This is a genomic window from Bradyrhizobium sp. CIR48 (genome assembly GCF_014198315.1).
Lineage (GTDB): Bacteria > Pseudomonadota > Alphaproteobacteria > Rhizobiales > Xanthobacteraceae > Bradyrhizobium.
The window spans coordinates 843,656-899,414 of the sequence record NZ_JACIHG010000001.1; the positions used below are offsets into that span (position 1 = coordinate 843,656).

Consider the following 55,759-nt stretch of genomic DNA (forward strand, 5'->3'; position numbering starts at 1 on the left):
GCTAACGCCCCACCTGTCAGCGATCTCGGCTCCGACCATGATCCTCAATGGCGAGTTCGATTTTCTGACCCCGCGTCATCTGCACGAGACCCTGCGGGTTGAGATTCCGAACAGCTCGCTAGTGATCATTCCCAAGGCGTATCACGCTTTCACACTGGAAAAAGGCGCGCTGACGGCCGATCTTCTCGCGCGCTTTGCCGACGATGTGCTGGCCGGCCGCTGGCAAGGCAATCAAGCGGTATGGGTCGCGCCCGAGGAGCCCGGCGGCGAGCTGACACCGTTCCCTGACGGTTACGATCACCTGCGCGCTATCCCGGTCAAGCGAGCGCTGGCATGAGCGGATTCCTGGGTCCGCTCGAGCTGGACGGCCGCGTTCCACCGGGCCAGCAGACGCGGATCGCAGCATTCTTAATCTCGGCGCATGGCGCTCTCGCTCGGCAATTCGCCTTCACGCTGCCCGTAAGACTCGACGCAGCGTGGCAAACCGAATTGAACGCACAGTTCTATCGCGAGACAGAGATCGTTTCGCTGCTGATGCGCGCAACTTCCTGGACCCCGGATTTTACCTTGGGATACATGGTTGCGTCCTGGGAGACCGCCTGGCTGCCCGCCCCGATCGACGGAATCCCGGACCCTCGTCTCGCCCAGGCGGTTCACCTTGCAACGCTTGCCCATGCCGTGCATGCGAGCATCCGACCGGCCGCGCTGCTCCCGATCGAGGCCAATGCGCAGGATCCCTTTGTCTCGGCGCTGCGACGGATCGAGTTCGAGAGCAGCCGGCTGCTGCAATCCCAGATTCTGTTCCTCAAGGGCACGGACCTTGCGCCGCATCGGGATGCGGTGAGTGCTGCCCTCGAACAACGTCATGCCGCCGTTCGCAAGCTCTGGCGCGAGGTATTAGGGAGCATCGGTATCGACGCAGCAGATCGGAATGAGCGGAAGCCTTGACGCAGATCAAAGGACGAGAGGCGCCGGGCGCCAACATCCGCCTACTGCCGCCTTCTGCCATCGTGGGCCGATCCCGGAGTTCAATGATGAAGGCCATTTCCATCGAAGAAGCCGTCGCAATGATTCCGGCGGGCGCCAGCGTTATGGTGGGTGGCTTCATGGGAGTCGGGACGCCGGAGCGCCTGCTCGACGAAGTCGTGCGCCAGAACAAGACCGGCCTGACCTTGATCTCGAACGACGCGGCGACGCCCGGCAAGGGCGTCGGCAAGTTGTTCGATCAGGCATTGGTGTCGAAGCTGACCGCAACACATATCGGCCTCAATCCAAAAGCGCAGCAGCAGATGTTGGCGAGCCAGATTGCGGTCGATCTCGTCCCGCAAGGGACCTTCGTCGAGCGCATCCGCGCCGGCGGATGCGGTCTCGGCGGTGTGCTGACGCCCACGGGCGTCGGGACGCTGGTCGCCGAAGGCAAGCGTCAGATCGAGATCGACGGCAAGCCATTCCTGCTGGAAACGGCGCTGCGCGCCCAGTTCGCCCTCGTCCACGCCTTCCTCGCCGATTATCTCGGCAACCTCGCCTACGCGCTCACCTCGCGCAATTTCAACCCGGTCATGGCGATGGCGGCCGACACCGTCATCGTGACGGCCGAGCATATCGTGCCCGTTGGCGTGATTGCGCCCGATCACGTCGTCACCCCCGCGCCGCTCGTCGACTATCTCATCACCAACGGGTGACATCATGGATCCCCAGATCATCATCGCCCGGCGAGTCGCCAAGGAGCTGAAGACGGGCAATCTTGTCAATCTCGGCATCGGCATTCCGACCCTGGTCGCAAACTACGTGCCATCAGATCTGAAGGTATTCTTCCAGTCGGAGAATGGGCTGATTGGCACAGGGCCGATTCCTGAGCAAGGCATGGCTCATCCGACGCTCACCGACGCCGGCGGGCGTCCCATCAGCGCGTTGCCGGGTGCCTCAACCTTCGACAGTGCGATGTCCTTCGGACTGATCCGCGGCGGTCATGTCGATGTCACGGTGCTCGGCGGGCTTCAGGTCGACGCGCATGGCCATCTCGCCAACTGGATGATCCCCGGTAAGATGGTGCCGGGCATGGGCGGCGCCATGGATCTCGTCAGCGGTGCCAAGCGCGTCATAGTCGCCATGCAGCACGCGGCCAAGGGTAAGTCGAAGATCGTGGCAAAATGCTCGCTGCCGTTGACCTCGGCGCGGCCCGTCCACCTTGTCGTGACCGACATGGCCGTGATCGGCTTCCCTGGTGGCAGGGCGACCCTCTTGGAAACGGCGCCCGGCATCAGTGTCGGAGAGGTCATGGCCGTCACCGAGGCCGAACTGGCCATTCCTGACAGCGTCCTGGAAATGAGACTTTGAGCAGAGCGATCATGCGCATATTCAGCGACTTCGACGAGATCAAATCCGCTATCGGCACCGAGATCGGCGCCAGCGACTGGATCGAGATCACCCAGCCACGCATCAATCAGTTCGCCGAGGCGACCTGCGACGAACAATGGATCCATGTGGATCAGGAACGTGCCAGCAAGGAGATGCCGGGCGGCAAAACCATCGCTCATGGCCTGCTGTCACTTGCCCTGGCGCCGCTGTTCATCCGCTCTGTCATCGGCCTGAAGGGCCTTCGCAACACGCTGAACTACGGCGCTGACCGGATCAGGTACCTCGCCCCCGTGCCGGCGGGCTCAAGACTGCGCGGCCGCGTCACGGTCGCCGAAGCCGAGGACGTGCCGCCGGACGGACTGCGCGTGAATTATCATCTCGTGATCGAGATCGAGGGCGGCAAGAAGCCCGCCTGCGTCGCCGAGCTGATCGCCCTGCACTATCGTTGAGAACGACATGTATGACCAGCAAGACACGTCCATCGTCTTCAGAAGGCCGTCGCGGTCGACATCAACGACGCGCCCGTGCAGAGCCTCCTTGGGCGAAAAGGCGATGGAATGAACCAAGAAATCGAGCTGTCCCCACTACGACTCGATGCGCTCGAACACGGCTTCATCGGGGAGCTTCAGATTTCAATCGCCATGTTCGACCTTCGTCGTCGTGCAAGGCATTCAAGAGGCGCCGCGATCGCCGAGACGTTGATTTAAGTCAACGGTCAGCGACAAGCTGCGCAGGCGGCACGGCCCGGTCGATGCGGATCCACGCCGCTGCGAGTTCCCAGGCGACCGAGAGAATGATCGGTCCGATGAACAGACCGATGATCCCATGCGCGAGCGTGCCACCGATCACTCCGATCAGGATGACGAGCGCCGGCGTGGAGAGGCCCCGTCCCATGACCAGCGGCTTCAGGATGTTGTCGAGGAGACCGACGATGACGAGAAATACGGTCAGGAGCAGCGCCGTGGTGACGTCCTTGTCCATCCAGATCCAGATGACGACCGGAATGAGGACGATCCCCGCACCGAGCTGCACGATCGACAGCAGCAGAACAATGACGGCGAGCAGCCCCGCGCTCGGGATGAGCGCCAGCTTGAATCCGATGCCGGCGAGCAGCGCCTGGATAATGGCGACGCCGATGACGCCCTGCGACACCGCCCGGATGGTCCCAGCCGCCAGCTCGAGGAAATGTTCGCTCTGTTCCGGCACGATGCGGAACAGGAAACCGCGGATTGCGCTGACGAGCTGCGGACCATATGGAAAGAGAAATCCGGCGACCAGCACCGACATCAGGAACTGCAGGGTGCCAAGGCCGGCGCTGCCTGCGAATGACAGCATCATGCCGGCAATCGGCTTCAGATATGGCGCAACCTCGCGCACGGCCGCGCGGATGTTGGTGTAGGCCTGATTCCAGAGATCGTAGAGCTGCGGCCCGACCAGCGGCCAGTCCTTGATCCGCTCCGGCGCCGCCTGCAGCACGAGATCGCCGCTGCCGAGTTGCCCTGCGAGCTCCCTGACGCCCTCAACCGCGCTGAGGCCGAGCCAGGCCGCCGGACCGATGACGATGCCGAGCATGGTGAAGGTGAGGAGCACCGCCGCTGTCCGCGGCCGGCCGCCCAGACATTTCGCGAGCCAGTTGAAGACCGGATAGAACGCCACGGCAAGTACCGCGCTCCAGGTCAGGATCGGCACGAAGGGACGGATGATCAGGAGCGTCCACAGGATCAGCAGTGCAAGCAAGCCGAGCCGGATCACGAGCTGAACGACGTCGCTGGTGGAAAAAAGTTGGCGAAGTGTCTTCAAGGTCTGAGGCCCGCGCCCGGCTGATTGGCTCCATGCGGAAAGCCTAGCGGCCGGACCGGGACTGCAGGCTTGATCCAAATCAACCGGCAAAGGACTGAAGGCGGCCTGATGGGACGGGTGCCGTGGTCACGTAGCGGCTCAACAATTGCGACGCGAACGCATGTCGAATGCAGCAAATTACGCGCGAAACGAACAGCTCCGCGACGGTACGGCCGTGGAGATCCGTGCTCTCCGGCCAGATGACGAGGCCGCCATGCTGGCCGCGCTTGGCGAGGTGGGCACACAGTCCCTCCAGCGCCGCTTCTTCATGCTAAAACGTCATTTCTCCGAGAAGGAGCGCGCCTTTTTCGTCGAGGTCGACTTCAAGGACCATGTTGCGCTGGTCGCGTGCGTGGCGAATGCAGGTCGGAGCACCATCGTGGGCGGCGCGCGATATGTCGCAGCCGGGCCCGGCTGCGCCGAGACGGCCTTCATGGTGATCGACGCCTGGCAAGGACGCGGCATCGGCGGACTGCTGCTGCGCCACCTGATCAGCCTTGCCCGCGAGGCCAGGCTGAAGGAACTGACCGCGGAGGTGCTACCGGACAACGCTGCGATGCTCAGGGTGCTTGGCAGATTTGGGTTCGAACGCGCAGAACGCCGCGAACCTCACACAGTCCATATGGTATTGACGCTGACCTGATAGAATCTCTCGGACGACGCCTCAAGCTCCGCGCAAAACACTGCCGCCCTCTGGTACGTGTAGCTCGGCAACAAGGGCTTACCGGTTCAAGATCCGCTCCCTTTACACCGCGCAAAAGAAGACGCGGCGCCCCGTGAGGAGCGCCGCGCGAATGTCCTTCGTGACTGCCTCTCGCTCAGTACCCGCAGGATGCGCATCCCATCTGCACCGGGGCGTAATAGGAATACCCTGGCGAGACCATCTGGACGCGTTGGCGCGTGGCGTATTGCGGGGGGATGCGCTCGTACTGGACGCTCGGCGGCGCAACCATCACGGTCTGCGGCACCATCACAGTGCGGTACTGCGCGGGCGTGCGATGCGCGACGACGGAGCCCGGGGAGACCATCACGGTCTCGTCGACGGTGCGGTACTGCGGCGCGACGTATTGCTGCTGATAGCAGGTCTGGCACGGCGGCGGTGCGTAGCAATTGTAGCAGCCGGCGGAGGCTGCGCCCGTCATGGAAATCGCGGCGACGGCGGTGGAGAAAACAACAGCGAGAGTACGCGACATTGCGGTGGTGCCCCAATTGCCCAAAATGGATTTGCGAAGGTCGCGGGAGTATACGCCGCAAAACCCTGCTCTGCCGAACTTCGTCGGGGCATCCTTAATGCGAACGGCCGATCGCAGCCGACCGGTAAGAACTCATTGACCACGCGCATTAACGCGAAAGCGCTCATCCGCCTCCGTCAAGGTCGAGCTATCAGTGCCTCGCCGCTCTTTCCAGAAACTCCAGCAGCGAGGGATCAGTTTCTTCGAATTCGACAAAGCGGCGGCGCAGCTCGTCCGCTATTTCTGCGGTGGCATCTCGTGACCATCCTTCCGCGGTGTTGAAGGCCACGACACGTGCCGGATGGAGATATTGCCCCTCGACGAGATGTCTGAGCAGGGTCGCCCGATTGGCATCCTCCTCGGCAGTTTCGCACCAGGCGCGGCCGAGCCGCCGGCCAAAATCATCGAGCACGAGGTAGACGTCCCGGTCTGTCGTCATGGGCGGCACGAGCGATGGAGATTGACTCATGGCTTACTCCGCTACTGGCATCCGCACCGTCGCGGAGGATACGGCGACCGCCCGGCCGGATTCGGAAAAATGGATTTCGGGTTATTTTTCTTAGGATTGCACGATTAAATAAAAAAACAAACAAAATTAATAAAAATTAAATAGCAAAACGCGCACAAATACACTAAATTCACAGGGCCTGGCGGGCGAGCCCGCACGTCGGGTGCCCACTTCGCAAAGCGGCTCTCGCCTCCACCCCCAATAGCCCACACCCCAGGAGGCGGGGGCCGTTCCTTTGCGACCCCCCCCGTCCCGGCTTCATTTGTGTGTCCTGCAAAACCCATCTGCGCGCTCGCGGGGGACCGCGAGCGCTTCGGAGGAATCGACTCCCGTCTGTGGCGGGTCGAGGCGTTATTTCGGACGACGCTTGACCTCGCGCACGGCACCGCGCGCGGCGCTGGTGGTGAGCGCGGCGTAGGCCTGCAGCGCGGTCGAGACGTTGCGCTTGCGCGCAGCCGGCTGCCAGGCGGCATCACCCTTCGCCTCTTCCGCGGCGCGGCGCTTGGCGAGCTCCTCGTCGGAGACCTCCAGGCTGATGCTGCGGTTCGGGATGTCGATGGCGATGCGATCGCCGGTGCGCACCAGGCCGATGTTGCCGCCTTCGGCGGCTTCCGGCGACAGATGGCCGATCGACAGGCCCGAAGAGCCGCCGGAGAAGCGGCCGTCGGTGACGAGCGCGCAGGCTTTGCCGAGGCCCATCGATTTCAGGTAGCTCGTGGGATAGAGCATCTCCTGCATGCCGGGGCCCCCGCGCGGGCCTTCGTAGATGATGACCACGATCTCGCCGGCGACGACCTTGCCGCCAAGGATGCCTTCAACGGCCGCATCCTGGCTTTCGAACACGCGCGCGGGGCCTGAGAATTTCAGGATCGAGGCATCGACGCCGGCGGTCTTCACGATGCAGCCGTCCTGCGCGAGGTTGCCGTAGAGCACGGCGAGGCCGCCATCCTTGCTGAAGGCGTGCTCGAGATCACGCACCACGCCCTTCTCGCGATCGGCATCGAGCTCGTCGTAGCGGCGCTCCTGGCTGAAGGCGACCTGGGTCGGGATGCCGCCGGGCGAAGCGCGGAAGAAGGTGCGGACCGCCTCGCTCTTGGAGCGCTTGATGTCCCAGCGCTCCAACGCGTCGTTCATGGTCGGCGCATGCACGGTCGAGACTGAGGTGTCGATCAGGCCGGCGCGGTCGAGCTCGCCCAGAATGCCCATGATGCCGCCGGCACGATGCACGTCCTCGACATGCACGTCGGCAACCGACGGGGCGACCTTGCAGAGCACGGGCACACGGCGAGAAAGCCGGTCGATGTCCTTCATGGTGAACTCCACCTGCCCTTCATGGGCGGCGGCGAGCAGATGCAGCACGGTGTTGGTCGAGCCGCCCATGGCGATGTCGAGCGTCATCGCGTTCTCGAACGCCTTGAAGTTGGCGACGTTGCGCGGCAGCACGGATGCGTCGTCCTGCTCGTAATAGCGGCGCACGAGATCGACGATGGTGTGGCCGGCCTCGACGAACAGGCGCTTGCGGTCGGCATGGGTTGCCACCACCGTGCCGTTGCCGGGCAGCGCGAGGCCCAGCGCCTCGGTCAGGCAGTTCATCGAATTGGCGGTGAACATGCCCGAGCAGGAGCCGCAGGTCGGGCACGCCGAGCGCTCGATCACCTTGACGTCGTCGTCGCTGACCTTGGAATCGGCCGCGGCCACCATGGCGTCGATGAGGTCGACGGCCTTGGTCTTGCCCTGCAGCTTGACCTTGCCGGCCTCCATCGGCCCGCCCGAGACGAACACGACGGGGATGTTGAGCCGCAGCGCGGCCATCAGCATGCCGGGGGTGATCTTGTCGCAATTGGAGATGCAGACCAGGCCGTCGGCGCAGTGCGCGTTGGCCATGTACTCGACGCTGTCGGCGATCAGCTCGCGCGACGGCAGGCTGTAGAGCATGCCGTCATGGCCCATCGCGATGCCGTCGTCGACCGCGATGGTGTTGAACTCCTTGGCGACGCCGCCGGCCTGCTCGATCTCGCGCGCGACCAGCTGGCCGAGGTCCTTGAGATGGACGTGGCCGGGCACGAATTGAGTGAAGGAATTGACGACCGCGATGATCGGCTTGCCGAAGTCGGCGTCCTTCATGCCGGTCGCGCGCCAGAGGCCGCGGGCACCCGCCATGTTGCGGCCGTGGGTGGTGGTGCGGGAGCGATAGGCTGGCATGGCGGTTTCCGTCCTCGGTTTGGCCGGCCGGGCGGGAAAATCTGGTGCCGCCTCAGGCCTTTGTGGCCGGATAGCGCACGCGGGGAACGCGCGCAACGGGAACTTGGGGCGGACAGGGCTCCCCTGCTCCCGGCGCGGGCTCTGTTGGCGGGTAGCCCGGATGGAGCGCGCAGCGCAATCCGGGCTACGGGGTGGCCCCTATTGCAGGGTCGGATCGAGCCGGTCGCGCAGCCAGTCCCCGATCACCGAAACCGCCAGGGTGGTGACCACGATCGTGGTCGCGGGCGCCAGCATGATCCAGGGCGCCCGGGTCAGATATTCGCGGCCGTAACCGACCATGTTGCCGAGGCTGGTCATCGGCGGCTGCACGCCAAGGCCAAGGAAGGATAGGCCCGACTCCATCAGGATCACCTCGGGGAAGACCAGCGTGGTCGAGACGATCAGGGTCGAGGCGATGTTGGGCAGGATGTGCCGGAGGTAAATCCGGGGCGGCGTCGCGCCTAACTGGCGGACCGCGGCGGCGTAGCCTTGCGCATTGGCCGAGATGGCAAGGCCCCGCGCGATGCGGGCATAGCGCTCCCAGCCGAATAGTCCCATCAGGCCGATCAGCAGCGGCAGCGAATTGCCGAAGAAGGCGAGCACCGCGAGCGCCATGATCAGGAAGGGCATGCTGGCCTGGAAGTCGGTCAGCATCAACACGAGCTGCTCTACGGCTCCGCGGAAATGCGCGGCGAGGAAGCCGAGCGTGGTGCCGACCACCGCCGAGATGGCGGTTGCGCCGAAGGCAATCAGCAGCGAGATGCGGATGGAGACAAGCAGCCGCGACAGCACGTCCCGGCCGAGCTCATCGGTGCCGAGCCAATGCGCGGCATTGCCGGGCGCGGCCAAGCGGTTGCGCAAATCGAGCTGAGTATAGCCGTAGGGCGCGATCTTCTCGGCGAAGGCTGCAATGACCAGCATCGCGACAATCCAGGCGACCGCGAGCGCGACCGAGATTGGGATCGCCGGCAGGCGGATGCGACGGCGGACGGTGGTGTCCTTCAGCGTCGCGTCGGTCATGCGTGGGCTCCTTTGGCGCGCAACCGCGGATCAAGGAAGCCGTAGAGGAAGTCGACAATGAGGTTGGATGTGACCATGGTCATCGCCACAAGAAGCAGGATGCATTGCACGACGGCGAGGTCGCGATTGGCAACCGCAACAACGAGAAGCCGCCCTACTCCCGGCCAGGCAAATACACTCTCGACCACCACCGCGCCCGCGATCAGCGTGCCCACCATGAAGCCCAGAATGGTGACGGTCGGAATCGCCGCGTTCGGCAGCGCATGCGACGTCACCACCCTGCGCCACGGCACGCCCTTGGCCGACGCGGTGCGGATATAGGGCTGACCCAGCACCTCCAGCATCGCGCTGCGGGTGAAGCGTGCCAGCACCGCGGCACCGCCGAGGCTGAGCGTCGCGATAGGCAGGATCGCGTGGCGCCAACTGTCCTGCCCGCCCGAGGGCAGCCAGCCGAGCTGCACGGCGAAAACCAGTACCAGCAGCAGCGCCAGCACGAAGCTCGGCACGGTGAAGCCGGCCACCGCCGTCATCATCACGGCGCGGTCGATCGCGGAGCCCCGATGCAGCGCGGCGTAGATGCCGGCGGGAATGCCGAGCGCGACCTTGAAGGCGAAGGCCGGCAAGGTCAGCGCCAGCGTCGCCGGAATCCGCTCCAGCACCAGCTCGATCGCGGGTCGGCCGTCACGCATGGAGCGGCCGAGCTCGCCCTTGGCGATGGCACCGAAGTAATCGAGATACTGAAACCAGATGGGATCATCGAGGCCCCAGGCCTTGCGGAACGCCGCGAGCACCTCGGGCGGTGCTTCCGGTCCCAAAATCATCAGCGCGGGATCGCCGGAGAGACGCAGCACTACGAAGGCGAAGGTGACGACGAGCACGATCGTCAGCGCCGCACGTCCAATGCGAATGGCGAAGTAGTGTCCCATCACGCGGCGTCCCGAGTCTCGGCGCCGGTGACGAGATGGCAGGCGACCTGCCTGTTGCCGCCGACGGCCGCGAGTGCCGGCACCTCGCGCGCGCAGCGTGCGATCGCGCGCGGGCAGCGCGGATGGAAGGCGCAGCCTTGCGGTCGCGCGGCCGGGTTTGGCGGATCGCCCGCGAGCACGATGCGGCCGGCGCTGCGGCGGCCTGGCGCGGGCGAAGCCGAGACCAGCGCCTGGGTATAGGGATGCTCGGGCCGCGCGAACAGATCGTCGGCGCTGCCGATCTCGACGATGCGGCCGAGATACATCACGGCGACGACATTGCTGATCTGCCTGACGACGCGCAGATCGTGGCTGATGAACAGCAAGGTGAGCGAGAGCTGGGCCTGGAGATCGCAAAGCAGGTTCACCACCTGCGCCTGGATCGAGACGTCGAGCGCGCTGACCGGCTCGTCGCAGACCAGGAAATCGGGCTTCGTGGCGAGCGCCCGCGCCAGCACGATGCGCTGGCGCTGGCCGCCGGACAGTGCGCCCGGATAACGCGCGCCATGCGCCGGGGTGAGCTCGACGGCGCGCAGCAATTCGCGGACGCGCTCCTCGCGCGCGTCGGGCGTGCCGAGCCCGTGAATGTCGAGCGGCTCGCGGATTTGCGCGGCGACCGGCAAGCGCCGGTCCAGTGCGCCGAGCGGGTCCTGGAAGATCATTTGCATGCGGGCGCGTTGCGCACGCCATGCGGCCGTGCCCGGCGCAGCCATCGGCTTGCCGTCGAATCTCACCTCGCCGCTATCGGGCGGCTCCAGGCCGAGCACGATGCGTCCGGTAGTGGACTTGCCCGAGCCGGACTCGCCGACGAGGCCGAGCGTCTCGCCTTTGGGGATCGTCAGCGAGACGCCATCGACTGCATGGACGGCGGTGTTGCGGCCGAACATGCCGGAGCGCATCGAATAACTGCGGGAGATCGAGGACACCTCGACGAGCGGCGGGCTCATTCGGCGGCGATCCCGAGCAGCGCGCGGCGCGACGCCTCGGCGCGGATGCAGGCGACTGCGCGATCGTCCGCGATCGGCGCCAGGGTCGGCGCGGCACGGCTACACGGCTCGGACGCCAGCGTACAGCGCGGCGCGAAGGCGCAGCCATCAGGCATTTTCGCGGGATCGGGCACCGTTCCCGGGATGGCGGTGAGACGCCGCCGCGGGCCGTCGAGTGGCGGCAATGCGCCGATCAGGCCCTGGGCATAGGGATGCACGGGATCGGCGAATAGCTGATTGCTGGGGGCTTGCTCGACGATGCGGCCGGCATACATCACGGCGACACGGTCGCAATTCTCCGCGACGACGCCGAGATCGTGGCTGATCAGCACCATCGCCATGCCGAGCTCGCGGCGAACCGTCGAAAGCAGCTCCAGGATCTGGGCCTGAATGGTGGCATCGAGCGCGGTGGTCGGCTCATCCGCGATGAGGAGGTCCGGATTTCCGGCGAGCGCCATCGCGATCATGATGCGCTGGACCTGGCCGCCGGAGAATTCGTGCGGATAGGCCTCTAATCGCCGGCCCGCATCGGGAATGCCGACGAGATCGAGCAGCCGCCGCGCTTCCGCCTTCACGGCGTTGCCTTGGAGATCCCGATGCAGCGACAGCGCTTCGCAGAGCTGCCTGCGGATGGTCAAGACCGGGTTGAGGGCGCTCGCCGGATCCTGGAAGATCATGGCGACGCGCCCGCCCCTGACCTGGTCGAGCTCGGCGGCCGGCGCGCCCAGGATCTCCCGTCCGTCGAGCCGCACCGAGCCCGAGACCTTGGCATGCCGCGGCAGCAGCCCGAGCGCGGCAAGCCACGTCACCGACTTGCCCGATCCGGACTCGCCGACGAGGCCGAGAGCCTCGCCCTTGCCGAGAGCGAGATCGACACCGCGCAGGACCGGCACGCCGCTGAAGGCGACGCTCAGGCCTGCAATGCTGACCAGCGGCGTCACCTCAGGCCTCGAAATTGCCGGCGCGGAAATCCATCGCGAACGCCGGTGACGCCTTCCACTTGATCGACTTCGGTTTGGCCGTGAACGTCGCGTTCTGGTGCAGCACCGTGTAGGCGGGGTCTTCGCGCTCGGCGATCTCCAGCATGCGGCGAAACGCCTTCTTGCGGGCGGCACGGTCGGTCGAGGTTTCCAGGAACTCCGAGAGCTTGTTCAGCTCGACATTGGTCCATTCACCGATCTGCTGTTGCTGGCCGTTCGGACCGTGCTGGGCGACCAGCGAGGACACGGGATCGTTGAAGGCGGCCGAGTTCGACCAGTCGCGCACGGCACGGGCCGACCCGCGCTCCATGATCTGCGACCAGTTCTCCTTGGTCTCGATCTGGACGTTGAGGCCGACCGACTTCCACATCTCGACCAGCACCTGCGCGGTCGCGACCTGGTTGGTGTAGTAATTGTTGAGCAGGCGATACGGAATCGGATCGCCCTTGTAATTGGCCTGCTTGAGCAGATCCTGCGCGAGCTTCGGATCGTAGGCCGGCACGCTCCAGTCGGCGTTGAACATGTCGCCGTAGAATTCCCACTGCAGCCCCTTCGGCACACGGGTGCGGCCGGCCCACAGGCTGTCAACGATGGCCTGGCGGTCGATCGCGTGGGTGAAGGCGCGCCGCACCAAGGGATTGGCGAGCTGGGCGTGGTTCTTGTCGAACACGGTCAGGCGGTGGTTGAGGATGGTGCCGCCCTGCACTTCGAACGCGGCGTTCTTCTCGATGCCGGCGATCTGGTCCGGCGGGATATCGCAGGCGAACTGGTATTCGCCCGAGAGCAGTCCGTTGATGCGGCTCGCGACTTCGGGCACTTCGAGGAAGCGGATGCGCTTGAGCGGCGGACGGCCGCCCCAATATTCGTCATGCGCTTCGAGGGTCAGCGACACGTCGGGCTTGAGCTCGACGACCCTGTAGGGACCGGTCGTGACCGGCTTGCGCGCCCAGTCGAGATAGCTCGCGGATTCGTCCCAGGCGCGGCGGTTCATGATGTCGGAGCCGTAGCGCGACAGCCGGCCTTCGATCGTGACGTCGGGCGTCGCGTTGTAGAAGCGCACGGTGTATTTATCGACGGCGTCGACGCGCACGAGATCCGGCCAGATGCGGCGGGCAACGGCCGGCACGTCCGGCGGCAATTCCTTGCCCGGACGCGGCGTCGGGATCTTCTCGAAGGCCTGGATGGTCGAGCGGCTCTTGGCCTCGGTCTCGCCGAACATGCGCTCGCGGCTGAAGGTGAAGACGACGTCCTCTGCGGTCATCTCGTCGCCGTTGTGGAACTTGACGCCCTGACGCAGCTTCACTTCGACGGTCTGGTCGTCGATGCGGCGCCACTCGGTGGCAAGGCCGGGCACGGCCTCGAGGTTGCCGCGCCAGTTCTTGGAGATCAGGCCTTCCCAGATCGAGGAGAAGAACACGCGCTCGCCGACATTGGACTGCTCACGCAGCACGTCGAGCACGTTCGCATTCGTCACCTTCTGCACGGCGATCGTCACCGACGGACGGTTGTCGCCCTGCGCGATGGCAAAACGCGGCAGCAGCAGCGTGCTTGCGGCGGCGCCGCCGGTCTTCAGGATGGTGCGACGGGTGAATTTGCTCATGGCGGTAACCCCAGATGATGCGGTTATTCGGCAACACCGAGCGCAGCGAGATGGGCTGCGCCGGCGCGGACGTCGTCGTGGTTGCGGAGTTCGAGGATCAGCCGCGGATTGGAAGTCAGCCGTCCCAGCGCGCGGAACACGGCGACCCAGGGGATGTTGCCTTCGCCCGGCGCCCAGTGCCGGTCGGCAAAGCCGTCGGTGTCCTGCAGATGCACATGGGTCAGCATGTCGCCGGCGGTCTCGACGTAATAGTCGACCGGCGGCGCACCGGTGGAGATGTGGGCGTAGTTGGCATGCCCGGTGTCGAGCGAGACGCGGACCTTGGCACTTTCGAGCGCCCTGGCGAGACGGACGCGGTCGCGCGGATCCTTATCCTCGATGTTCTCGATGACAACCTCGCAGCCGATGGTCTCGGCGCGCGCGATCACCTCGGCGAGCGTCGCCTTGACGCGTTCGACCAGATTGCCGCGATTGTCAGGATAGAGATCGAGATTGTTGTGATCCCAGGTCGTGAACGGCGAATGGATCACCATCTGCGTCGCGCCGAGGAACTCGGCGGCACCGAGGCCCTGGAGCAGGCGCTTGGTCACGGCCTGGCGGATCATGGGATCGTGGCTGTCGATCTTGAAGCCCCAGAACGGGCCGTGGATGCCGAGCCGGCCGGTATGGCCCGCCAGCATCTGCTTGATCTCGCCGGCGGTGCTGCGCCAATCGCTGTCGAGGAGATCGGCGCGGAAGAAATCCTGGATTTCGAGATCGCGCTGCCGGTCGAGAAGCCAGTCGCGATGCGCGGGGATCGATTTGATGGACAATGCGGCGCCCAGCACCGGCTTCGACATGGCTTGCTCCTTCGCCGTCAGCGATGACGGGAGCAGCGCTAGACCAGTTCAATGACAGGCCCGTGAAATCGAGGCTCAGCGGCGCCGAGGAGGTGTGGACATTCTGCCGATCGCGTTGCTGCGGATCATGCAACTGCGATCAGACCACCGGTGCAGAACGGGCACATGGCAAGCGGTATCTATGCCCGTAGTGATCCGGAATGGAATCCTATCGCGATGTCACGTACATCGCGTGCATCGATCGGCGGCCACTTCCACGGGCATCACCCTCTGATCGCGCTACATGGGGTTGGGGGACCACATGAGGCGGGGGATTGAAGGCTGGGGCAAGGTGACGAGGTCCGGACTCCTAGGCACTCCGGACCTCGAAACTTTCAGATTGAACGCAGCAACGCGCCGTCCGGTTGGGGCAACCGGGCGGCGCGTTGTCGTTTCAGAATCGTCTTTCGATCAGCGTGTCTGCGGCTCGATCGTCACCGTGCAGTCGCCCTGCCCTTGCGTCGCCACCACGATATTGCCGGCGGCCGCCCCAAGGGCGACCGGTGCGGACGAGCTGCCATCCGGCATCTGAACCGTCACGCTCAGCGAATCCGTGCGCGCGGTCGAGCCGACAGTTGCCGGCTCTGCCTGGGCGACATTGCCCGACGCATCACGCCGCATGACCTGACAGTTCACGCTGTTGCTCGTCGCGCCTCCGGCGGCTGCCATGTTCGACGAGGCCGCGCCGCCCATCTGCGCGCGGGCTCGCGACGGATCGCGCGGCACCTGGCTGACGATGCGATGCGTCCGTGGCTCCACGATGACGACGTCGTCATCGGTCGCGAAATACTCGTAATCCCGATATTGGGGCTCGATCGTGACGATCTCGGGCGGCAGCCGGTAGAGACGCACGCGCGGCGGGATCGTCTCGCCGATCCGGATCGAGATGTTCAGGTTGCGCTCCGGCTGCGCCAACCGCGCACGGCTCACCGTTTCAGACATCCGCACCTGCTTCTCGGTGGTCACGCTGGTCTGCTGACCAACCTGTGTGTTGGTCTGGGTGGCCTGATTGGCTTGATTGGTCTGCGTGCCGGAAGGCGCGGTTTGCGCATTGTTGGTCGGAGCCGCGCGGTTCGTGTCCGTCGCGGTGGCCGGCCGGTTGTTCTGTTGCGCCGGCTGTTGCTCGGCCGCATTGCGCGGAGGCTGGTTCTGCTCCTTCTGGTTGGCCGCGGCTCCCGTCCGCTCGTTCTGCTGGCCGGCCGGGCCGGTCTTGGACTTCTCGGTCTCGGCCGTTGATTTCTGCGGCGCGGACTTGTCCTGCTTCGTCTCGGCGCTGCTCTTGCCGGTCTCGCGACCTTGTTTCGCCGTGTCGGCTTCGCGGTTGCGATCTCGCGATGGCTCACGGGACTCCTGTGACTGCTCCTTCGCATTTGGCTGGCCGCGTTCGGCGGCGGTGCCCGGTCGTCCCTTCTCTTCGTCTGCACGGCGGCCGCCGCCCTTCTCCTCGCGGCCGGCTCCCTGCATTTTCTCTTGTGCGCCCTGGGCGCGATCTTGAACCCGTTCTTGAGCTGCACCACCGCGCTGGGGCGCGGCGCCTTTCGCCGGTTCCTCGGTCCGTTTTGGCTCGTCTCTGCGCTCACCGGGCGCCTGGGCGTAGGCAATGCCGGACGCGAGCATGAGCCCGACGGCCGCAGTCGATAACATCAAGTGTTGACGCATGGTCCCTCTCCTCGACAATTCGCAACAACAGACGCGAACGTTCTGTGGGTGCGAAGGTTCCTGAGCAGGAACGAGGGCCGATCAAGCGGACTTACATCGCGTCCTTCAATGTGAGGCGGGCCGTGAATGTCACGGTGGTCTTGCCGACCAGCGCCATGCCTTCGACCTCGGCGCCGCCGGCCGAGTAGTCGCCCGAGAAGCCGCAGGTGACCTCCCTGCCTCCGAACGCAAGCGTCCTGCCGACCGCTTCGGTGTGCTGATTGACGATCATATCGCCCCGCCACTTGCCGTTCCGGAAGGTGTAGGTGCCGGTGTAGTAGAAATAGCTGTCGCCGCCCATGATGCGTCCGTCGCACAGCACGACGACGCCCCTCGCCTGCCCGCGCTTGCCGTCGCGCATCTCGATGTCGAAGATATAGAGGCCGTTGACGACCCTGGCCTCCTCCGCTTCCGCTCCATCCCCTGCCGACATCAGATCATCTCCCCAACGATCCGCCGTCCCGATCAGTTCGGCACGTTCCGCTCGAGATCCTCGAGCCATGCCGCCGCGCTCGAATCCGACGGCGCACGCCAGTCGCCGCGGGGCGACAACGAGCCGCCCGCCGAGACCTTCGGGCCGTTCGGCATCGCCGAGCGCTTGAATTGGCTGAAGGCGAAGAAGCGGCGCAGGAACACCTCGAGCCAGCGGCGGATGTCCTTGAGATCATAGGCCTTGCGCCGGTCCCGCGGGAACGCCGGCGGCCATTCGCCCTTGGCGGCATCGTTCCACGCGTGCTGCGCCATGAAGGCGATCTTGGACGGACGCATGCCGAACCGCAGCGTGTAGAACAGGTTGAAATCCTGCAGCTCGTAAGGGCCGACGGATGCTTCGGTGCTCTGCGGCTTCTCGCCGGGCTCGACCGGCACCAGCTCGGGCGAGATCTCGGCGACCAGGATCGAGCCAAGCGTCCGGTTGACGTCGTCGCTGAACTGCTTCGATGAGATCACCCAGCGGATCAGATGCTGGATCAGCGTCTTCGGCACGCCGGCATTGACGTTGTAATGTGCCATCTGGTCGCCGACGCCATAGGTGCACCAGCCGAGCGCGAGCTCGGAGAGATCGCCGGTTCCGATGACGATGCCGCCGTGATGGTTGGCGAGCCGGAACAGGTAATCCGTACGCAGGCCCGCTTGCACGTTCTCGAAGGTGACATCGTAGACCTTCTGGCCGTTGCCGAAGGGATGGCCGATATCCTTCAGCATCTGCGTCGCGGTGGTGCGGATATCGAGCTCCTGCCAACTCGTCTGCAACGCCTGCATCAGCGCCAATGCATGGGTCTTGCTTTCACTGCCGGTGGCAAAACCGGGCATGGTGTAGGCCAGGATGTTCTCACGCGGCAGACCGAGCAAGTCGACCGCCTTGGCGGCGACGATCAACGCATGCGTGGAATCAAGCCCGCCCGACACGCCGATCACGACGCGCTTGGTGCCGGTGGCGCGCATGCGCTGCACGAGGCCGGCGACCTGGATGTTGTAGGCCTCGTAGCAATCCTGCTCGAGCAGGCTTTCGTCGCTCGGCACGAACGGAAAGCGCTCGACGTTGCGCAGGAAGCCGATGTCGGCGGCCGGCGGCTTCAGCGCGAATGTCACCTTGCGGAAAAACGCCTCGCGCTGGCGGCGGTTGTCGTCGAACGTCCCCATCGAGGCACGTTCCTGCCTGAGCAGATCGAGATCGACGTCGGCCAGCGTGATCTGGCCGCCTTGGCGGAACCGCTCGCCCTCGGCCAGCAGCACGCCGTTCTCATAGATCGAGGTCTGGCCGTCCCAGGAAAGATCAGTGGTGGATTCCCCTGCCCCGGCAGCCGAATAGACGTACGCCGCGAGGCAGCGCGCCGACGTCGATTGGCACAACAACGCGCGCGAGCGCGCCCGGCCGATCGTGATCGGGCTCCCCGAGAGATTGATCAGCACGCTCGCGCCGGCAAGTGCGAGCTCCGAGGCCGGCGTCACCGGGATCCACATGTCCTCGCAGATCTCGACGCCGATTGTGAGGCCCGGAACGTCCTCGGCCGCAAACAAGAGGTCGACGCCGAACGGCGCATGCAGCCCGCCGAACGCGATCGTCTCCCCGGCGATGCCGGCGCCGGAGGCGAAATGCCGGCCTTCGTAGAATTCGCGGTAGGTCGGCAGGTAGGTCTTCGGCACCACGCCGAGGATGTTGCCGCGGTGAATGACGACGGCACAATTGTAGATGCGATGACCAAAGCGTAGCGGCGCTCCGACGATCAGGACCGTCATCAGTCCCGCGGAGGCCTCGAGGAGGCCTACGAGGCCGCGCTCGACCGCATCGAGCAGCGGATCCTGCTTGACGAGGTCTTCGATCGCATAGCCGGACAGGCACAGCTCGGGAAACACCGCGACCGCCACCGACTGCTCATGGCAGGCATTGGCCGCCGCCAGCACGGCCTTTGCGTTGGCCGAGGGATCGGCGACATGGGACGTGGTGACACAGGCCGCCACGCGCGCAAATCCGTGGGCGTAGATCGAGTGGAAAGTCATCGAGCGCAGTACCCTTAATCTCTTCGCTGCCGCAGCCGTCAGCTCCAGTCCCTATGTAGCCCATCAACCGGGTCCCGTGCAGGCCATCCGCCGTCATGCATAACGGATTTGCGCCGCGGTCTGCCCGGCGCCGTCTGCCAAGCGCCATGGTCTGCCCGGTACCTTGGCGAGCTCAGGCGCTGCGGGCCAGCACGCCGGACAGATCGTCGCGCAGCCAGGCGGCGATCCGTGGCCAGGCATGCGCGTGGGTGCGCGCGCCCATGAACAGGCCGAGGTGATTGCTCGGCTCGGAAGCCGCCGCAATGAAGGCCGGCGCCGTGCCGAGGAGACCCGCAGTGGCAAGCGCCTGCGCAGCCGGCACGACCTCGTCGTCGAGCCCGGCCAGCAGGAAGACCGGCGCCTTGACGTCCCTCGGATCGACCGTGCGACCAAGAGCGACGAAACTGCAGCTAGCGATCTGGTTCTCCCGGAAAATCCGGTTGACGATCTCCAGATAATATTTGCCCGGCAGATCGAGCGTCTCGGCGTTCCAGCGGTCGAACCGCGCGAGCAGCGCCGCGCCCTCCTCGTCCGACAGGTCTCTCTGCAACGCCGTTACGATATCATCGCGGTTCGGCGCCTTGGACCAGAAGCGCAGCATCTCCTCGCCGCGGACATTGCCGCCGCCGCGTACGACGAGCTGGTCGTAGACCATCTCGGGCGCGTTGCGGGTGAGCCGGCACAACGAGGACTCGATCGACAGATCCACGGGAGCGCCGACCAGCACCAGCCGCCGCACCTTGGCCGGAAAGCGCGACGCATAAAGCAGCGACAGCCAGCCGCCCTGGCACAAGCCGACCAGATCGACCGGCGCGCCGATCTCGTCGATGGCGACGTTGAGATCGCCGAGATAGCTGTCGATCGAGAGATAGCGCATGTCCGGCGTCGCCGACCGCCAATCGGTGAGATAGACCCGGTCGATGCCGCCGGTTTGCAGCGACTGCACGACACTGTGGCCGGGTGCGAAATCGGCGATCAGGGCCCGATGCAGCGCATAGGGCGCGCAGACCAGCGCCGGCTGGCCGGACCGCGTCTGCGAGCAATCGCGCAGGCGCATGGTCGCGAGCTCGAGCGCGACGGTGCTCGGCGTCGTCCAGGGCAGAGTGCTGTCGCCCTGCTCCGCGGGGCCGCGCTCCAGCCACCAGAAGCAGCTGTCCATCGCAAGGCGCGCCGCTGCAAACGGCCACAGCAGCGGGTCGTCTGGGGCAGGCCCCTGTGCGCCGCTCTGTTTGCCGGTCTGCTTCAACATGGCCATCTCACGATCGTCACAGGAACGCCTCGAGGCTCACGATGGAGATGCCGAGGTCGCGAAAACTCCGATGGGCCGCAGCGACCGAGCCGTCGAGATCGATGCCACGGCAGGCGTCCTCGATGACGGCGACCTCGAACCCTGCCTTGCGGGCATCCTCCGCCGAGAAGCGGACACAGAAATCGAGCGCGAGGCCGACGACGAACACGGTCTTCAGCTCGCGTTCGCGCAAATATCCAAGCAGGCCCGTCGGCGTCCGCTTGTCGTTCTCGAACAGCGCCGAATAAGAATCGATGCCTCGGCGAAAGCCCTTGCGCACCACGAGGCTCGCCCTGACGACGTCGAGATCGCGATGGAACTCCGCCCCGGAGGTACCCTGCACGCAGTGCGCCGGCCAGAGCACCTGAGTGCCGTAGTCGAGCTCGATGGTCTGGAACGGCTGCTTGCCCGCATGGTTCGGCGCGAACGAGACGTGGTCGCGCGGATGCCAGTCCTGGGTCAGTACCACATTGGCGAATTTTTGGGCGATTCGGTTGATGGCAGGGACGACCTTTTCGCCGCCGGGAACGGCAAGCGCCCCGCCGGTGCAGAAATCGTTCTGCACGTCGATCGCCAGCAGCACGTCGCGGTCGGAAATCTTCATCGCCGGTCTCATTCGATGTGCCCGGCGCGCCGGCACCGGACAAGTCCCCTGAGTGTCGGCCTTCCCGCGCAGCTTCGCAACCGCCCGCGCCGTGCGAATTGGTCGCCAGACGGCCGCCATGATGCAACGGTTTGGCCTCGTCCGTGTTGACTAGGCGCACCCAAGGGCGGATTCTCGCACTGTCCGTGACTGCGCGGACCGGGTCGAAGGACTGGAGGACAGGGTTGTCGTGCCGCAAGGCGGCGGCGGCCACGAAGTCATGAATATCGGCAAGACAGGACAGATACTTCTCGCCGATATCGGCGGCACCAATGCGCGCTTCGCGCTGATCCGGAGCGAATTGGGCCACGGCGACTTAGGCAGCGGCGACCAGACCGGACCGATCGATTATGTGAAGGTCGCCGACTTCCCGACCGTCCGGGAAGCCATCGCGGACGTGCTGACGCGCCGATCAGAGGGCGAGCAGCCGCAAAGAGCCGTGCTGGCCGTGGCGGGCCCCGTCACCAACAACCGCTGCATCATGACCAACAGTCCCTGGGTCATCGACGGCAACGAGTTGCAGCCGGCTCTTGGCTTCGACAGCGTCCATGTGCTCAACGATTTCGAGGTGGTGGCCTGGTCCCTGCCCGCCTTGCAGCCTGCGGATCTGATCCCGCTCGGCGGACAAAATGGCCTCGCCGGAGAGCCGTTGCTGGTGGTTGGCCCCGGAACCGGCTTTGGCGTCTCCTGTCTGGTCGAGCGCCATGGCGCGCGCCTCGCCGTCGTCACCGAAGCAGGACATGCGACCCTGCCGGCGGAGAACGAGCGCGAGGAACGTGTGATTGCGTGCTTGCGCCGCCGCCTTGGCCACGTCTCCATCGAACGCGGCGCGCTCTCGGGTTCCGGGCTGCAAAACCTCTACGAGGCCTTGGCTGAGGTTGACCGCGCCCAGGTGCCGCATCGCGATGCTGCCGCCATCACCAAGGCCGCGATGGAAGGCACCTGTCCCGTCAGCCGCGCAACGCTGGAGATGTTTTGCGCCATCCTTGGCTCGGTCGCCGGCAATCTTGCGGTGACGTTCGGTGCCCGCGGCGGTGTCTATGTCGCCGGCGGAATCGTGCCGCGTTTCCCCGAGTTCCTTCTCGCCTCTGCGTTCCGGGCGCGCTTCGAAGCCAAGGGGCGCTTCCAGGACTATCTGCGCAACATCCCGACCAAGCTCGTGGCGAAGCCAGACGCGAGCTTCGTCGGCCTGAAGATGTTCGCCGACTCAAATCCAAACTGAAGTTCGGTCGTCCTTCCTGGTCACGGTTCCATTAATGCACAGCTGATTGCCGCGCACGCGCGGTTCCATACATGAACGTGCTTGCCTGCGTGTTCCGGATGAGAAACAATCCTGCCGTGTGTTTGTGTGTGGCGTAGTTGCGGGGGCGTGACATGCGTAAGCAGGATTTTGGTTTCGACTACCACCGCTATCATCGCCTGCTGAGCGAGGCGGACGACGAAGACAAGCGGCTGGCGCTGATCGACCTTCTGATCGAGGAAAAGGCCCGAGACCGGCTGGCCGCCCAGCGCGCTTCCGACCGCGCGGCCATGACGGCCCACACCATTGCCAGGGTGCTGAAGAACGGCCGCAACTGAGACTTGCAATCCGGCCCGCAGCGCCGGAGAATTGCGGAATCCGATTGGGACTCCGTTAAGGATGTCCCCCAATCTGACGTCAAGCTTTTTGCCCTAGCGTTCCCTCACCTGATGCAATTCAGGGTCAACAAGGGGGCAATGACATGAGCATGATTTCGATCGCCGCGATGCCGGCCGTCGTCGAAACGCGTTTCGCCGATTCGTCCTTCAAGACCATCTTGCTGTTCTGCTGCACGGGCCTGGTCGCCTCGTTCGGCCTGATGGCGTACGGCATCGACCTCGGCGCCGGCCTGATCTGAGACCACGACAAATCCTGCAGCCAAATGGCCGCCCCTGCCGGGCGGCCATTTTCGTTGGGCTATCTCAGTGCGGCGTCTTCGCCGTCACGAGTGCGGCGCCTTCGCCTTCACTCAGTGCGGCGCTTTGGCCGGGGCTCCCGGAAACATGGAATCGATCATCGCCTTGAGCTGATCCATAGCGATCGGCTTGCGCAGGATCGGCCTGCGTCTGAGCAAGGACGGCAGCAATTCCGGACCGTACCCCGTGGCGAACATGAACGGCTTTCCGCGACGTTCGATCAGGTCGGCGACGGGATCGACGTAGACGCCCATCAGGTTGATGTCGAGGATGGCCATATCGTATTGCGCGGTCATGGCGAACGCGCTGGCGTCCCGGACATTGTCCGCTTCCGCAACGACGTGGTGGCCGAGTTCCGTCACCATGTCCGCGATCATCATCCGGATCAACGCCTCGTCTTCGACCAGGAAAACGGAGAGTCCGTCCGCCATATCAACCCCGCAGTCAGCTTGCGAAGATAATCATACCTCAACTTTGGAGAGGATTCACGAATTCGTGGCCGGCTCCGTTAATTCAGACGCGCCCGATCCGATTCAACTTGATCAATCCAATCCGCGCTCGTGGCTCAGCCGCACCATCTCCTGAATGAAGACCTGCTTCTGCTTGTCATCGAGGCTCGAAAAAAGCGGCTCGGCGGCGTCGGCGACATTGCGCTGGTCGGCGGCGCGGTCGATCAGGAACTGCGCCTCGTTTCGCATCTGCTCGATAATGTCGTCGGGCGGATCCCGCTTGGCGCGCGCAACCCGCAAGTTGAGCCGCTCTGCACCATTATGCCCAAGGTAGTGCATTGCGCTCGAGAAGCCGTACCAGTGCTTCTCCTGATCAGCCGTAAGATTCAGCTGAGTCTTGATCCGCTCGATATAGGAATCGCTGTTGGCGACGATCTGCTCGGCGGTCTGCTGCGGCGCGCCGGTCTGGGTGAGGACGGTGACATCCTTATTGTCCTTGCCCTGCGGTGCGTTCTTGGCCTCCTTGCTCGCCTTGGCGCCCTTGCCTGCTTTGGCGCCCTTTGCATCCTTGTCCTTGGCATCCTTGTCCTTGGCCGCGCCCTGCTGCTTGGCATCCTTGCCTGCATCCCTGGCGGCCGGGGCCTGATTGCCGTTGTTATTGCCGACGCCGAGCACGCCGGTGAAAACGCCGACCACGCCGCCGATTGCACCGCCGAGCACGCCACCGACGGGACCTGCCGCCTTGTTTCCGGCCGCCGCGCCGTCCTGAACGCCTTTGACCAGGCCTTGAGCTTGGGCCACTGCGGCCGCACCGAGCAGCAGCGTAAGCACGGCCCCCAGTGCGAACCATCGCCGCATGTGAAGCCGCGCAGACGGCGCCGGGTTGATCATTCTCGTCTCCATCGTCGATCTGACTGGCGTGTTGGGGCGGAGTCACCCGCCAGCTGCAACTCTATCGTTTCCGCCGCTTCGCGGTCCAGACGCGGCCGAATGCTGTCCACGCCCGAAAAGTCTTTCGCGCGAAGCGGTTATGCAGGCTTATTCGAAACTGCGGCGTAATTGCGCACGGATCGTTCCAGGCCGGCTCTCGCGACGTGTGCGTCGCAAAACAAGCGATCGCAGCTCACCACCGGCACGGCGCTGCCGCGTTCGAGGACGCAACGTTAGTTCTAGGCGCGAGCCGTTCGGCTTTCTCGACAGACGCGGTCAATCATGATCTGATCGCGCTACCAATTTGCTGCGGCCTGCGTGAATTGTTCACCTGGGCCGACGGCATCAATAAGAAAATCCAACAACAAGAACTCGGAAAAGAAGTCTTAGAGGAAACTCCAACAACAAACACCCAGGCGAGGAAACGAGATGTCACGCAAGACACTGACGCGACGTCAATTTGTGGCTGCCACTGCAATGTCCTCCGCGGCGCTGATCACAGCGCCCTATGTCCGGGGCGCTTACGCCGCCGGCAAACTCTCGATCGGTTTCTGGGACCATTGGGTGCCGGGCGCCAACAAGGCCTCGACCGACCTCGTCAACGAATGGGCCGCGAAGGAGAAGGTCGAAGTCTCCATCGACTACATCACCAGCAACAACAAGAAGATCGAGCTGACCGCTGCGGCCGAAGCCCAGGCGAAGTCTGGTCATGACATCCTGCAGATGCCGAGCTGGTGGCCGCAGGCCTATGCCGAGAATCTCGAGCCGCTCAACGACGTCATGGAGCCGCTTCTCAAGCAGAACGGTGAGGTGAACGGCACGGTCAAATATCTCGGGCAGTCGGGCGGCAAATGGCTCGCAGTGCCCGCGACACCCGGCAGCCAGATCAAGGGTCCCTGCTCCCGCATTGACCTGATGAAGAAGCATGCCGGCATCGACGTGCAGGAGATGTACCCGGTCGGCGGCCCGCCCAAGGTCGAGAACTGGACCATGGAGACCTTCCTGAAGGCAGCCGAGGCTTGCCACAAGGCCGGCGTTCCGTTCGGCATCGGTCTCGGCGAGACCACCGACAGCGTGGACACCGCCGGCGCGATCTTCCAGTCGTTCGGCGCCGAGCTCGTCAACGCCAAGGGCGACATTACGGTGAAGACCGATCAGGTACGCCAGGCCATGGAGTTCTACAAGAAGCTGATCGCCTTCCTGCCGCCGGATGCGCCGTCCTGGGACGACGCCTCCAACAACAAATGGCTGATCTCCGGCCGCGGCGCGATGATCCTCAATCCGCCGAGCGCCTGGGCCGTCGCCAAGCGCGATGCGCCGCAGGTTGCCGAGCAGTGCTGGACGCACGGATTCCCGTCCGGTCCGAAGGGCCGGTTTGCACCGTACCTGCCCTATTTCTGGGGTGTCTGGAGTTTTGGCAAGAACAAGGAGGCGGCCAAGAGCCTGCTCGTTCACATGTCCTCGCCATCGTCGATCGAGAAGTTCGTCGCGGTGAGCGGCGGCTACGACCTGCCGGCCTACGCCAACATGACCAAGCTCAAGACATGGGAAGAGGAAGGGCCGCCGAAGGGAACGCTCTTCCACTATCCCGATCCCTACAAGCATCAGACGCTGTCGATCGCGGCGTCCCCGGCACCGCCCAAGATCGCGCAGCAGATCTATTTCCAGGCGACGCTGACCAAGATGGCGCTGCGTTTTGCACGCGGCGAGACCATGGATCAGGCCCTCGCCTGGGCCGAGGGCGAGTGCGAAGGCTTCATGCGGAGCTAGGTGGGGTGTGCGGGGCGGTTCACGCCATCTGCGTGAGCCGCCTGCATCCCGTCATCGAATTCGCATGGCCGGGAAGCCGACCCCAATGGCCGGCTTCGCGGTTGGACAAAGAAGTAGATCCAATAGAGCTGATTCAAGGAAGCTGAGATGGCCGATGTCGTCGTCGAGCAAGGTCGCGCCGTCCGTGCAAGGGGCGCGCGGAAGGGATCAAGCCTGCGCAACGCGCTCGGACGGAAATCGACGGTGGCGTTCTTCCTGACGCTTCCGCTGATCCTTCTGATCGTCCTGCTCGTGCTCTACCCCGCCTTCTACTCGGTGTACCTCGCGACGCTGAACAAGGCGATGACGAAGTTCGTCGGCCTCAGCAACTTCACCTTCCTGTTCAAGCGCGAGACGTTCTGGATGGTGGTGCGGCAGTCCTGCATCTTCGCCATCACCGCGGTGGTCTTCAAGGCGCTGATCGGTTTCATCGTCGCGCATTTCGTCCACAACATTCCGGGCAAGAAGCAGCGGAAATGGCGCGGCATGTTGCTGGTGCCCTGGGTGATTCCGCCGGCGATGAGCACGCTGGCCTGGCTGTGGCTGTTCGATCCCTCCTACAGCGCCTTCAACTACACGCTGTCCTTCTTCGGCGTCGGTCCGATCCCCTGGCTCGGCGACACTTTCTGGGCGCGCTTCTCCGTCATCCTGGTCAACGTCTGGTACGGCGCGCCGTTCTTCCTGATCATGTACCTCGCCGCGCTGAAATCCGTGCCCGAACAGCTCTATGAGGCCGCGGCGATCGACGGCGCCAATTGGTGGCAGCGGATCTGGTACGTGACGCTGCCGATGATGCGCAACATCATCGCCATCACGACGCTGTTCTCGCTGATCGTGACCTTCGCCAATTTCGACATCGTGCGCATCCTGACGTCCGGGGGCCCGCTGGATACGACGCATCTGTTCGCCACCTGGGCATTCCAGGTCGGCATCCAGAGCAGCGATATTCCGCTCGGCGCCTGCGTCTCCCTGTTCATGGTGCCGATCCTCGCCGTCGCAGCGATCTTCATCCTGCGCGATGTCAACAAACGCGGGAATGAAGCCTGATGAGCACGCTTGCAATCGACAAGGCCGGCCCCTCCCGCAAGATCAAATACGGCAGCATGAGCCGCGACCGCACCTGGGCGCTGCGCTGGTCTTATTTCTTCCTGGTGCTGTTTGCGATCTTCTTCCTGACGCCGCCGATCTACATGCTGATCACCTCGCTCAAGAGCAGCGCGGAAATATCGGCGGCGACCAATCCCTGGTGGGTGTTCCATCCGACGCTGTCGAACTATGTCGAGCTCCTGAGCTCGAACCAGTTCCTGCGCTTCTTCTGGAATTCGTCGATCGTGTCGATCGTGGTCGTCATCATCACGATGCTGATCAGCATCCCTGCCGCCTTTGCGCTGGCCCGGATGAAGTTCTGGGGCTCTGCGACGCTGGCCACCGGCGTCTTCCTCACCTATTTGATCCCGGACAGTCTTCTGTTCATTCCCCTGTTCAAGGTGCTCGGAATGGTCCAGGACATCACCGGCATCACGCTGCTCAACAGATGGTACGTGCTGCTGTTCATCTATCCGACGCTGACGGTGCCGTTCTGCACCTGGATCATGATCGGCTATTTCGCCTCGATCCCGAAGGAGCTGGACGAGGCCGCGCTGATCGACGGCGCCTCCTGGCTGCAGACCCTGACGCGGATCTTCATCCCCGTCGCGCTGCCCGGCCTGATCGCCGCAACCATCTTCGCGTTCACCGTGTCCTGGGCGCAGTTCCTCTATCCCCTGGTGTTCACGACCTCGGTGGACCAACTGGTGCTGCCGGTCGGCATCACCACGACGCTGATCAAGGGCGACGTTTTCAACTGGGGACAGATCATGACCGGCGCGCTGCTCGGCGCGGCGCCGCCGCTGATCATCTACGCCTTCCTGATGGACTACTACATTGCCGGCCTGACCGCCGGTGCGACAAAGGGTTGATGTCTCATGGCTGACGTTGCTTTGCGGAAAGTGGTTAAGCGTTACGACGACGTCGAAGCCGTGCGCGGCATCGATCTGGATATCGCCGACCACGAGTTCATCGTGCTGGTCGGCCCCTCCGGCTGCGGCAAGTCGACGACGCTGCGGATGATCGCAGGCCTCGAGGACATCAGCGACGGCGACATCATGATCGGCGGCGACGTCGTCAACGACGTGCCGCCGAAAGACCGCGACATCGCGATGGTGTTCCAGAACTACGCACTCTATCCGCACATGACGGTCGCGGAGAACATGTCGTTCGGGCTGCGCCTGAAGCATTATCCCAAGGCCGAGATCAAGGCGCGGGTCACGGAAGCCGCCCGCCTCCTCGACATCACCGACCTGATCGACCGCAAGCCGAAACAGCTCTCGGGCGGCCAGCGCCAGCGCGTCGCGATGGGCCGGGCCATCGTGCGCAACCCGAAAGTCTTCCTGTTCGACGAGCCGCTGTCCAATCTCGACGCCAAGCTGCGCGTGCAGATGCGGATCGAGATCAAGAAGGTGCACCAGAAGGTCCGCACCACGACCGTGTACGTCACCCACGACCAGGTCGAGGCGATGACCTTGGCTGACCGTGTGGTGGTGATGAACAAGGGCAAGATCGAGCAGATCGGCACCCCGAACGAGCTCTACCACAAGCCGGCCACGCGCTTCGTCGCCGGCTTCATCGGGTCGCCCGCCATGAACTTCATCCCGTGCCGGCTCGAGGACGCCGGCGGCACGCTCCAGATCCGGCTCACCGACCGCATCGCGTTCGCGCTGCCGCCGGCCCGCGCGGCGCGCTACAACGCGCTGCCGCGCACCGACAAGCTGCTGCTCGGCCTGCGGCCCGAGCATCTCACCGAGTCGCATGCGCATCTGGGGCCGGGCGTCGAGACCTTCGAGACCGTGCTCGACGTCACCGAGCCGATGGGAATGGAGACCCTGGTCTATTTCGGGCTCGAGGGCACGCCGATCTGCGGCCGCGTCGATCCCAACGCCGGCGCCAAGGACGGGGCACCCATGCGTTTGGCGATGGACCTCAATAACATGCACCTGCTAAACGAGGCGACCGGCGTCGTGTTGTGACGCCGGCCCAAGAAACTCGCGCAGGCAGGGGACGATGGCGACCAACAAGAAGAAGATTTTCGTTACACAAACTTTGTCGCAAGGGGCACGCGCCCTCCTCACCCAGCGGGACGATATCGAGCTCGTCGAGTTTGCGAACCTGATCTCGGCCAGGGATTTCGAGGCCTTGCTGAAGAGCCATGCGCCGGTCCATGGCGTGGCGCTCGGCGCCACCGCCTTCGGCGAGACCGAGCTCGAGGCATCCAAAGACATGAAGGTCGTGACCCGCATCGGCGTCGGCTACGACGCCGTCGACGTGCCCGCCCTTTCCCGCCGCAAGGTGCCGCTGATGGTCGCGGGCAGCGCCAACTCGCCCTCGGTCGCCGAGCAGGCGCTGTTCATGATGCTGACGCTGGCCAAGCGCGCGAACGAGTTGCACGCCTGCGTCAAGGACGGCAAATGGGCCGACCGGCTCGGCATGCTGCCGTTCGATCTGTACGGCAAGACCGTGCTGATCATCGGCTTCGGCCGCATCGGCAGCCGTACCGCCAAGCGGTGCCTGGCGATGGAAATGACCGTGCAGGTCTACGATCCCTACAAGCCAGCCGCCGAGATCAAGGCCGCCGGCTGCGAGCCCGTCGCCGACCTCGACGCCGCGCTGCCTCACGCCGATTTCGTCACCATCCACTGCCCGAAGACGCCGGAAACCCTCGGTCTGTTCGATGCAGCGCGGATCGGCCGGATGAAGCCGAAATCCTATCTCATCAACACCGCGCGCGGCGGCATCGTGAAGGAAGCCGCGCTGTACGACGCCCTGGTCTCCGGCAAGCTCGCCGGCGCCGGCATCGACGTGTTCGAGGTGGAGCCGCCGCCGGTCAGCAACGCGCTGTTCGCGCTGCCCAACGTCATCATCGCCCCGCACGTCGCCGGCGTGACGGTGGAGGCGGTCAGCCGCATGAGCGAGCAGACCGCGCGCAACATCCTGAGTGTGCTGGACGGCGATCCCATCCGGCAGAACATCATCAATCAGGACGTGCTGGGCTGAACAAGCCGAAAGCGGATGGACAAAGCGCGATGAATCGTCATCGCGCTTTAGTTATTGTTTGAGCATGATCTTTTCGGAAAACCGCTGCGCACTTTTCCGGATCATGCTTGGTCCACCCGCCTTCGGAAGGCCAGAATGCGTCCCATTTTGGTGCAGATCGAGCCCCAACTCAGCCTTAATCAAGCGCGCGTAATGGTGACGGAAGCGCGGCGGCAGCGGGACAGGACTAGCCGGCCGTGCCGAGCTGGAGGATCAACCCCTTGTCAGAGATCGACCCGACCGACCACGCGCTGGCAACCATCGCCAGCATCCTGGAGCACCCCGAGCCCGTCCTCGTCATTCGCAAGACCGAGACGGAGATCGTGGTTGCCGGAGAGCGCGAGCACGTGGACCCCGACGAGCATCAGGTCGTCGATGAGTATTCGGCTGTCGACGAGCATCCGTCGGTCGACGAGCATCAGTCAGTCGACGAGCATCCAATGGTCGAAGAGCAGCCGCTGGTGCCGGAGCACACCGACGCCGATGGCTATAGCAAGGTCGGCCCCGGCCCGATGGTCACGATCCGGCTGAAATGGACGGTCCATCGCGGCGATGACGGCCAGTATTACGTCCACGAGACCATCGGCGAACAGTCCACGCCCGTGGTCAGCGGCCCCATGACGAGTGAGGCCGCGGTGCATTTCGTCGACGTCCAGCAGGACGAGGCGAACAGGCGCTTCGAGCAGCTGCGCAGCGAGATCGCCGGCCGCAGCTCGCTCGCCGACTACGAGCGCAAGGGCGAATCCTAGCGCTCCGACCCCAGGTCTCCGTGCACCTCTCCCGAAGGGAGAGGTGCACACCGAGCCTCGGCAACTACTTCCTTCCCAAATAATCCTTCTTCACCAGCTCGACACCTGCATGGCGCAGCAGGTCGTAGGCGGTCGTGACGTGAAAGAAGAACTGCGGGACACTGAACGTCAGCAGCAGCGCTCGCCCGGTGAAGGGCAGCTCGGTCCCGTTCTTCAGCCTGAAGAAGACATTCCGTTCCGCCGCCGCATCGATCTCCGCACGCGGCAGGCTTTCGATGAACTCGATCGAGGTTGCGATCCGCGCCTGAAGTCCGGCCATATCGTGCTCCAGCGCCGGCAGCGTCACCGGCTCGAGCTCCGCCAGCAAGGCCGGGGCGACCACGGCATGCCGGCAGGCCTCGCCGACCTGCTGGGCCAGATCGTACATGTTCGGGGCCAGCCGCATCCCGAGCAGAACGGCCGGATTGAACTTGCGGGCCTCCGCATACGCCACGCCCTTGTCGAGCAGTCCCGACAGGTTGCGCAAATGCGGGACGAAGAGGCCGACAGAGGCCTCGTACATCGAGATCGTCACGTCCAGATTCCCTTCAATTCCATCTCGCCAGCGACTGGCATCTGGTCTAAATCCACCCCTCAAGAGCTGCACAATGACAGCTCGCGCAGGGGTGGAAAAGACATGATCGTTCGGATGGCTGTTCGAATCTTGGCGGCCGCGGCCGTGGCGTTGCTGGCAAACCTTTCGGCCCACGCGCAGCAGGCGCCCTCGCGCCTCGACGAGATCGTCAAGCGCGGCACCTTGCGCGTCGGCATGACCGGCGACTACAAGCCCTTCACCTATCTGGACAAGGCGACGCAAAAATTCAGCGGCTTCGACGTCGACATGGCGGAGGCGCTCGGCAAGGCGCTCGGGGTCAAGGTCGAGTTCGTTCCGACTGCCTGGCCGAAGCTGATGAAGGATTTCGAGGCCGACCAGTTCGACATCGCCATGGGCGGCGTATCGGTCACGTTCGACCGGCAGAAGAAGGGCTTCTTCTCGACGCCGATCATGCGCGAAGGCAAGACGCCGATCGCGCGCTGCGCCGACGTCGGCAAGTACCAGACGCTCCCTGATATCGACAAGAAGGGCACCCGCGTGATCGTCAATCCCGGCGGCACCAACGAGCGCTTTGCGCGTGCCAACATCAAGGACGCCGAGATCACCGTCTTCTCCGACAATACCGTGATCTTCGACGAGATCGCCAAGGGCAACGCCGATCTGATGATGACGGACGCCTCCGAGACGCGCTACCAGCAGAAGCAGCACGCTGGCGTGCTCTGCGCGGTGCATCCCGAAAAGCCGTTCGACTTCTCCGAGAAGGCCTATTGGCTCCAGCGCGACATGGCGCTGAAGGCCTTCGTCGACCAATGGCTGCATATCTCGATGGAAGACGGCAGCTACAAGAAGATCTATGCAGCGTGGTTCGACTAGCAATGCGACGGGAATTGGCAATCGCAATCGCGCTCGGGATCGGCGGGGTCCACGGTGCGGTCGCGAAGACGAAGTTCACGCCCGCGACAGGGCCGGCCTGCAAGGACGAGTCGACAAATGAACTCGGCCTGTGGACCTGCCCGGGTCCGGCCGGTTACGTGGTGAGCTTTGCCGACGAAGGCAACATCGTATCGGTCACGATTGCGCCTCGGAGCGCAATCGTGAAGGTGTCGGGGCCGACCGCGCAATGGCGCGGCGCCGGAAAGTCGTTCGGCGAAAAGGTGCAATGGATCATGCGAGCCGGCGTGCCAAGGGCCGCGGTGATCCGCACCTGGCGACAGGTCGGCGAGGATGAGAAGGAGCTCCAGGAGCTCTCCGTGTTCGCGATCGATGGCACAAAGGCCTGCCTCGTTGGTTCGGTCGATGTTCATGCCGATAAGGCGAACGACGCAGCGCTTGCCCGCGCCCACCAGGCCGCCAATGCGGGTTGTCCGCGGAGGTAGACGCGGCGCGCTGAATTCGCCGCTCAGGCGCGCCAAATTGGAGCGGGGCCGCCCTGCCCAACTCCGGGCAGAGTTCGGCGTTATTGAACCAAGGTCGGCACGCGCACGACTTATACCGAGGACAGTGATCTGGATCACTTTTGAAGAACGAACCGAGGCGTAAGCGTCGGTCCGGGACTATCTGCTCAGGAGATGGAAATGAGGAAGCTGTTGGCCGCGGCCGCATTCCTGTTGGCGAGTACAGCTGCTCAAGCACAGTACACTTTCGAATATGGCGGACGCACCATCCGGATCGATCCGGACCGCGGCACGGTGCAGATTCCCGGCGTGTACGACAACACCGGCCAGGCCAAGGCCAAGAAGGCCAAGAAGAACGACCAGGCGCCGCAGCAGGCCACGGTCGATCCGCAGGCACCAGCCGCTCCAGCTCCCGCTCCCACCGCCCCGCCCGCAGCCGTGCAGGCGCCCGCGGCTGCTGCGGCCGTGGCGCCGCCTCCTGCGCCACCACCGCCGGCGCCTCCGCCGACCACGACCGCCACCAACGCGCCGGCTGATACGGCCGTGCTGCCGCCGCCTGCGCCGCCCCCGGCCCCTACGCCCGCTGAGCAGCAGGCAGCGCCCACCGTGGCGCCACCGCCCGCTCCGACCGTCGCTACTGCGCCATCGGCGCCGCCTCCGCCGCCCGCTCCGGCGCCTGCCGCCGCTCCCGTCCAGGCGGCCGCAGCCACGCCGGCCCCGGCAGCCGCGGCCACACGCGACCTCAGTTCGCCGCTCGGCGTCTGGCTCACCGAGGAAAAGGAAGGCAAGGTCCGCATCGAGCAATGCGGCAGCAATCTCTGCGGCTACTCGGTTGATTCCAAATCGAACCAGAATGGCGAGCAGGTTCTGATCAACATGAAGCCCAGCAAGGACCAGAAATGGTCCGGCCGCATCCTCGATCCGAACTCCGGCTCGACCTACGATTCGACGATCGCGATGAAGGGCACCGACCGCCTGCGCGTGCAGGGCTGCGCCTTCGGCGGCATGTTCTGCGGCGGCCAGACCTGGACGCGGGTGAATTGAGCGGCGCTCGCTGATTGCACGTGAGCCAACCTGGCGCAGGTAGGCTGACGTTTTCGTCACACAGCCTGCAATCTATGATCCGACTGGCCGGGATAGTCGTCGCTATCCCCGCCCATGCGAGCCGGGGCCTCGTGTCGTAGGACCGCTCGATTCAAAATGCCCCCATTGTGAACCATTTCATACTCTGCCCGCCGAAGTTGCTTCTAGTCTGGATTGATCGCCAGACCCTTTGCGACCTGTTTACCGCGCAGTCGGCACCGTTTCGCCGAGATTGAGTAAACTGAAAAAGTCATCTGCCGATCTTCTTTCGGCGCCGATAGTTGCGTAGCGAGCGAGGTTGTTATGGAGGAACTCCGTGCGACGCCATCGCTAGTCTCAGGTGACTGGGGCCCCGGCTTGTTGATGTCGGAGGAAAGCATACGACGCCATGTGATCGGCGCGCTCCGAAGTCGGCAGACAAGTTTGACGACCGCGCTGCAGCCACTGGTCAACGAGCAAGCGCGGATGCTGGTTTCGGAGTTCGGTTTCGACGCTCAGACCGTCGGCAAAATCCTGCAATCGCAAAATACCATGCTGAGCGTATTGTCGGATCGGTATGACGCGCTCGATGAAGCCGCACATTACAGCGAGATTCCTTTCGTCGAACTGGCGAACGACGGCCGCATCGTCTATTCGAATGCGGCATTCGACAAGCTCATTCCCGGCAGGCGCGGCGCTGCTTTCTCCGGATTGTTCGGACCCCGTGCAGCCGATGTGTGCATGGCCCTCCGGGCAAATCACAACACGAGTTTGCGCGCAGACATCCAGACCGACGAAACGGTTCGTCAGGTCAGAGTCGAGATTGGCCCGTTGCGCGACGAGGATGGAAAGCCGGGCAATTACGCCCTCCTGCTTGACCAGAGCGCTGAACAGAGCCGCCTCGATGCCTTGCAGGATGGCGTGCTCCGCACCGACTTGACAGGCAAGATCCGGTTCGCGAACGAGCGCGCGGTGCAGGTTCTGGGCTTCTCGGAACCGGAACTCAAAGAGATGTCGCTCTCCATCGTATTCGGACCCGAGGACGAGGGAGCGACGGACCCGTTCGCCGAATGGATCACCAAGCAGACGGGCTTCTCGAGCTTCGTCAGGCTCCGCCCGAAAGACGGTCGTTCCGTTCTGGCAAGGGTTAGCGGAACGCCCTACATGGAAGCACCGAACAGCTCGGCCGGGTTATTGGTGCTGTTCGCTCCTCTTGCCGAAGATCGCGCCCGTCGTGAGCTCAAGACGATTCTAGCCGAGCACGATGATCCGCAAGAGATCATCGAGGCAACGCTTCAGGCCATCGGCAAAGTCATCCCGTTCGAAATGAGCACGTTCGGGGTCTACAACGATCTCAGCGATTATTGGCGAGCGGTCACCGTCTTTCCCAGACCCAGCTGGGAGTGGAGCACGCGTTGGTTCAAGGTGCCGCCCGGCGTGATCGATTGGCTCGAGCAGGGCAAGACGTGGGACAACAATTTGGCCGCGTTCGTCGAGCGCCTCAATCCGGAGGAAATGGACAACCCGGTGAGCAAGGCCATCATCGCCGACGAATTCGAGTCGATGATCGTATTGCCGATCCGCAAAGCCGGAGGCCGGTTTGGAAGCTCTCTGGCTCTGCTGTCCCGCAAGCACAAATACACGGCCTCGGACCTGCGCACGCTGCAAAATCTCGGCGTCGAGGAGATTTTGCAGGCCGCAGACGCCGCCATGGAACACGCCCAGGCGCGCGCCTTGCGCAAACTCAAGGACGATTTGAACAAGGCAGCGAGCGCACGCGCCATCGCCGAGCTGCTGGCCACAGGCACCACGAAATGCCTGGGCTGGGAGTATGTCGGCGTGTTCCGGGTCGATCGCCGCCGCAGCAAGTTCGTGCTGGTCGCCGAGCACGTCAAGAACGACCGAAACCTGCTCGTGAAAGCTCCTGACCGCAGGGCCGAGTACACCCAGGAGCTGTCCAGCGGCATGCTCGGCAGCTGCCTGGCCAAGGGGAACATTCTGGTTGTTCCAGACATCGGCGATACCGAGCGGAACTACGGCTTCATCAAAACCGCACCCGATCAGCGATCCGCCATGACCGTCCCCCTGTTCGTGAATGGCAAGATCGAACTGATCCTGGACATGGAATCATCGGAGTTCAACGCGTTCCGTGGGCCTGATCAGGACGCGGCAAGTGGCCTCGCCGCCGACTGCGAACAGATCTTTGCGGCTCGCTGGCACGAAGCGATCGAGCACGCGCTCATGGATAGAATCGAGCAGGCGGCCGTCATCGTGGACGCCGTTGGGACGATCTGCCACATGAATGGAGCAGCCGAGAACATCTTCGGCCAGGCGCGTGACAAGAAGCTCTCGTCATTTGGCGCCCGGAGCGAAGATTCCGTGCAACTGTCGGAATGCGGGATCCAGCACCGTCTTCACATCCACCTGACGATCGGCGACGCACCGCGCACCGAGCTGACGACTCTCGCAAATCGCGAGCCGTTGAATGACGATTATGGTCATCAACTCTGGCTGTTTACCAGCCTTGCGGACCAAAGCCGGGAGAGCGACTGGGGATATCTGGAAGAGACCGTCACGGCCGTTGCACGCGAGACCCGCGCCCCACTGTTGATGGCCGACGGCCTGCTGCGCGGCGCCGCATCGCTCCTGAGCAAACCAGAGCTCATGAGAAATTGCGCCGAGCTGCTCGAGCAGGCCGCCAACCACCTGCTGAGGGCCGACCTGACTTTCGAACGTCTGTCCGATCGTCTGACCGTTCAGCAGACGCCGCAGGAGGCGCCCGAGAAATTCGACGTATTGGAAGTGCTTTATCACGAGGTCGAAGGCCTTCCCGTCGAGGATCGTGCCGCGATCGACCTCGTCGACCAGATTGCGATGCGTCATCCGGTGTTGGTCAAGGGATGGACGAAGAGGTTGAGCTTTGCATTTCGCTCCGCCCTCAGCTCTCTGCTGTTGTTGCGCATCACGCCGAACGACAGGTTGACCGTGACGATCGCGGAACGGCCGCCGCATCGCCTCTCGGTGTCCATGCGCCTGCCCGCGACGATTACCGACGCTCTGGCACCGTCGGCGGCGGACCCGATCGAGCAGAGCCAGCACCGAGCACGGCAGATGGCCAGCGTCGCGGTCGAGGCTATTCGCAAGGCTGCCGAACAGCACGACGGCGATCTGATCGAGCTGGACGGCGCGGGATTCGAGTTCAACCTGCCATTGTGCGCGCAGGAGGCACCGGTATGACAGCAAAGATTGCCATAGCCACCGCCGAACCAAGCATGTTCGAAACCCTGCGGGGACATCTGCTCGCGGCCGGAGTGGCCCTGGAGGACTTGTACGACAAGCCTCTGATGACCCCGGACCAGACCAGCGAGTGGCTCATCGCGAATGAGACTGAATTGCTCGTGCTCGACGCCCGGTTGCCGACTGACCCCAGCGCCGTATTCGACACACGCACGACCCTTGGCGCAAAGCACGTGCTCAACACCGTGGTCCTGGCCCAGGACCCCCACACCTCCGTGCTGGTCATCGCACCTTCGTTCGGAACCTGCGCGGACCTGGAGGAAGAGTGCCGAGCAGCAGGCAATGCGTTGATCCTGCCGATGGACGCGCTGCAGCTGCACCGGCATCGGATCTTGCGCCCGTTCATTGCGATGCTCACCGGGCATCCCGACGAGACGGATGCGATTCCGGGCGCGTTCCGCGTGATCGAGATCGAAATCCATAGCGCCAAGGTGGAATGCCGGCTCGGAACGGGTGAAGACGGTTCTCCTATGCTTCGCTGGAACACCATCAGCGATCTCGATGACCTCAAATCTGCCGCTCAGACTTATGCGCGCGATGAGATGCCGCTGAACAACTGGCTCGGCCAAACGCGGGACATCGGAACACGCTTGTTCAAGAGCTTCGTTGTCAAAGCGATCGGCGAACATCTGTTCTCGCAGATCGAGAAGTCCGCGGGCGGGCTGGTGGGACTGTCGTTTCGGTTCGTCATCAGCGATGCCGGCTTTTATCCGGTGCCCTTCGAGGCGAGTGTACGTTATCTCTCGGAGGAAAATGGGCCATTCGTGCTGCTCTATGCGCCGATCGTCCGGCGCATTCCATCCTTTGTCCGCGGAAGGGCCAGTGAGCGGGCGCGGATCAAACCGGGCGCAAAATTGATGTTCGTTCGTTCTCAGATCGGCGAACATCCCGATCTGAAGCTCGACAGCGCGATCTGCGATGGCAAGAAATTCGACAAGCTTGGCAATATCGATACCGAACTGAAGCACGTGACAGAGCTGGGTGCCGCGGGCTGTTTCGATTTGAAGGTCGTCAACTTGTCGGACGCCCCTCCGGGCGAGGCCGCCCCCTATCTGCTGAAGCAGCTCGACGCATTCCGGCCGACCATTCTCCACTACGCCGGTCACGCCTGGAGCGATGGCCAGAAAACCGCAACCCTCGTCCTTCCCGGACTGCAACCGCAGCAAGCGGTCGGCCTGAAGCTCGACAGGGTGGCGGCATCCGACGGGCTTTCAACGACAACACTGGTCTACCTCTCGGCCTGCCGTGGCATCTCGAAGGGCTGCGTTCAGCAACTGGTGATGAACGGAATCCCCTACGCCTTGGGCTTCCGATGGAATGTCGAGGACGAACGCGCGCCGCAGTTCGCCAGAGAGTTCTATGACGAACTCCACAAGACGCGGTCCGTTTGCGTCGCGTTCCGCAAAGCCTGTCGCGCATCGTGGGAAAGCCTGAACTACGACGAAGAAAGTCCGATCTGGCTCTCACCGATCTTGCTGGCGCAGTCGACCGATTGGGCAGCTCGCTGCCAGTGAGCAACCACTGAGCTGCTTGGAGTGGAAGGATGTCATGACAGTCTGGGCCACACTCAAGAACGTCGTGGAACACTGGGCGAGCCGCGAGTTGCGGCGCCCCTATGTCGGTTACGTCGCGTCGAGCGGTGGCAACGCGATGACCGCGGGACAGACCTTCCAGCCCGAAGCGAGCTATTTCGGCGTGCGCATGGTCGAAATGGGCTTGCGCGAGGGCGGCAAGTTTTTCAGCTCGTTCCTTCCGCTCGGCGTCGTGCTCACCGAGTTCAGCTTCGGCGACGGACGTCAGCGCCGACCCACGATCCTGAGCAATGATGAGATCGCAGCTCAGCTGAAGGCCGCCGGTGCCGCTCCGGGGTATGTCGACTTCAAGAATATCTACGCCGTCAGGCGCGCGCCCATGAAGCAGGACAATTTGTCCCTGTTCGTCGGGCTGTTCCGCCTTCCGTTTCACGACGTCGCGCAACAGGTCCTGCAACTGGCGGCCGACCTGACCACACAGACCGGGCTCGCGCCGGGCGTTTCCGACGGGTTGCGCGTGGCTGAAAAGATCTACGACCGGGTCGCGGGCCTGTTCGGACTCAACATCGTCACGCCCTTGTTCTCCTATGCCGACGGCAATGCGCTCGCCCGCAGCGGCTATCTCCTGGTTGCCGGCCCCGACCTGGACGAAGCGGTTGCCAAGCGACTGGTGGTGACGGACGACAAATTGCTGCTGGACGGCCAGCGCGTGTCTGGCCTGGACTATTGCCTTCTGGCCATAGAGTTCACGGCCAGCCTGCTGCCCGAGGGACCTGATACGATCAACCCTCTCACGCAGCTCGGATTTCACCGACACTGGCAGGGTGTTGCAAGCAGCATCATGAAGCGGGAGCTGGAGCATGCGGACGAGCAGATGCTGACTCTGCGCTCCGAGGTGATCACTTCGCCTGAGCTCGCCGAAAACGATCGCCTCGTGGCCATCGGCGCCTACCAGACCAGCTACGATAAGCTTGTGGAGCGAGTGACACCCAAGAATGCTCACCGCGGCTGGGAAGAGGCACTCCTGGCCGACCCCAACGACAAGACAATCGCCAAACCGGCCGTGACGGAGCTCCTGAAGGGCATGCAGATCCGCCTGCTTACCGGCATCAAGGACGCCCCTGATGATCCGGACAAGCTTTTTGCGTCCGAGGCGTTCGCATTGCGAAAGACAGTCGGCAAGGCCCCGCTGGTCGATACAAACTCCGCCGTCTCGCTGGCGCGCGTGATCGATCGCACCGCGAAAGCGAGGTGATGGCACTAACGCCCCCGTTCACGGCTCTGCCTGGCTGATGCGGCAGCGCTCCGACACGATCGCGTTGGACCGTCCGACCGCATCCGTGACACCCCTCACATCGGTCCGCCCCATGTCGTGACACGATGCCCCGCAGGTTCAGCCAATGGGGCGTGTCATGCGACGTCTTTGCAAGGGTATCTTTGCCGCGATCTGGGCCGCCGCCCTGCTCTGCGGACAGGCAAATGCAGCATCGACCAGCTTCGACGGCGCCTGGAACGTGCGGATCTCGTCCTCGAGCGAGACCTGCGGCAACGGCGCCACCGTCGCGATCGGTATCAACAATGGGCAGATCGCATCGACCAGCGCCGCGGTGACGGCATCGGGCCGCGTGGCGGACGCCGGCAGCATCAACGTCACCTTGAGCACCGGCATCAAGCGCGCCGTCGGCTTCGGCCGGCTCAGCGGCACCTCGGGCTCCGGCACCTGGCGCGGCGCGCTGTGCACGGGCACCTGGACGGCGGAACGGATGTAGGTTGCCGTGTCCCGGGCGCGGTGCAGCCTAGGCGATGCGAAGCATCGTCCGGTAACGCTGCGCCGCTGATCCGGGACATGTGCGCCTCAGCCCAGCGCCGCGCCGTACTCCGCGTCGGTCACCGGCTCCAGCCAGGTCGAGTAGGTCCCGTCGAGCGCCTCCTGCATGGCGATGTGGCACATGCCGTTGGTCGGCGAAGCGCCGTGCCAGTGCAATTCACCCGGCGGAATCCAGACGGTGTCGCCGGGGCGGATCTCCCTGACGGGACCGCCCTTGGTCTGGACGCGGCCAACGCCGGAGATGACGTAGAGCGTCTGCCCGAGCGGATGGTGATGCCAATTGGTGCGCGCGCCGGGCTCGAAGGCGACGCGCGAGCAGTTCAGCCGTGCCGGCGCGGGCGCCATGATGATGGGGTCTTGCCACACGGTACCGGTGAAGTTTTCCTTGGGCGCGCGGCGGGTCAGCCGCGTGCCGGCAACAGTGATCTCCATGGGGTCCTCGCTTCGTTACTTCTTGCTGGCGGCGTAGCGCGCCTTGGTTTCCGCGTTCATGGGGTAGAGGCCGGGCAGCACCGCGCCGTTGTTCACCTCGTTGACGATCCAGGCCTCCATCCGCTCCTGCTCGACGCCCTCGTTGAGCACGTGCTCGAGCATCGCCTGCGGGATCAGCACGCAGCCGTCCTGGTCGGCGACCACGATGTCGTTCGGAAAAACGGCAACCCCGCCGCAGCCGATCGGCTCGCCCCAGCCGACGAAGGTCAGGCCGGCGACCGAAGGCGGCGCGGCATAGCCGTCGCACCACACCGGCAGATTGGTGCCGAGCACGCCCTCGACGTCACGCACGACGCCGTCGGTGACGAGCGCGGTGACACCGCGCTTCATCATGCGGGCGCAGAGGATGTCGCCGAAGATGCCGGCATCGGTGATGCCCATGGCATCGACCACGGCGATGCAACCCTCGGGCATCGCCTCGATCGCGGTGCGGGTCGAGATCGGCGACGACCAGGATTCCGGCGTCGCCAGATCCTCGCGCGCCGGCACGAAGCGCAGCGTGAAGGCCGGCCCCACCAGACGCGGCAGGCCGGGGCGCAGCGGCCGCGCGCCCCGCATCCACACATTGCGCAGGCCCTTTTTCAGCAGGACCGTGGTGATGGTGGCAGTGGTGATGCCGGCGAGGATCTTGCGGGCTTCGGGGGACAGCGACATGGAAACAGACGAGCTCCGGATGGGCGGGAAAGAACGAGCGCATCTTGCGAGCCGGGCGCTTTGCGTCAAGGGCCAAGAGGCTATCAATAATGCAGGGCCGGTGGGCTGTTATGCGACGCGATAACAAAGCCTTATCGTGGCCTCCTGCATTAATTTATTGGACTTGCGGGCGCATTTACGCGAAGCAGGGGTGAGGCGGAACTCAAGATAGAGCCCGCTCCCGCAAAAGCCCGATTTCGACAGCTCTTCGACAGCTCAATGGCCGCGACGCTCCCCCCGCCCCGCCTTCTGCCCAGTGGCGACAGCGCCGTCACGGTCGAGTTCAGCCGCACCATCGACGACGATGCCAACCAGCGCGTGCTGGCGCTGGACAAGGCGCTCGCAGCAAGCCCCATCGATGGCATCACCGAGACTGTGCCAACCTATCGCTCGCTGCTGGTGCACTACGATCCCGGCAAGATCGGTTTCGATGCGCTGGGCGACCAACTGCTCCCGATCGCTATCCAGCCGCCGCCGCCGGTCACCAAGGCGCGGCGCTGGCGCATTCCCGTCGCCTATGGCGGCGAGCATGGCATCGACCTCGAGGATGTCGCCAAGGCGCTGAGCACCACGCCTGATGACATCGTCGCCCGGCATGCGGGCGGCGACTACAAGGTCGCCATGATCGGCTTCACGCCGGGCTGGTCCTATCTCAGCGGCCTCGACAAATCGCTGCACATGTCGCGGCGGCAAAATCCTCGGCTGCTGACGCCCGCCGGCACGATCTCGATCGGTGGCGTCCAGGCCGGGATCCAGTGCCTCGCCGCCCCGAGCGGCTGGCATCTGCTCGGCCGCACGCCTGTCAGAACCTATCAGCTCCACCGCGATCCGACCTTCCTCACCGAACCCGGTGACCGCGTGACGTTCTTCTCCATCGATCACAAGACCTTCGAGGAGCTGGACCGCGCTGCGGAAGCCGGCGAGATCGTCGCCGAGCAGGTGGACGCATGAGCCGGCTCGTCGTCGCCAGCATCGGCCCGGCTAGCTCCGTGCAGGACGGCGGACGCCACGGCGCACAGCGCTATGGTCTGACGGTCAGCGGCGCCATGGACCGCCTGTCGCTGGCTGCGGCGAACACGCTGGTCGGCAACGAGCCGTTCGCGGCCACTGTAGAGATCGGCCCGTTCGGCGCCGCCTTCACCGCGCGCGATGGCGCCGTGCGTGTTGCAATTTCAGGCGCGCCGCGCAATGCGGACGTCGCCGGGAACCCGGTCGCGATGGACACATCGGTGACGCTGAAGGACGGCGAGACGCTGACGTTGGGCTTTGCCCGCGGCGGCGCGTTCACCTATCTCGCCATCGAAGGCGCCATCAAAGGCGAAATGGTGTTCGGCAGTCTCGCGGTGAATGCCCGCGCCGGCCTCGGCAGCCCCTACCCGCGCCCGCTCCAGGCCGGTGATGAATTTTCGGTCGATGCCGCGAGCGGCGCCCCGGAATTGCGGATCGAGCTGCCAAAGCCCGTGAGCGGTCCGATCCGCGTCGTGCTGGGGCCGCAGGACGACGAGTTCGACGACGCCAACAAGGCGCTGTTCCTGGACAGCGAGTGGAAGATCTCGGCGACCTCCGACCGCATGGGCTACCGGCTCGAAGGACCCGCGATCAAGCATCTGCACGGCCACAACATCGTCTCCGACGGCACGGTCAACGGCAGCATCCAGGTGCCCGGCAACGGCTCGCCGATCGCGCTGATGATGGACCGCGGCACCTCCGGCGGCTATCCGAAGATCGCAACCGTCATCACCGCCGACGTCGGCCGCCTCGCCCAGACCTCGGCGGGAACCGCGTTCCGCTTCAGGGCTGTGAGCATGGCCGAGGCGCAGGACGAGGCGAGGAAATTTGCGCAACTGATCCGCAACCTGCCCGATCGCCTGCGCTCTGCCGACACCGTCGCGCTCAACATCGAGGCGCTCAGCGATGCCAACGTCGCGGGCTATGCTGTGAGCGCCGTGGATGCCGGGACCTGGCAGGTGACGGCGGAGCCATAAACGACACGACGACCAGAGGCGGAGAGGCAACCCATGAAGACAATCGATCTCAATTGCGACCTCGGCGAAGGTTTTGGCGCGTGGGAGATGGGCAACGATCCCGCGATGATCGAGCTCGCAAGCTCGGTCAACGTCGCCTGCGGCTTCCATGCCGGCGATCCCGACATCATGCGCCGGACGGTGGAACTGGCGAAGGCGCGCGGCGTCTCGGTCGGCGCCCATCCCGGATATCGCGACCTGCACGGTTTTGGCCGCCATCCGATCGCGGGCCTGAAGGCGTCCGAGATCGAGAACCTCGTCGCCTACCAGATCGGAGCGCTACAGGCGATCGCGACCGCGGCAGGCCACAAGGTCACGCATGTGAAGGCCCATGGCGCGCTCTCCAACGTCGCCTGCGAGGACGACATGACGGCGAAGGCGATCGCCGCCGGCATCCGGGCGGTCGATCCCAGCCTGATCTTCGTCGTGCTCGCCAATTCCAAGCTGGTGAAGGCCGGCGAAGCCGCCAATCTGCCGATGGTGCACGAGGTGTTCGCCGACCGCGCCTATGAGGACGACGGCAATCTCGTCTCGCGCAAGAAGCCCGGCGCGGTGCTGCACGACGCCAAGGCGATTGCCGACCGCGTGGTGCGCATGGTGCAGGACGGCGCGGTGGTCTCGGTGACGGGCAAGGTCATCAAGATGCGCACCGACACGGTGTGCATTCATGGCGACACGCACGGCGCCGTCGAGATCGCGCGGACCTTGCGTCAGGCGTTGAAGGATGCAGGGATCGAAGTGGCGCCGTTCAAGCGCGGGGCGTGAGGCACATCAGGTGCCGCGGTGCCGTAGGGTGGGCAAAGGCGCATAGCGCCGTGCCCACGATCTCTGTCTGATTGACACAGGCGGTGGGCACCAGCGCTTGCCCACCCTACGAGACCGAGCAGGATCTTTAGAACGGGTGTATCGACAACGTGCCGAACACGATCGCCGCGATCACGGCAAACGCACTGTAGAGCGCGAAATGATGCATGCTCGCCCCGGTCCGACGCGAGAGCGAGCGCGCGTAGAAGTGCAGCCTGGCTTCCGCCGATAGTTCGCGCATGGTCGATCTCCAACGCCCCATTTGCAGGATTATGAGGGATCAACCAGGGCGGGAGGCAAGATGCCGGAGGAAATAGCGATGCGCCTCCTCCGAAGCGGCCGCATCGCAGACGTAAATTCTCTCCAGGTGCAGGTTCCGAGAATCTTATTCGTTCAAATTCGAGCCGGTTGGAACCGGCCCGGATGACAGTAGCGTGACGATCGCCTTAGTACACGTCAGCCTGGAAGCGGCCGGTCTTCTTGAGTTCGGCGACGAAGCTGACAGCTTCGTCGGTCGAACGGGCCCCGAACTGGGCGACGATGTCGACCAGCGCGCGCTCGACGTCCTTGGCCATGCGCTTGGCATCGCCGCAGATGTAGAGATGCGCGCCTTCGGCGAGCCAGGTCCACACCTCGCGGCCGACCTCGCGCATACGGTCCTGCACGTAGAACTTCTTCTCGCCGTCGCGCGACCAGGCCAGCGACATGCGCGTCAGCAGACCCGAGGTCTTCATCGCATTGAGCTCCTCCTGGTAGAAGAAGTCGCAATCGCTGCGCTGATGGCCGAAGAACAGCCAGTTCTTGCCGGGTGCACCGGTGGCCTTGCGATCCAGCAGGAAGGCGCGGAACGGCGCAATGCCGGTGCCGGGACCGATCATGATCACGGGCGTCTTCGGGTCCTGCGGCAGGCCGAAACCGTGCGCCTTCTGCACATAGACCTTGAGATTCTCGCCTTCACCAATGCGCTCGCCGAGGAAGGTCGAGGCGACACCGAGGCGCTTGCGCTTGCCGACGACGTAGCGCACGGAATCGACGGTCAGCGACAGCTTTCCGGGCGTCGCATTGTGCGAGGACGAGATCGAATAGAGCCGCGGCTGCAGCGGCTCGAGCGCCTCGACGAAGGCCTCCGGATGCGGCCGCGTACCCGAAAACTTCTGCAGCGCCGCCATGACGTCGAGCGTGGCGGCATCGCCGTCGGGATCCTCGCCCTGCGCCAGCGCCCGCGCCTTCTCGCGCTGAGCGCCGCCGGTGATGAAGGAGATCAATTCGAACAGCGTGTCGGGTGCCGGCGACAGCGAGACGTCGTCGATCAGCACCTCGCGCAACGTCTTGCCGTTGACCTTGGTGGTATGGGAGGCGCCGAGCAGCGCGATGATCTGGTCGACGAGGCCGACCTCGTTGCGCGCGAACACGCCAAAACTGTCGCCCACGACGTAGTCGAGCTTGCTCTCGGAGAGATCGAACTCGACGTGATAGGTTTCCTTCTCGGACTTGCCCTTGTTGAGCAGACGGCGCGAGAGGAAGGTCGCGGTCACGGGGTTGTCGCGCGAGCGGCCCGGCTCCGCGATCATCACGGTCACGGCCGGCGCGGTCACCGCGTCCGTCTTGTCAGCCGCCTTGGCCGCCGGCGCCTTGTCCAGCTCCTCGTACAGCGACTTCAGCATCCGCGCGGTTTCCTTGCCGCCGGGGACACAGAGGTTGAGCCGTGCTTCGCTGCGGCCCGCGATCGCCTCCGAATAGTCGTGGCAATTGTAACCGCACTGGCCGCAATCCTGCTGCGCCATCGCCGCCATCATCTTGCGGCGGACGGGACGGCCCTCCGCAAGCTTCATCCGGTCGGCGATCGGCATGGTCTGGTCGTGCCAGGGCGCCTCGCCGTCGTCACCGTCGCCGGCTGCGCCTTGCATGACGGCGGCGCCCTGCTCCGCTGACAGCGGCGCGGCGACATCGGGCGAGAGCAACCCGGCAAAGAAGCCGTTCAGCCAGGAGCGCTGCGCGTCGGAGAACGGGGCGCTGGCGGGGATGATATCGAGTTTCGGCGGAGGCGTGATCTGGTTCATGCGGACACCTGTGCATCGGCAAGCTTGCGCAGTGTTTCGCCCTCATGGCGGCGCGCAAAGGACAGGAAGGTTTCGTCGGGTGACGAGCGATGGGCGATATAGGCCTTGAGCAGTCCTTCGACCGTCTTCGGTGCGTCCTCGGCCTTGAGGTCGTGATAGACCTCCTGCCCGACGTCCGCGTCGGGGCCGAACCCGCCACCGGTGAAGAGGTGATAGCCCTCGACCGTGTCGTCCTCGTTCACCGGCACGCGCGCACCGATCAGGCCGATATCGCTGATGTAATGCTGTGCGCATGAATGGTGGCAGCCAGTGACATGGATGTTGACCGGCTTGTCCATGGCGACGCGCGGCTCGCACCAATCACCGATCTCGGCCGCGCTGCGCTTGGTGTTGGACGCCGCGAAACGGCAGCCGGCGTTGCCGGTGCAGGCGATCAGTCCGGCGCGGATGTGCGAAACCTCGACCGCGAGCCCGATCTGCTTGATGGCGGCGACGGCGAGCGCGACGTTCTCGTCGCGCACCCCTGATATCAGCAGGTTCTGCCAGACCGTCAGGCGGATCTCACCGTCGCCGAGGTCGCGCGAGGCCCTGGCAAGACCGCGCATCTGATCGCAGCTGAGCTTGCCGAGCGGCAGCGAGACGCCGATCCAGTTGAGGCCGTCCTGCTTCTGCTTGTGCACGCCGACATGCGCCATGCGGTCCGCCGCGGGCCGAGGCGCGAACGCCTCTTCCGGCACGTGCGTGAACGGCGTCTTCAGCCGTTCCTCGACGAGCTTGAGAAAGCCGTCATGGCCCATGGCGTCGAGCACATATTTCAGCCGCGCCTTGTTGCGGTTGGTGCGATCGCCATGGTCGATGAACACCCGCACGATGGCATCGGCGACGGCCGTCGCCTGCTCCGGCTTGACGATGATGCCGGAATATTTCGCAAAGTCCTTGTGGCCGGTGATGCCGCCGAGGCCGAGGCGGAACCAGATTCCGGGCTCGACGCCAAAGCCGTCCTTCACCTCATACGCCGTGAAGGCGATGTCGTTGGTCTCCTCGAGCACCGCGATCCTGCCGGCACCGTCGAAGGCGACGTTGAACTTGCGCGGCAAGCCGTAGAGCGAGCGATCGTTGAGGATGTGGTAGTGCCATTCGCGCGCATAGGGCCGCGTGTCGATGATTTCCTGCGGATCGATGCCGGCCGTCGGCGTGCCCGTGACGTTGCGGATGTTGTCGGCGCCGGAGCCGCGCGAGCACAGGCCGAGGTCCTGGATACCCTCGATCAGCTTCACGGCATTCTTCGGCGGAATCTCGCGGAGCTGGAGATTGGCGCGCGTCGTGACGTGGCTGTAGGGACCGCAGAGCTCGTCGGCGAGATCGGCAAGGCCCGACATCTGCCAATGCTTCATGATGCCGTTCGGAATCCGCAGGCGGCTCATGTAGGAGTCCTGCGTCGGCGCGACATAGAAGATGCCGTAATAGCGCCAGCGGAAATTGTCCGCCGGGCTCGGCGGCGTGTTGTCGAGCGCTTGCTGGCGCAGCCGCGGATAAGCATCGAAGGGATGCTCGTCGCGCTTGAACTTCTCCTGGTCGGCGAGCTTCTTGCCCGACGCGATGACCTTGTCCTGCGCCTTGATGTGCACGGCATCGGGACCAACAGGCTCGGCGTTCGGCTTGCCGGCGCCGCCTCCGCCGCCGAGACCGCGACCGACCCGGCTGATCTGCAGACCGGTCGTAAAACCTTCGAGATAGCGTTTCTGCTCGTCGGTAAAGTCGACTGCGAGCGTATCGATTTTCATGGTCGGTAACGAAGCTCCTGCGGCCACCTGGGTGGCATCGACGGACATTGGCGCGACCCGCGAGGAACTGGGCTGGCCCTTAAGAGCCGGCTTCGTTTCCCGACGGTCCGATCAGCTTCGTTGCTGCGGGACTCGGCTCAGCAGGCACCTGTGACAAGCTGGCCGCACTGCAACATTCAAGTTGCGTGCCAGCTTGGCCAAAATGGAAAATATCGCTATTTCAGATGATTAGGCGCCACCCCGGGAATTCCCGGACGGCGAGCTTTCACGAAATTCGGGCATCCGGATCAAACTTTAGGCAATGATACTTGCTGCCTAAAAAATACGCAGGCCCGAATCAAGCCTTCCATCGCCCGACCTCGAAGGCCCTAAGATGCCCCTGGATGTCGTCGGGATTGAACACCGGGCCGGCGAATGCCCCGAACGCGGCGAGAGCCTGCTCGGGCGGCCGGCGGCCGAGGGCCGCATCGTAGAGGTCGGGCCTGAAAACGGCCATCGCCGTCTTGACACCCTCCGGACTGAGCGCCGTCTGCCCCCAACGCACCATCTGCGCATAGAGCCAGGCGGCCTGGACCGGATCGGGCCGCCCCGCCTCTTCCCGCCCCACCAGGAGATAGCGGCCGCTTTCGCGGAACGTGCCGTCAGGGGAGATCTTCAGCCGCCCAGTCAGGGTGCGCTGGATCACTTCGGCATCGACGCCGATCCGCTCGGGCTGCGCCAGAATATGCGCCGCCTCAGCCAGGTTCGCGGGCTGCTCGATGAACTCGGCCCCCTTCACCGCCGCGCGCACCAGGCTGGCGACGACGTCCGGATGCGTGTCGGCCCAGACCTGGCGAACCGCCAGCACCTTCTCCGCCGCGCGCACGAGAATGTCGGAGACGAAATGCAGGATGTGACCGATGCCGAGATCGACGGCGATCGAATTCCAGGGCGCACCGACGCAGAACGCATCGACATGGCCGCTCTTGAGGCTGTCGACCATGTAGGGCGGCGGCAGCACCACGAGGCGGACGTCTTCGTCGGGATCGACCCCGGCCGCGGCCATCCAGAACCGCAGCTGATAATTGTGGGTCGAGAACGGGAAGGTCATGCCGAAGGTCAGCGGCTCGGCACCCGCCTTGCGCCGCTTGGCAACCACCTTCGCCAGCGCTTTCGCCGTGGCCATCGGATCGAAGCGGTCGCCGTCGATCTCCTCCATCAGCGCCGCATGGAGCGCCGGCGACACCGTAATCGCGTTGCCGTTGATGCCGAGACTGAAGGGCGCGGCGATCGGCACCTTGACGTGACCGAGCCCGAGCGAGGATGCGATCGCCACGGGCGCGAGCAGATGAGCGGCGTCGAACAGGCCGATATTGAGCTTGTCGCGGACGTTGGACCAGGACACCTCGCGCACGAGCTCGACCTCGAGCCCTTCGGCGGCGGCAAATCCCTTGTCGACGGCGACGATCAGCGCTGCGGCATCGACCAGCGGGATGAACCCGATGCGGAGGGGAACGGTCATTTCAGCATCTCCGACGCGGTGATGATCGACTGCGCGATCTCGCCGATTTTCTTCTTCTCGCGCATGGCGGTGGAGCGCAGCAGCACGTAGGCCTCGTCCTCGGTGAGGCCCTTCACCTTCATCAGGATGCCCTTGGCGCGTTCGATGATCTTGCGGTCCTCGAGCTGCGACTTGGTGCGCTCGAGCTCCTCCTGGAGCTTGGCAAAGGCGTTGAAGCGGGACACGCAGAGGTCGAGGATCGGCTTGATGCGCTCCTTCTTCAGCCCGTCGACGATGTAGGCGGATACCCCCGCCTCGACCGAGGCCTGGATCGAGGCTGAATCGCTCTGGTCGACGAACATGGCGATCGGCCGCTTCACGGCGCGGCTGACCTGGAACATCGCCTCCAGCACGTCGCGGCTGGGGTTCTCGAGATCGATCAGGATGATATCGGGGTCGACCGCATAAATACGGGCAAGCAGGCTCTGCATCTCGCGGATATGGACCACTTGCGTGAATCCAGCCTCCCGCAATCCTTCCTCCAGGATCGCAGCGCGGATCGGGCTTTCGTCGACGATCACGATTTTGGGCGACTGTTCGGCGCTCATAGCTCACTCACGGCAGGTGATTCATCCATAGCACGCCGGAACGCCCTGCAAAGGGTTGTAATTGTGGGCAATTGGGACTAGCTCAGGCCGGTCAATCAGGCAGATTTGGATATGGATCAGACGGCTGCGCCCAAGGTCAGCTTCGTGTCGCTCGGGTGTCCCAAGGCATTGGTGGATTCCGAGCGCATCATCACGCGCCTGCGCGCCGAGGGCTATGAGCTCGCCCGCAAGCACGATGGCGCCGATATCGTCATCGTCAACACCTGCGGCTTCCTCGACAGCGCCAAGCAGGAATCGCTGTCGGCGATCGGCGAGGCCATGGCCGAGAACGGCAAGGTGATCGTCACGGGCTGCATGGGCGCGGAACCCGAGCAGATCGAGCAGGCCTATCCCGGCGTGCTCTCGATCACCGGTCCGCAGCAATACGAGAGCGTGCTCGACGCCGTGCACCGCGCGCTGCCGCCGGCCCACAATCCGCATTTGGACCTGGTGCCGCCGCAGGGCATCAAGCTGACGCCGCGCCACTACGCTTACTTGAAGATCTCCGAAGGCTGCAACAACCGCTGCACCTTCTGCATCATTCCGAAGCTGCGCGGCGACCTCGTCTCGCGTCCGGCCAATGACGTGCTGCGCGAGGCCGAACGCCTGGTCGGCGCCGGCGTCAAGGAGCTGCTGGTGATCTCGCAGGACACCTCGGCCTATGGCGTCGATCTCAAATACGCCGAGAGCCCGTGGAAGGACCGCCAGGTCCGCGCCAGATTCCTCGACCTCGCGCGCGAGCTCGGTGAGCTCGGCGCATGGGTCCGGCTGCAATATGTCTACCCCTACCCGCACGTCGACGAGGTCATCGCGCTGATGAATGAGGGCAAGGTGCTGCCCTATCTCGACATCCCGTTCCAGCATGCGAGCCCCGAGGTGCTGAAGGCGATGAAGCGTCCGGCGGCGCAGGACAAGACGCTGGCGCGGATCAAGCGCTGGCGCGAGGAATGTCCTGATCTTGCCTTGCGCTCGACCTTCATCGTCGGCTTCCCCGGTGAGACCGACGCCGATTTTGCCTATCTGCTCGACTGGCTCGATGAAGCCGAGATCGATCGGCTCGGCTGCTTCAAATACGAGCCGGTTGCGGGCGCGACATCGAACGCGATCGAGAACCCGGTGCCGGAAGAGGTCAAGCAGGAGCGCTACAACGCTCTGATGGCCCGGCAGCAGAAGATCTCCGCGCGCAGGCTGAAGCGCAAGGTCGGCACCCGCCAGCAGATCATCATCGACGAGGTCGGCCCGACGGTGGCCAAGGGCCGCTCCAAGGCCGATGCTCCGGAGATCGACGGCGCGGTGTATCTGACGAGCCGCCGCCCCTTGCGCGTCGGCGAGATCGTCACCGCGAAGATCGAGCGCGCCGACCAGTACGATTTGCACGGCAGCGTCTCGGGGTTCTGAGACTCCAAGACGCCGCCAGCCATTGCGGTCCCCAGCGTTCGCAGGCGAGACCGGCGCGCGCGTCAGCCATTCCACCAGCCCGCGTTCAGGCTGCGTGCGCTGAACTATGGCGATGCACGATACACCGCGCCGACGTTCGTCATGTCGCGTTGCCCGACGGCTCCTGTCCGTGCTGCGCGGCGAACACCTCCTTGGCTGCGAACAGCCCGTTCACTGCCGCCGGGAAGCCCGCATAGACGGCCATCTGCATGATGATCTCCACGATCTCGTCGCGAGAAAGCCCGACGTTCAGCCCCGCCTCGATATGCACTTTGAGCTGAGGCGCGGCATTTCCGAGCGCCGTCAGCGCGGCGATCGTCGCGATCTCTCGATCGCGCAGGCCGAGATCCGGGCGGCAGTAAATGTCGCCGAAGGGAAACTCGATCACGTATCGTGCGAAATCCGGAGCGATGTCGGCGAGTGAGGCGACGACCTTTTCGCCGGCCTTGCCGTCAATGCGTGACAGGGCCCGCTGGCCGCGATCGAAGCGGCTTTCGGCGTGTGTTTGGGCGTGCGTCATTTTCCTTCGTCCTCTGTTCGTCGCCGGCGTAGCCGGCAATCTTGGTATCAAGGACGAGCAGGCATTCCTGGAGTTCGGCAATCTGCGTGCGAACCTGTTCGCGATGGATTTCCAGCATCTGCCGCCGGGCTGGCCCGGTGGCGTCGCCGTCATCACGAAGCGCCGCATAACGCAACATGTCCCGGATTGGCATTCCGGTGGTCTTGAGCCGACCGAGGAACTCGATCCATGTGAGGATCGATGCGTCAAAATCACGTTGACCGGAGCGATCCCGGTCAGCGTATGGAAGCAGCCCGATGCGCTCATAGTAGCGCAGCGTGTGAGTCGACAAGCCGGTTCGTCTTGCAAGGTCGCCGATCTTCATTTTTGCCCGTTCTCGTACTGACGCACGTACAGATACCCCTTCGAGCGCGCTCTAAGTCAAGAGGGATCGAAGGTGCCGTCCCCGCGAGGTCAAGCAAGGGCTAGAACGCACTGATGGCGCGACAGCGGAAGGTCTCGGCGCGCCCGGCTGCACGGCAGCCCCGCGGAATTCCGAAGGTTCAGGAGGTCGCCAGCCATTTCGGCACCCAGCGCTCAGGCCGGGGTGCGCGGGCGAGGTCGGCTTTCGCCTCGGAGAGCAGCGCCGGCTCGCCGTCGATGGTCGGGCGTAGATCGTATTCGAAATTCGGCATGACGCGGCCGTCGGCATAGAGCCCAAAATTCATCGCGTACCACAGGCCAAGCTCGGGCTGGGCGCGGCGCATCTCCTCGCGCAGGTCGCGCAGCAGGGATTCGATCGAGGCGGCTTCCTCGAACGGCTGTGGTCCGTGCGAGAGCACGCGCGCCTCGTATTGCTTGCCGACGATCGCGATCTCGAATCTCGTCCGGTCCCAGGGCTTCTTGCCCTTGGGCAGATGGGCGGCCAGCCGCCAGCCGAGCTCGGCCATCAGGCGGTGATTGGCCCAGTAGTCTTCGCGATCCCGGCTCCATTTTTCCATGAAGCCGCGGAAGTCAGGCAGTTCCGACGAATTGTCGTCGGACGTCGCCGGCTCGCCGAGCGGCCGTCCGGCCAGCCATTGCGCGAGCTCGACCGTCTGCGGCTCGACCTCGTCATGCGGCTTGAGATCGCTCCAGGCATTGTCGAATTGTTGCGACGTCAGTTTGGCGAGCAGGCCGTCGAGGCTCGGCGCCAGCAGCTCGTAGTCGCCCTCCGAGCCCAGTCCCACGATCGGCGGATTGTCGCGGTCGAGACCGGCGCCGTACCAGCCGCCGACGGCCGAGCCGTCCGGCAGCCGCATGAACAGCGAAAACCTGTCCCGCAAGGGGCTGCCGTCGGTGATCGGCGCGTGATCCGAGAACTGGCCCTGCAGCGAGAAGCAGCCGACGCTGCCCCAGGGTCGCCCCTTGAGCCAGGTGGCAAAGTCGACCAGCAGCGGCGGCGCTTCGATACCCGGCGGAAATGCGCCGCGAATGCTGTCGAGGTCGATGGGATAAGGCGTATCGGACAAGGCTGAAAACTGTCTGGTTGGTCCCGTCCCTCTTGGTCTCGCCCGAATTGCTTCCGGTTCGAACCAAGTCGCGTCCTTCGATCACAAACGCGCTAGAGGCGCAATGGTTTCGATGCGGTACGCAAATGGAATACGACGAAACATCAGGAATTTGGTTCAAGCTGGCGACCATTGGCATGGCGATGGCCCTGCTCGCGCTGTCCACCCCCGCTACGGCGCGATCCCCCTCAGCCGCACAGCTGCGCCAATGGTGTTACGAGGACGACGACATGGGCCACGAGGAACGGCGCATCGAGGGCTGCTCGGCCGTGCTCAAGGCCAATCCCAACGATGTGCATGCGCTCGCCAATCGCGGCGAGATGCTTCGGCGCAAGGGCGACGCCGCGCGTGCGCTGGTGGACTTCAACCGTGCGATCGAGCTCAATCCTGGGCATTCCGACCTCTGGTACAACAGGGGAATTGCCCATGACGATCTCGGCGAGAAAGATCACGCCATTGCCGACTACACGCGTGCCATCCGGCTGAACGCCCGCGACCCGCTCTACTACAACAACCGGGGCAACTCCCACATTCACAACAAGGCGTACGAGCGCGCGATGGCCGACTACGATCAGGCCATCAAGCTCGATCCGAATTTCGCGCTCGCCTATTTCAATCGCGGCACCGCCTTCAGCAACCACGGCGACGACGCGAGCGCACTTGCGGACTTCGATCTGTCGATCAAGCTCAACCCGAACTACGGGCCGGCCTACGGCAACCGCGCCCGCGTCTATCGCGACCGCGGCGACCGTCCCCGAGCGCTGGCCGATTTCGCCAAATCGATCGATCTCAGTCCGAACAACGACCGCGACTTCTATGCGCGCGCGAACATGTATTTCGATACGCACGACTACACGCTGGCGCTCGACGATTACGACCGCTCCATTAGAGCGAATGCGAGCCGTGCGGACGTGTTCAATTCGCGATGCTTCACCCGCGCGATCGTCGGCCGCCTGCAGGAGGCGCTGGCCGATTGCGAGCAGTCGCTGAAGATGGCTCCCAACGATGCCGACACGCTGGACAGCCGCGCCCTCGCCCATCTGAAGCTCGGCAACCTCGACGGGGCGATTGCCGATTACGATGCCGCGCTGAGCATCAAGCCGAGGCTCGACGGCTCGCTCTACGGCCGCGGATTGGCGAAGCGCAAGAAGGGTGACGGTGAAGGCGCCGAGCGCGACATCGCGGCCGCAAAGGCAATCAATGCCGACATCGCCGATGTATTCTCGCATTACGGCGTCGAGTAACCGTCACGCAGGAATGTGACACTATAGTGCATTCACGCAGAGGTCACGGACTCGTCCTAGTTCTGCCGCGCCTTTCAACGCGAGCGAGGAATAAGAATGAGCCGTCTCTCGAACATGCTGCGCAGGCAGCGCTTCGACGATTACCGCTTCTACCACCAGAGCACCGTCAACCAGACCCTGCATCTCGTCAGCGCCGTGATCTTTCTCGGCTGCTACGCCTTGCTGTTCAAGGACGCAGCGCTCGCGGGCATCGTCGGCTGGCTTGCGATGCTGACGCGGCAGACCGGGCATTTCTTCTTCGAGCCGAACGGCTATGATACCGTCAACGACGTCAGCAACGACTACAAGGAAGCGGTCAAGGTCGGCTACAACCAGACCCGCAAGATCATCCTGCTGCTGGTGTGGGGCAGCGCACCGGTTGCGCTGTACGCGTTCCCTTCCCTGTTCGGGCTGTTCGATCCGCCCGCCACGCGTCTCGATTTCGTCCGTCACGTCGGCACGCTCTGGCTCGCGATCGGCGTCAGTGGCGGTCTTGCCCGCATGCTCCAGCTCTTCGCCACGCG

The 55,759-nt window shown here is 64.4% G+C and carries 57 protein-coding genes and 1 pseudogene (2 of these 58 cut by a window edge); 29 read left to right on the forward strand and 29 right to left on the reverse strand.

All coding sequences use genetic code 11. From position 1 onward, the window contains the following. From GGD66_RS04120 to GGD66_RS04140, 5 genes are all read left to right on the forward strand, one after another. On the forward strand, positions 1-337 hold the 3' portion of the coding sequence (locus tag GGD66_RS04120; RefSeq protein WP_183256944.1) for an alpha/beta fold hydrolase. Its footprint begins 590 nt before the window's first position; 337 of the gene's 927 nt are visible here — the last part of the coding sequence; the start codon falls outside the window, past its left edge; the stop codon is at positions 335-337. After that, positions 334-948, forward strand: a complete 615-nt coding sequence (locus tag GGD66_RS04125) for a hypothetical protein (RefSeq protein WP_183256945.1) — start codon at positions 334-336, stop codon at positions 946-948. Before GGD66_RS04120 ends, GGD66_RS04125 begins: the two co-directional genes overlap by 4 nt. 86 nt (positions 949-1,034) lie before the next feature. Then, entirely contained in the window at positions 1,035-1,682 is a 648-nt protein-coding gene (locus GGD66_RS04130) for a CoA transferase subunit A (protein ID WP_026201957.1), read from the forward strand. Between the two features lie 4 nt (positions 1,683-1,686). Beyond that, positions 1,687-2,337 (forward strand): 3-oxoacid CoA-transferase subunit B, encoded by a 651-nt coding sequence (locus GGD66_RS04135; RefSeq protein ID WP_092258110.1) that lies wholly within the window; start codon positions 1,687-1,689, stop codon positions 2,335-2,337. A gap of 11 nt (positions 2,338-2,348) precedes the next feature. After that, positions 2,349-2,807: a MaoC family dehydratase gene (locus GGD66_RS04140; RefSeq protein ID WP_026201956.1), complete on the forward strand. Its 459-nt coding sequence runs from the start codon at positions 2,349-2,351 to the stop codon at positions 2,805-2,807. Here GGD66_RS04140 and GGD66_RS04145 read toward each other — a convergent pair. Then, positions 2,793-2,972, reverse strand: a pseudogene (locus GGD66_RS04145) (SDR family oxidoreductase); the annotation flags it as partial. The gene GGD66_RS04140 and the pseudogene GGD66_RS04145 overlap by 15 nt on opposite strands. On the opposite strand from GGD66_RS04145, the gene GGD66_RS04150 reads away from it, so the two are divergent. Then, the gene (locus tag GGD66_RS04150) at positions 2,916-3,065 is read left to right on the forward strand and encodes a hypothetical protein (RefSeq protein WP_183257166.1); all 150 of its coding nucleotides are present in this window, start codon (positions 2,916-2,918) and stop codon (positions 3,063-3,065) included. The pseudogene GGD66_RS04145 and the gene GGD66_RS04150 sit on opposite strands and share 57 nt — an antisense overlap. Before the next feature lies 1 nt (position 3,066). Here GGD66_RS04150 and GGD66_RS04155 read toward each other — a convergent pair whose 3' ends face one another. After that, entirely contained in the window at positions 3,067-4,158 is a 1,092-nt protein-coding gene (locus tag GGD66_RS04155) for an AI-2E family transporter (RefSeq protein ID WP_092258103.1), read from the reverse strand. A 160-nt stretch (positions 4,159-4,318) separates the two neighbouring features. On the opposite strand from GGD66_RS04155, the gene GGD66_RS04160 reads away from it, so the two are divergent. Further along, complete coding sequence (locus GGD66_RS04160; protein WP_179736737.1) at positions 4,319-4,840, forward strand: GNAT family N-acetyltransferase; 522 nt, start codon at positions 4,319-4,321, stop codon at positions 4,838-4,840. A gap of 175 nt (positions 4,841-5,015) precedes the next feature. Here the strand turns inward: GGD66_RS04160 and GGD66_RS04165 are convergent, their stop codons facing one another. From GGD66_RS04165 to pncA, 14 genes are all read right to left on the reverse strand, one after another. Beyond that, entirely contained in the window at positions 5,016-5,339 is a 324-nt protein-coding gene (locus tag GGD66_RS04165) for a hypothetical protein (protein WP_091963737.1), read from the reverse strand. A 241-nt stretch (positions 5,340-5,580) separates the two neighbouring features. Then, complete coding sequence (locus GGD66_RS04170; protein ID WP_018318026.1) at positions 5,581-5,898, reverse strand: hypothetical protein; 318 nt, start codon at positions 5,896-5,898, stop codon at positions 5,581-5,583. Between the two features lie 390 nt (positions 5,899-6,288). Further along, complete coding sequence (gene ilvD / locus GGD66_RS04175) at positions 6,289-8,139, reverse strand: dihydroxy-acid dehydratase (protein ID WP_179736735.1); 1,851 nt, start codon at positions 8,137-8,139, stop codon at positions 6,289-6,291. Between the two features lie 198 nt (positions 8,140-8,337). Further along, entirely contained in the window at positions 8,338-9,198 is an 861-nt protein-coding gene (locus tag GGD66_RS04180; RefSeq protein ID WP_092258094.1) for an ABC transporter permease, read from the reverse strand. After that, positions 9,195-10,124, reverse strand: coding sequence for an ABC transporter permease (locus tag GGD66_RS04185; protein ID WP_177237173.1), 930 nt, complete (start codon positions 10,122-10,124; stop codon positions 9,195-9,197). The genes GGD66_RS04180 and GGD66_RS04185 overlap by 4 nt, the downstream gene beginning before the upstream one ends. After that, the gene (locus tag GGD66_RS04190) at positions 10,124-11,110 is read right to left on the reverse strand and encodes an ABC transporter ATP-binding protein (protein WP_018318022.1); all 987 of its coding nucleotides are present in this window, start codon (positions 11,108-11,110) and stop codon (positions 10,124-10,126) included. The genes GGD66_RS04185 and GGD66_RS04190 overlap by 1 nt, the downstream gene beginning before the upstream one ends. Then, entirely contained in the window at positions 11,107-12,090 is a 984-nt protein-coding gene (locus tag GGD66_RS04195) for an ABC transporter ATP-binding protein (protein WP_183256946.1), read from the reverse strand. Before GGD66_RS04195 ends, GGD66_RS04190 begins: the two co-directional genes overlap by 4 nt. Position 12,091: 1 nt before the next feature. Beyond that, entirely contained in the window at positions 12,092-13,729 is a 1,638-nt protein-coding gene (locus tag GGD66_RS04200; RefSeq protein WP_018318020.1) for an ABC transporter substrate-binding protein, read from the reverse strand. Between the two features lie 23 nt (positions 13,730-13,752). After that, positions 13,753-14,568 carry a sugar phosphate isomerase/epimerase gene (locus GGD66_RS04205; RefSeq protein ID WP_183256947.1) on the reverse strand — a complete coding sequence of 272 codons (816 nt, stop codon included), beginning with the start codon at positions 14,566-14,568 and terminating at the stop codon, positions 13,753-13,755. Between the two features lie 450 nt (positions 14,569-15,018). Beyond that, positions 15,019-16,224, reverse strand: a complete 1,206-nt coding sequence (locus GGD66_RS04210; protein ID WP_246788761.1) for a DUF1236 domain-containing protein — start codon at positions 16,222-16,224, stop codon at positions 15,019-15,021. A 133-nt stretch (positions 16,225-16,357) separates the two neighbouring features. Next, positions 16,358-16,738: a GrlR family regulatory protein gene (locus tag GGD66_RS04215; RefSeq protein WP_244550681.1), complete on the reverse strand. Its 381-nt coding sequence runs from the start codon at positions 16,736-16,738 to the stop codon at positions 16,358-16,360. Positions 16,739-16,770: 32 nt separating this feature from the next. Continuing rightward, complete coding sequence (locus GGD66_RS04220; protein WP_183256949.1) at positions 16,771-18,804, reverse strand: NAD(+) synthase; 2,034 nt, start codon at positions 18,802-18,804, stop codon at positions 16,771-16,773. 172 nt (positions 18,805-18,976) lie between these two features. Further along, positions 18,977-20,092, reverse strand: a complete 1,116-nt coding sequence (locus tag GGD66_RS04225; protein ID WP_183256950.1) for an alpha/beta fold hydrolase — start codon at positions 20,090-20,092, stop codon at positions 18,977-18,979. Between the two features lie 16 nt (positions 20,093-20,108). Next, positions 20,109-20,747 carry a bifunctional nicotinamidase/pyrazinamidase gene (gene pncA, locus GGD66_RS04230; protein WP_183256951.1) on the reverse strand — a complete coding sequence of 213 codons (639 nt, stop codon included), beginning with the start codon at positions 20,745-20,747 and terminating at the stop codon, positions 20,109-20,111. Positions 20,748-20,994: 247 nt separating this feature from the next. Between pncA and glk the strand changes: the two genes are divergently transcribed. The 3 genes from glk (at position 20,995) to GGD66_RS04245 (ending at position 22,651) form a co-directional block, all read left to right on the forward strand. Continuing rightward, a complete protein-coding gene (glk, locus tag GGD66_RS04235; protein ID WP_183257147.1) occupies positions 20,995-21,996 on the forward strand; it encodes a glucokinase in 1,002 nt (333 codons plus the stop codon). A 152-nt stretch (positions 21,997-22,148) separates the two neighbouring features. Beyond that, the gene (locus GGD66_RS04240; protein WP_018318012.1) at positions 22,149-22,352 is read left to right on the forward strand and encodes a hypothetical protein; all 204 of its coding nucleotides are present in this window, start codon (positions 22,149-22,151) and stop codon (positions 22,350-22,352) included. A 143-nt stretch (positions 22,353-22,495) separates the two neighbouring features. Next, entirely contained in the window at positions 22,496-22,651 is a 156-nt protein-coding gene (locus GGD66_RS04245) for a hypothetical protein (RefSeq protein ID WP_018318011.1), read from the forward strand. 111 nt (positions 22,652-22,762) lie between these two features. On the opposite strand, the gene GGD66_RS04250 is transcribed toward GGD66_RS04245, so the two are convergent. Both GGD66_RS04250 and GGD66_RS04255 read right to left on the reverse strand, forming a co-directional pair. Then, positions 22,763-23,140, reverse strand: coding sequence for a response regulator (locus GGD66_RS04250; protein WP_179736711.1), 378 nt, complete (start codon positions 23,138-23,140; stop codon positions 22,763-22,765). A gap of 111 nt (positions 23,141-23,251) precedes the next feature. After that, on the reverse strand, positions 23,252-24,049 hold the full coding sequence (locus GGD66_RS04255; protein WP_183234301.1) for a Spy/CpxP family protein refolding chaperone: 798 nt from the start codon (positions 24,047-24,049) through the stop codon (positions 23,252-23,254). Between the two features lie 468 nt (positions 24,050-24,517). On the opposite strand from GGD66_RS04255, the gene GGD66_RS04260 reads away from it, so the two are divergent. The 6 genes from GGD66_RS04260 (at position 24,518) to GGD66_RS04285 (ending at position 30,774) form a co-directional block, all read left to right on the forward strand. Beyond that, positions 24,518-25,858, forward strand: coding sequence for an ABC transporter substrate-binding protein (locus tag GGD66_RS04260; protein ID WP_018318008.1), 1,341 nt, complete (start codon positions 24,518-24,520; stop codon positions 25,856-25,858). Positions 25,859-26,005: 147 nt separating this feature from the next. Continuing rightward, positions 26,006-26,944 (forward strand): carbohydrate ABC transporter permease, encoded by a 939-nt coding sequence (locus tag GGD66_RS04265; RefSeq protein ID WP_018318007.1) that lies wholly within the window; start codon positions 26,006-26,008, stop codon positions 26,942-26,944. Then, positions 26,944-27,855 carry a carbohydrate ABC transporter permease gene (locus GGD66_RS04270; protein WP_018318006.1) on the forward strand — a complete coding sequence of 304 codons (912 nt, stop codon included), beginning with the start codon at positions 26,944-26,946 and terminating at the stop codon, positions 27,853-27,855. The genes GGD66_RS04265 and GGD66_RS04270 overlap by 1 nt, the downstream gene beginning before the upstream one ends. 6 nt (positions 27,856-27,861) lie before the next feature. Then, positions 27,862-28,962 (forward strand): ABC transporter ATP-binding protein, encoded by a 1,101-nt coding sequence (locus tag GGD66_RS04275; protein WP_018318005.1) that lies wholly within the window; start codon positions 27,862-27,864, stop codon positions 28,960-28,962. A gap of 34 nt (positions 28,963-28,996) precedes the next feature. Continuing rightward, complete coding sequence (locus tag GGD66_RS04280) at positions 28,997-29,986, forward strand: hydroxyacid dehydrogenase (protein WP_183230761.1); 990 nt, start codon at positions 28,997-28,999, stop codon at positions 29,984-29,986. A 260-nt stretch (positions 29,987-30,246) separates the two neighbouring features. Then, positions 30,247-30,774, forward strand: a complete 528-nt coding sequence (locus tag GGD66_RS04285; RefSeq protein WP_177237172.1) for a hypothetical protein — start codon at positions 30,247-30,249, stop codon at positions 30,772-30,774. Positions 30,775-30,838: 64 nt separating this feature from the next. Here the strand turns inward: GGD66_RS04285 and GGD66_RS04290 are convergent, their stop codons facing one another. Then, the gene (locus tag GGD66_RS04290) at positions 30,839-31,336 is read right to left on the reverse strand and encodes a DUF1993 family protein (RefSeq protein ID WP_183257148.1); all 498 of its coding nucleotides are present in this window, start codon (positions 31,334-31,336) and stop codon (positions 30,839-30,841) included. Positions 31,337-31,462: 126 nt separating this feature from the next. Here GGD66_RS04290 and GGD66_RS04295 point away from each other — a divergent pair, with 126 nt between their 5' ends. The 7 genes from GGD66_RS04295 to GGD66_RS04325 all read left to right on the forward strand — a co-directional run bounded on the left by GGD66_RS04295 (position 31,463) and on the right by GGD66_RS04325 (position 40,423). After that, positions 31,463-32,242, forward strand: a complete 780-nt coding sequence (locus tag GGD66_RS04295) for a transporter substrate-binding domain-containing protein (RefSeq protein WP_092258061.1) — start codon at positions 31,463-31,465, stop codon at positions 32,240-32,242. Between the two features lie 14 nt (positions 32,243-32,256). Further along, complete coding sequence (locus GGD66_RS04300) at positions 32,257-32,745, forward strand: hypothetical protein (RefSeq protein WP_183256952.1); 489 nt, start codon at positions 32,257-32,259, stop codon at positions 32,743-32,745. Positions 32,746-32,943: 198 nt separating this feature from the next. Then, entirely contained in the window at positions 32,944-33,807 is an 864-nt protein-coding gene (locus tag GGD66_RS04305; protein WP_183256953.1) for a DUF2147 domain-containing protein, read from the forward strand. 462 nt (positions 33,808-34,269) lie between these two features. After that, on the forward strand, positions 34,270-37,062 hold the full coding sequence (locus GGD66_RS04310; RefSeq protein WP_183256954.1) for a PAS domain-containing protein: 2,793 nt from the start codon (positions 34,270-34,272) through the stop codon (positions 37,060-37,062). Further along, positions 37,059-38,636, forward strand: coding sequence for a CHAT domain-containing protein (locus tag GGD66_RS04315; RefSeq protein WP_092258052.1), 1,578 nt, complete (start codon positions 37,059-37,061; stop codon positions 38,634-38,636). The genes GGD66_RS04310 and GGD66_RS04315 overlap by 4 nt, the downstream gene beginning before the upstream one ends. Before the next feature lie 34 nt (positions 38,637-38,670). Further along, the gene (locus GGD66_RS04320) at positions 38,671-39,909 is read left to right on the forward strand and encodes a hypothetical protein (RefSeq protein WP_183256955.1); all 1,239 of its coding nucleotides are present in this window, start codon (positions 38,671-38,673) and stop codon (positions 39,907-39,909) included. 157 nt (positions 39,910-40,066) lie between these two features. Next, entirely contained in the window at positions 40,067-40,423 is a 357-nt protein-coding gene (locus GGD66_RS04325; RefSeq protein WP_179736696.1) for a hypothetical protein, read from the forward strand. An 86-nt stretch (positions 40,424-40,509) separates the two neighbouring features. Here GGD66_RS04325 and GGD66_RS04330 read toward each other — a convergent pair whose 3' ends face one another. Continuing rightward, complete coding sequence (locus tag GGD66_RS04330) at positions 40,510-40,914, reverse strand: cupin domain-containing protein (RefSeq protein ID WP_018317994.1); 405 nt, start codon at positions 40,912-40,914, stop codon at positions 40,510-40,512. A 15-nt stretch (positions 40,915-40,929) separates the two neighbouring features. Further along, the gene (locus GGD66_RS04335; RefSeq protein WP_018317993.1) at positions 40,930-41,628 is read right to left on the reverse strand and encodes a ribonuclease activity regulator RraA; all 699 of its coding nucleotides are present in this window, start codon (positions 41,626-41,628) and stop codon (positions 40,930-40,932) included. Positions 41,629-41,886: 258 nt separating this feature from the next. Here GGD66_RS04335 and pxpB point away from each other — a divergent pair, with 258 nt between their 5' ends. The 3 genes from pxpB to GGD66_RS04350 are packed head-to-tail and all read left to right on the forward strand — an operon-like array spanning position 41,887 to position 44,456. After that, the gene (gene pxpB, locus GGD66_RS04340) at positions 41,887-42,618 is read left to right on the forward strand and encodes a 5-oxoprolinase subunit PxpB (protein WP_183256956.1); all 732 of its coding nucleotides are present in this window, start codon (positions 41,887-41,889) and stop codon (positions 42,616-42,618) included. After that, entirely contained in the window at positions 42,615-43,652 is a 1,038-nt protein-coding gene (locus GGD66_RS04345) for a biotin-dependent carboxyltransferase family protein (protein ID WP_183256957.1), read from the forward strand. Before pxpB ends, GGD66_RS04345 begins: the two co-directional genes overlap by 4 nt. Before the next feature lie 33 nt (positions 43,653-43,685). Continuing rightward, complete coding sequence (locus tag GGD66_RS04350; RefSeq protein ID WP_018317990.1) at positions 43,686-44,456, forward strand: LamB/YcsF family protein; 771 nt, start codon at positions 43,686-43,688, stop codon at positions 44,454-44,456. 127 nt (positions 44,457-44,583) lie between these two features. On the opposite strand, the gene GGD66_RS04355 is transcribed toward GGD66_RS04350, so the two are convergent. The 5 genes from GGD66_RS04355 to GGD66_RS04375 form a co-directional block, all read right to left on the reverse strand. Further along, complete coding sequence (locus GGD66_RS04355) at positions 44,584-44,736, reverse strand: hypothetical protein (protein ID WP_165637618.1); 153 nt, start codon at positions 44,734-44,736, stop codon at positions 44,584-44,586. Positions 44,737-44,941: 205 nt separating this feature from the next. After that, positions 44,942-46,555 (reverse strand): sulfite reductase subunit alpha, encoded by a 1,614-nt coding sequence (locus GGD66_RS04360; protein WP_183256958.1) that lies wholly within the window; start codon positions 46,553-46,555, stop codon positions 44,942-44,944. Next, positions 46,552-48,339, reverse strand: coding sequence for a NirA family protein (locus tag GGD66_RS04365; RefSeq protein ID WP_183256959.1), 1,788 nt, complete (start codon positions 48,337-48,339; stop codon positions 46,552-46,554). The genes GGD66_RS04360 and GGD66_RS04365 overlap by 4 nt, the downstream gene beginning before the upstream one ends. Before the next feature lie 337 nt (positions 48,340-48,676). Continuing rightward, positions 48,677-49,840: a CmpA/NrtA family ABC transporter substrate-binding protein gene (locus GGD66_RS04370; RefSeq protein WP_183256960.1), complete on the reverse strand. Its 1,164-nt coding sequence runs from the start codon at positions 49,838-49,840 to the stop codon at positions 48,677-48,679. Next, positions 49,837-50,427: an ANTAR domain-containing response regulator gene (locus GGD66_RS04375; RefSeq protein WP_008564898.1), complete on the reverse strand. Its 591-nt coding sequence runs from the start codon at positions 50,425-50,427 to the stop codon at positions 49,837-49,839. The genes GGD66_RS04370 and GGD66_RS04375 overlap by 4 nt, the downstream gene beginning before the upstream one ends. A 111-nt stretch (positions 50,428-50,538) precedes the next feature. On the opposite strand from GGD66_RS04375, the gene rimO reads away from it, so the two are divergent. Continuing rightward, complete coding sequence (gene rimO / locus GGD66_RS04380; protein ID WP_183234312.1) at positions 50,539-51,864, forward strand: 30S ribosomal protein S12 methylthiotransferase RimO; 1,326 nt, start codon at positions 50,539-50,541, stop codon at positions 51,862-51,864. A 139-nt stretch (positions 51,865-52,003) separates the two neighbouring features. On the opposite strand, the gene GGD66_RS04385 is transcribed toward rimO, so the two are convergent. From GGD66_RS04385 to GGD66_RS04395, 3 genes are all read right to left on the reverse strand, one after another. Continuing rightward, positions 52,004-52,423 (reverse strand): carboxymuconolactone decarboxylase family protein, encoded by a 420-nt coding sequence (locus tag GGD66_RS04385; RefSeq protein WP_183257149.1) that lies wholly within the window; start codon positions 52,421-52,423, stop codon positions 52,004-52,006. Further along, positions 52,356-52,787 carry a MerR family transcriptional regulator gene (locus tag GGD66_RS04390; protein WP_091963536.1) on the reverse strand — a complete coding sequence of 144 codons (432 nt, stop codon included), beginning with the start codon at positions 52,785-52,787 and terminating at the stop codon, positions 52,356-52,358. Before GGD66_RS04390 ends, GGD66_RS04385 begins: the two co-directional genes overlap by 68 nt. Before the next feature lie 178 nt (positions 52,788-52,965). Continuing rightward, positions 52,966-53,913 carry a hypothetical protein gene (locus GGD66_RS04395; protein WP_026201947.1) on the reverse strand — a complete coding sequence of 316 codons (948 nt, stop codon included), beginning with the start codon at positions 53,911-53,913 and terminating at the stop codon, positions 52,966-52,968. 125 nt (positions 53,914-54,038) lie between these two features. On the opposite strand from GGD66_RS04395, the gene GGD66_RS04400 reads away from it, so the two are divergent. Further along, entirely contained in the window at positions 54,039-55,196 is a 1,158-nt protein-coding gene (locus GGD66_RS04400) for a tetratricopeptide repeat protein (protein ID WP_183256961.1), read from the forward strand. A 96-nt stretch (positions 55,197-55,292) separates the two neighbouring features. Further along, positions 55,293-55,759: the 5' portion of a membrane protein gene (locus tag GGD66_RS04405; protein ID WP_026201946.1), read on the forward strand. 175 nt of this gene lie beyond the right edge of the window; the window shows 467 of its 642 coding nt (coding positions 1-467); it begins with the start codon at positions 55,293-55,295; its stop codon lies off the right edge, out of view.

Bases quoted from the DNA above. Each gene is read 5' to 3' on its own strand.
- GGD66_RS04125 (WP_183256945.1), top strand. From the start codon at position 334: ATGAGCGGATTCCTGGGTCCGCTCGAGCTGGACGGCCGCGTTCCACCG.
- GGD66_RS04130 (WP_026201957.1), top strand. From the start codon at position 1,035: ATGAAGGCCATTTCCATCGAAGAAGCCGTCGCAATGATTCCGGCGGGC.
- GGD66_RS04135 (WP_092258110.1), top strand. From the start codon at position 1,687: ATGGATCCCCAGATCATCATCGCCCGGCGAGTCGCCAAGGAGCTGAAG.
- GGD66_RS04140 (WP_026201956.1), top strand. From the start codon at position 2,349: ATGCGCATATTCAGCGACTTCGACGAGATCAAATCCGCTATCGGCACC.
- GGD66_RS04150 (WP_183257166.1), top strand. From the start codon at position 2,916: ATGAACCAAGAAATCGAGCTGTCCCCACTACGACTCGATGCGCTCGAA.
- GGD66_RS04160 (WP_179736737.1), top strand. From the start codon at position 4,319: ATGTCGAATGCAGCAAATTACGCGCGAAACGAACAGCTCCGCGACGGT.
- GGD66_RS04165 (WP_091963737.1), bottom strand. From the start codon at position 5,339: ATGACGGGCGCAGCCTCCGCCGGCTGCTACAATTGCTACGCACCGCCG.
- GGD66_RS04170 (WP_018318026.1), bottom strand. From the start codon at position 5,898: ATGAGTCAATCTCCATCGCTCGTGCCGCCCATGACGACAGACCGGGAC.
- ilvD (WP_179736735.1), bottom strand. From the start codon at position 8,139: ATGCCAGCCTATCGCTCCCGCACCACCACCCACGGCCGCAACATGGCG.
- GGD66_RS04180 (WP_092258094.1), bottom strand. From the start codon at position 9,198: ATGACCGACGCGACGCTGAAGGACACCACCGTCCGCCGTCGCATCCGC.
- GGD66_RS04185 (WP_177237173.1), bottom strand. From the start codon at position 10,124: ATGGGACACTACTTCGCCATTCGCATTGGACGTGCGGCGCTGACGATC.
- GGD66_RS04190 (WP_018318022.1), bottom strand. From the start codon at position 11,110: ATGAGCCCGCCGCTCGTCGAGGTGTCCTCGATCTCCCGCAGTTATTCG.
- GGD66_RS04200 (WP_018318020.1), bottom strand. From the start codon at position 13,729: ATGAGCAAATTCACCCGTCGCACCATCCTGAAGACCGGCGGCGCCGCC.
- GGD66_RS04205 (WP_183256947.1), bottom strand. From the start codon at position 14,568: ATGTCGAAGCCGGTGCTGGGCGCCGCATTGTCCATCAAATCGATCCCC.
- GGD66_RS04210 (WP_246788761.1), bottom strand. From the start codon at position 16,224: ATGCTCGCGTCCGGCATTGCCTACGCCCAGGCGCCCGGTGAGCGCAGA.
- GGD66_RS04215 (WP_244550681.1), bottom strand. From the start codon at position 16,738: ATGTCGGCAGGGGATGGAGCGGAAGCGGAGGAGGCCAGGGTCGTCAAC.
- GGD66_RS04220 (WP_183256949.1), bottom strand. From the start codon at position 18,804: ATGACTTTCCACTCGATCTACGCCCACGGATTTGCGCGCGTGGCGGCC.
- GGD66_RS04225 (WP_183256950.1), bottom strand. From the start codon at position 20,092: ATGTTGAAGCAGACCGGCAAACAGAGCGGCGCACAGGGGCCTGCCCCA.
- pncA (WP_183256951.1), bottom strand. From the start codon at position 20,747: ATGAGACCGGCGATGAAGATTTCCGACCGCGACGTGCTGCTGGCGATC.
- glk (WP_183257147.1), top strand. From the start codon at position 20,995: ATGAATATCGGCAAGACAGGACAGATACTTCTCGCCGATATCGGCGGC.
- GGD66_RS04240 (WP_018318012.1), top strand. From the start codon at position 22,149: ATGCGTAAGCAGGATTTTGGTTTCGACTACCACCGCTATCATCGCCTG.
- GGD66_RS04245 (WP_018318011.1), top strand. From the start codon at position 22,496: ATGAGCATGATTTCGATCGCCGCGATGCCGGCCGTCGTCGAAACGCGT.
- GGD66_RS04250 (WP_179736711.1), bottom strand. From the start codon at position 23,140: ATGGCGGACGGACTCTCCGTTTTCCTGGTCGAAGACGAGGCGTTGATC.
- GGD66_RS04255 (WP_183234301.1), bottom strand. From the start codon at position 24,049: ATGATCAACCCGGCGCCGTCTGCGCGGCTTCACATGCGGCGATGGTTC.
- GGD66_RS04260 (WP_018318008.1), top strand. From the start codon at position 24,518: ATGTCACGCAAGACACTGACGCGACGTCAATTTGTGGCTGCCACTGCA.
- GGD66_RS04265 (WP_018318007.1), top strand. From the start codon at position 26,006: ATGGCCGATGTCGTCGTCGAGCAAGGTCGCGCCGTCCGTGCAAGGGGC.
- GGD66_RS04270 (WP_018318006.1), top strand. From the start codon at position 26,944: ATGAGCACGCTTGCAATCGACAAGGCCGGCCCCTCCCGCAAGATCAAA.
- GGD66_RS04275 (WP_018318005.1), top strand. From the start codon at position 27,862: ATGGCTGACGTTGCTTTGCGGAAAGTGGTTAAGCGTTACGACGACGTC.
- GGD66_RS04280 (WP_183230761.1), top strand. From the start codon at position 28,997: ATGGCGACCAACAAGAAGAAGATTTTCGTTACACAAACTTTGTCGCAA.
- GGD66_RS04290 (WP_183257148.1), bottom strand. From the start codon at position 31,336: ATGTACGAGGCCTCTGTCGGCCTCTTCGTCCCGCATTTGCGCAACCTG.
- GGD66_RS04295 (WP_092258061.1), top strand. From the start codon at position 31,463: ATGGCTGTTCGAATCTTGGCGGCCGCGGCCGTGGCGTTGCTGGCAAAC.
- GGD66_RS04305 (WP_183256953.1), top strand. From the start codon at position 32,944: ATGAGGAAGCTGTTGGCCGCGGCCGCATTCCTGTTGGCGAGTACAGCT.
- GGD66_RS04315 (WP_092258052.1), top strand. From the start codon at position 37,059: ATGACAGCAAAGATTGCCATAGCCACCGCCGAACCAAGCATGTTCGAA.
- GGD66_RS04320 (WP_183256955.1), top strand. From the start codon at position 38,671: ATGACAGTCTGGGCCACACTCAAGAACGTCGTGGAACACTGGGCGAGC.
- GGD66_RS04325 (WP_179736696.1), top strand. From the start codon at position 40,067: ATGCGACGTCTTTGCAAGGGTATCTTTGCCGCGATCTGGGCCGCCGCC.
- GGD66_RS04330 (WP_018317994.1), bottom strand. From the start codon at position 40,914: ATGGAGATCACTGTTGCCGGCACGCGGCTGACCCGCCGCGCGCCCAAG.
- GGD66_RS04335 (WP_018317993.1), bottom strand. From the start codon at position 41,628: ATGTCGCTGTCCCCCGAAGCCCGCAAGATCCTCGCCGGCATCACCACT.
- pxpB (WP_183256956.1), top strand. From the start codon at position 41,887: ATGGCCGCGACGCTCCCCCCGCCCCGCCTTCTGCCCAGTGGCGACAGC.
- GGD66_RS04345 (WP_183256957.1), top strand. From the start codon at position 42,615: ATGAGCCGGCTCGTCGTCGCCAGCATCGGCCCGGCTAGCTCCGTGCAG.
- GGD66_RS04350 (WP_018317990.1), top strand. From the start codon at position 43,686: ATGAAGACAATCGATCTCAATTGCGACCTCGGCGAAGGTTTTGGCGCG.
- GGD66_RS04355 (WP_165637618.1), bottom strand. From the start codon at position 44,736: ATGCGCGAACTATCGGCGGAAGCCAGGCTGCACTTCTACGCGCGCTCG.
- GGD66_RS04360 (WP_183256958.1), bottom strand. From the start codon at position 46,555: ATGAACCAGATCACGCCTCCGCCGAAACTCGATATCATCCCCGCCAGC.
- GGD66_RS04365 (WP_183256959.1), bottom strand. From the start codon at position 48,339: ATGAAAATCGATACGCTCGCAGTCGACTTTACCGACGAGCAGAAACGC.
- GGD66_RS04370 (WP_183256960.1), bottom strand. From the start codon at position 49,840: ATGACCGTTCCCCTCCGCATCGGGTTCATCCCGCTGGTCGATGCCGCA.
- GGD66_RS04375 (WP_008564898.1), bottom strand. From the start codon at position 50,427: ATGAGCGCCGAACAGTCGCCCAAAATCGTGATCGTCGACGAAAGCCCG.
- rimO (WP_183234312.1), top strand. From the start codon at position 50,539: ATGGATCAGACGGCTGCGCCCAAGGTCAGCTTCGTGTCGCTCGGGTGT.
- GGD66_RS04385 (WP_183257149.1), bottom strand. From the start codon at position 52,423: ATGACGCACGCCCAAACACACGCCGAAAGCCGCTTCGATCGCGGCCAG.
- GGD66_RS04390 (WP_091963536.1), bottom strand. From the start codon at position 52,787: ATGAAGATCGGCGACCTTGCAAGACGAACCGGCTTGTCGACTCACACG.
- GGD66_RS04400 (WP_183256961.1), top strand. From the start codon at position 54,039: ATGGAATACGACGAAACATCAGGAATTTGGTTCAAGCTGGCGACCATT.